Genomic DNA, 57671 nt, shown 5'->3' on the forward strand with positions numbered 1-57671 from the left:
TAAGCATTCAGTTCATATCCTCGTTTATCTCTAAAATCCTACCAACCAACTCTTTGCCCTTGCCATGACTGTGGTAATTCAAGAAAGTGATAATAAATTGATATTTTTATGAATTTATTTCAACAATCGAGGGGTTGAAGTTAACAACTAAATTACATTTAATGGTAGTGAAAATAAAAGTTACAAATTTGTAACAAATATGTCAGTATTAAGCTTTAACAACTTGTTAACAAGATTGTTAGAGTCACAAATCGATCTAAATCGATAACCGCACATGAAAAATTGTGCTCATAATAAAAAACGTTCAGGGAGTAATAACTATATGAACAAGCTTAATAATGTCGCTAAGGGTATTAAATTAGCGCTTTTGCTTGGTGCTGCATGTAGTGTCAATGCCTATGCTCAAGATGATCAAGAGCAAGGTATTGCCGTTCAAGCTGCAGCCAAAGAAGCACCTCAAGAAGATCCGTTACTAGAAGAAGAGCCGGAAGAACGCATTGTCGTTACAGGTTCTCGTATTCGCCGTAGTGAATTTGATACTGCCTCGCCAGTTCAAGTAATCAGTGGTGAAATTTCACGTGAAATGGGTTTATTCGACGCAACAGAAATGTTGCAAAACACTAACCAAGCCGCCGGTTCACAAATTGACAATACATTTGGTGGTTTTGTATTGGATAATGGTCCAGGCTCTGCAACTATCGGTTTCCGTGGTTTAGGAGCAGCGCGCACTTTAGTCATGATCAATGGTCGTCGTATGGCACCAGCAGGGGTAGGTGGAGCACCCGTTTCTCCAGATTTAAACTTGATTCCAGCTGTAATGATCGAGCGAATTGAAAATTTATACGACGGTGCATCAACTGTATACGGTTCAGATGCCGTAGCTGGTGTAGCGAATGTAATGTTGCGTCAAGATTTTGAAGGTTTCGAAATTCAAGGTTCTTACAACCAGCCAAAAGGTGATGGTGGTGAAGAGTCTGTTTTTTCTGCTATGTGGGGTGCTACATCTGACAATGGTTACATTGCTGTAGGTGCAGAATACTACAACCGTAAAGCTCAATCTTTAGCCGATAACCCGTTTGTCAAAGGTTGTGAAGAACGAATTTTTGAAACAGAAAATGGTGACATCGTAAAACGTTATGGTGGCATTGGCCCAACAGTTAATGGTGAAGATTCATGTGATATCTTCCCATTAACAAATCGTATGCAAATTGAAAATGGTTTCTGGGGTTCAGTATACAATACACCAGGTTTCACAAATACAGGTATTCCAAATTGGAGTGAATCAACAGTTCCATTCCAATACGTGGGTTTATTACCGACGTGGATTGCAGGTGACTCGAATGGCGATGGTATTGATGATATTGCATTCCCCGACGGTAATGGTGATGGCTTACGTGATTTTGATTTCCAAGACCCACGCTATGCATTCCAACAATCTGAATACTATAAATCAGGTGACTACCTAAGTAAAAACGAACGTATTTCAGTTGTAATCAACGGTGAATACAATTTACAAGATGATAACGATACTACGTTATACTTCGATACACTATACGCAGAGCGTGAGTCTGATACATTCTCTCCTGGCGCACAGATATTCCAATGGGTGGGTGCATCAAACCCATACAATCCTTGTAACCCGGGTGGTGTAAATGGTATTGACTGTTTTGGTGTACTAGGTTTCGGTGATGCAGGTCCGTTAAGAACGCGTCCAATCATTAACCTTCGTGGTGATCGTGATACTGCTGCTGTTGACGTATCACAGTACCGCATAGTCGGTGGTGTAACTGGTAATTTGACTGGCTTAGAGTCAATTGGTATGGATAACTGGTATTACGATATTTATGCATCATACAGTGGTTCATCCGGTGATTACGTGCTCCGTGGTATTAATGAAGAGCGTTTAATATACTCTTTAGATACATCTGTACTTAATCCTGATGGCTCTGTGACATGTGGTGATGGCTCTGATGGCTGTGTACCTGTAAACTTATTTTCTGATAACATATATCAAACAGGTGGTGGTACACTTACTGCTGCCGAGTCTGATTATCTTATGACTGACCGCGTCGTAAATACTGAGATTGATCAGTTTGTGACTGTTGGTTTTGTTGGTGGTGAACTAGGTACATTACCTTGGAACAGCAACCCAGTAAATGCAATTTTTGGTGCTGAATACCGTAAAGAAGAAATCAAAACCAATAATAACGACGTAGCAACTGAAGGTCTTTTGTGGGGCTTCTTCGCTGACAAAGGTGCAAATGGTGACCGTAGCTTCAAAGAGTTATTCACAGAAGTCGAGTTACCTCTAGTAACTGGTCGCCCTGGTGTAGAAGAGTTTACAGTAACTATGTCTGGTCGTTGGACTGATGAGAGCTACTATGATCCTGCTACTACATACAGCTTAAAAGGTGTTTACCGCCCTGTAGAATGGTTCACTCTACGCGGTACCAAGGGTACATCTTACCGTGCACCTAACTTGCGAGAGCGATTCTTAGAGGGTACTACTGGTTTCAATACTGTATCGGATCCATGTGTAGTGCCTGATGACGCTCGTATTTCAGATGCTTTAAATCCAAGTGCTCCTGATGGTTATGATCCTGCGCTAGAAACTCGTGATCAAGCTGTATTAAACGCTTGTAGTGCTGATGGTGTAGATCCAACAACATTAGGTTTAGGTCAGGGTGGGACAAGTAAGTTTACTGACTCAACGAGTGCAGAGGTTGTTACAGGTGGTAACTTAATGCTTGTGGAAGAGACTTCTACGGCTAAGACCTACGGCTTCATTTTTGAACAACCGTTTTCAGAAGATTTTGACTTAACTTTCTCAATTACGAAGTTTGATATTGAGATTACTAATTCAATTGCTGAGCCTCCTTCACAATACAGTATTAATCAGTGTTACTCACAAGATGGTAACGATGCTTTCTGTTCGCGTTTATCTCGTGATGAAAATGGACAAATTAGTGACGTTGACGCAAGTTTCATCAATATTGGTTTAGAGACATCTAAGGGTATAGACTACAACCTCTATTACGCTCAAGATTTCCTTGTTGGCGAGCAAAACTTAAATGTTTCACTTGATTTACAAGCAACCCAAATGAAGGAGCAAGTTATCGATGTACTTGGTACTATCGATGACAACGTAGGTGAGCCTGACGTTCCAGAGTGGCGTGCAACAGCGCAGTTATCATTTAGTTATGATGATTGGCGCTTTACATGGTTTACGCGCTTCATTGGCGAAGGTGAAGAAGATTTCTACTCAGATGATGATCAAGGTTTCGTAAATAACTCTGCAGCTTGTGACGGTTTCTATTCAGATTCTGAACAAACAACACCGTTATTATGTCGCCCTGTTGGTGCTACGGATGATTACTTCCAACACAACGTTTCATTAAGTTACTCAACTGATGATTTTCGCGTAGCGTTCGGAGTTCGTAATGTATTTAACGAAGCTCCACCGTTAGTTGATCCAAGTGGTTCATTCTCTAACACTAATATTCCATTAGGTGTTGGTTATGACACATTCGGTCGTATGCCGTACCTTAACTTCTCGGCAGTATTTTAAGCAGTAGCTTAAATTCGATAAATGGCCTCATTTGAGGCCATTTATATATTAAACATGAAAGGTGAAGCAGGTTATGAAAACGGTTTTTCATTTGATTATAGCGGCCGCTGTATTATGTGGCACTTCAATACAAGCGAAGGCAACGTCAATAGTAGAGGCAGTTGAAGCATTTTCTATTATGCCCATGATTCGCAGTGTGTCGGTTTCTCCCGATGGAAAACAATTGGCTGTGGTCAGGGCAAGTACAAAAAATGGTGACTATTACATTGAAATTAGACAAATAAGTGATTTAACTAAAAAGCCAGTAAAACTGGGTGCTAGTAAAATGCTAGTATCTGGTGTTAGTTGGTTAAATACCGAAAAAATTCTTGTTAGTTTTAGACAAATTTTAAGAGATGGCGCACGTAGTCAGTGGGTTAATCAATTTGCAATAACGGATGCAGATGGTAAAGGCAACTGGCTTATTCCATTTCAAAACTTAGGAAATGTTGGCTATAGCGTAATTGATGTTTTACCTAAAGAGCCAAATGAAGTTTTGGTCTCTGTAGATATCAATAGAAACTTCTACCCAGACGCTGTAAGACTCAATATAAAATCAGGTCGTACTAAAACTGTTGTTCGTGGTAACAATAAGATAGAAGGCGGTTTTGGTGTTGATAGCGATGGTGAAGTAAGAATGGCATCGGGCTGGAATGCTAAAGATGATGCTATTGATGTTTTTGCTCGTAAAAAAGGTGATGACGAGTGGCTACTTGTTTATCAAAACTCGCCAAAAGACCGTGAAAATTTTGATATTGTTGGCTTTTCAAATGATAAGCCAAATGAAATTTACGTAAACGCCAATCGTGGTGAAAATACGACAGGTATTTATACATATAATTTAGAAACAAAACAGTATTCAGAGCGCCTATTTGGTTTAGAAAATGTTGATACCGATGGTGTTATGTTTGACAAGTGGAACAAAAAATTAGGTTATAGTTATACGACCAAATATCCAAAACGCTATTTGCTTGATCCAGAAATGAAAGCGTTATACGAAGGTATTGAAGGGTTATTCAAAGGTGAATTCGTATCTATTTCAAATTACTCAGATGATTACAACCAAATTGTCGTTCGCACAAGTTCAGCGAAAAACCCAGGCACATATTACTTATTAAGCAATAAAAAATCATTGAATAAACTCGGCGATGTGTCACCGCAAATTAAGCCGGAAATGTTGTCTAAAGTTAAATACATTACATATCCGACGCGTGATGGTTTAAAACAAAAGGCTTATGTGACTATTCCAGCTGGCAAACCACCATACCCAACAGTTGTTATGCCACATGGTGGTCCTTGGGCACGTGATGTAAATATTTACGACCCGTGGACACAATTACTTGCAAGCCAAGGCTATATGGTTATTCAGCCTCAATTTAGGGGCTCTGATGGTTACGGTATGAAGCACTGGAAAGATGGTGATAAAGAATGGGGTTTGAAGATGCAAAACGATATGGATGATTCTGCATTGTACCTTGTTGACAAAGGCTTAGCTGATAGAGGCAAATTGGCAATGTTTGGTTGGAGTTACGGTGGCTACTCTGCTTTTGTTGCATCAATGCGTGAAAATAATATCTATCAATGCTCTGTTGCTGGTGCTGGTGTGAGTAACTTAGACCGCATTAACTCAACATTAAACGAGAGCCGCTTTTTAAGAGAGTTACAACGTCCAACGATTGAAGGCGTTTCTCCTGTTAAGCAAGTTGATAAAGTAAATATTCCTATTTTAGTCGTTCATGGTGATATTGATATTCGTGTACCGATTAAACATAGCCGAGAGTTTGTTGATGAGCTTGAAAGGCTAGGCAAGGATCATAAATATGTAGAATTAAAGGATGCTGACCATTTTTCAGATACATTATTCTACGATCACAAGAAAGAGTTTTACAGTGAGATGTTAACTTGGTTTGATGGCAAATGTGGCTTATAGTCGGTTAACTTCCTATAAAGAAAACCAGCGTTAAGCTGGTTTTCTTTTTTAAGGAATAGAAATGAGAAAATTTATTCTAATCATGATGTTACCCATCCTCACTGCTTGCTCACAAACTCAAGAGGTTGATAATGGACAATCACAGTGGGACTTTGATCATCAGGTGCAATTCAAGCAAACCAAACTGTCAGAAAACGCATATCGTATTGAAGTGATACCTAACGCTAAGATTAAGTTTGATCGCCTTGCTACGTTCTTAATTAGGCACTCGTTAGAAGTATGTAATAGCTATGGCTTTAAGCTAGAGGTATTAACTGGCATTGAATCTTTTACCGACAGAAAAGCACATCCGAATAAAATATTCGGCTCTTTAGCTGCCAATCTAGAGTGCCCAAGTAAAGCGAGCAGTTAGTGCAAACTGCAACGTTCGTAAATAGATGACAAAACTAACAATAGGTTGGGGTATCTTCGGATTTTCTTTTTAGTTCATTACTAAAAAAAGCAAAATAAAAAAGCCACATAAATAGCTAAACAAAAAGCTAAATGAGTATTGATAGGCCGTTTAGTTTTACCAACATAAAAAAGGCTACCTTCAGGTAGCCTTTTTTGTCATACCGGCGAAGGCCGGTATCTCAATCTAACGATTTATTAGCTAGGATCCGCAATCTTTACTGCTACAGCTTGTGAAGCAGGTGTTGTCATTGCTTCCGTTGGCGGAGCAAAGCGAGTTAAATCGATACCTTCAACAGCCGACGTATACTCGTCCATCGTTGGGAAGCGACCTAAGATTGAAGAAAGCACAACTAATGGTGTTGAACCAAGTAATGATTCACCTTTTTTCTCTGCGCTATCTGCTACAACACGGCCTTGGAATAAACGTGTTGATGTCGCAATAACTGTATCACCTGGTTCGGCTTTCTCTTGGTTACCCATACATAAGTTACAGCCTGGGCGCTCAAGGTATAAGATGTTTTCGTACTTAGTACGCGCTTCGCCTTTCGGGTTAGCATCGTCGAATACAAAACCAGAGTACTTAGATAAAATGTCCCAGTCGCCTTCAGCTTTTAATTCATCAACAATGTTGTATGTTGGTGGCGCTACAACTAACGGTGCGTTGAATTCAATTGAGCCATTTTGTTTTTCAAGGTTACGGAACATTTGCGCGATGATTTGCATATCGCCTTTGTGTACCATACAAGAACCAACAAAACCTAAATCTACTGGGCGCTCGTTGTAGTATGAAACTGGGCGAATAACATCGTGCGTGTAACGCTTAGATACGTCTTCGTTATTTACATCTGGATCAGCAATCATTGGTTCAACAATGGTGTCCAAATCAACAACAACTTCAGCGTAGTAGTTAGCGTTCGCATCTGGTGCAAGTGCAGGTTGTTCACCAGACTTAATACCAGCGATACGCTCATCGGCTAGCTTAATTAGGCCAGCTAATGTACCGGCTTCGTTCTCCATACCCTTGTCAATCATGATTTGGATACGAGATTTCGCAAGCTCGATAGACTCAATTAATGTTTCGTCGTTTGAGATACAAACAGACGCTTTGGCTTTCATTTCAGCAGACCAGTCAGTGAAGGTGAACGCTTGGTCAGCTAATAACGTACCAATGTGTACTTCAATTACGCGACCTTGGAAAACATTTTCGCCTTCGAACTGCTTAAGCATTTGCGCTTGAGTTGCGTGTACAACGTCACGGAAATCCATGTGGTCAGCCATTTTACCTTTGAAGGTAACTTTTACTGACTCTGGAATTGGCATTGCTGATTCACCCGTAGCAAGTGCGATTGCAACTGTACCTGAATCGGCACCGAATGCGACACCTTTAGACATACGAGTATGTGAGTCACCACCAATGATGATAGCGCGATCATCAACGGTAATGTCATTCAATACTTTATGAATAACATCCGTCATTGCGTGGTAAACACCTTTCGGGTCACGTGCAGTGATCAAACCAAACTTGTTCATGAATGCCATTAACTTAGGCGTATTCGCTTTTGCTTTGCTATCCCAAACTGATGCTGTGTGACAACCTGATTGGAATGCACCGTCAACAAGTGGAGAAATTGTCGAAGCAGCCATTGCTTCTAATTCCTGACATGTCATTGGGCCTGTTGTATCTTGAGAGCCAACAATGTTCACTTTAACGCGAACGTTTGAGCCTGCATGTAGAGGTGCGTTTGATGCAACACCTACCGCATTACGGTTAAAGATTTTCTCTACCGCAGTTAAGCCTTGGTTCTCAACTGAAATTTCTTTTGATGGGGCGTAAACTTGTGGAGCTTCAACACCTAATGTTTCAGCAGCAAACGTTTGTAGCTTCTTACCGAAAGTAACTGCGTAAGAACCACCTGCTTTCATGAACTCTTGTTTTTGTGGCGTAAATGCAGAAGAGATATCAGCTAACTCTTCACTTCCGTTGTAAAGCTTCTTAGCAACGGTGTCGATAGTTAATACCGTGCCAGTTGCTACTGAGTATGCTTCTTCTAGTACTGGGTCGCCATTTGCATCAGTTACTGTATTGCCATTAGCGTCTACTTTCTTCACCCAGTTTTTAAGGTCAAGACCAATACCGCCAGTTACATCAACCGTAGTTAGGAAGATTGGTGCGATACCATTGGTACCTGCAACAACAGGTGCGATATTGATAAATGGAACGTAAGGACTTGCTTGCTTACCTGCCCAAAGTGCCACGTTGTTCACACCAGACATACGTGATGAACCAACACCCATCGTACCTTTTTCAGCGATAAGCATTACCTTCGCGTTAGGGTGCTTAGCTTGAAGTGCGATAATTTCGTCTTGTGCTTCAGGCGTGATCATGCACTTGCCGTGCAATTCACGGTCAGCACGTGAGTGAGATTGGTGACCAGGTGAAAGTAAATCTGTTGAAATATCACCTTCTCCAGCGATGTAAGTAACTACTTCGATTTTTTCTTCGATAGCAGGAAGCTTAGTGAAAAACTCAGCATTAGCAAAGCTTTCTAAAAGGTCTTTAGCAACTGCGTTACCCGCTTCAAAAGCATCTTTAATACGCGCCATGTCAGCGTCGTATAAGAATACTTGAGTTTTTAATACGTCAGCAGCTGGTGCAGATACTGATGCGTCATCGCTTAATGCAAGATCAAGTAGTACTTCAATTGAAGGGCCACCCTTCATGTGAGAAAGCAATTCAAAAGCAAACTCAGGCGTAATTTCTGCAACAGCTTCTTGGCCTAAAATAATTTCTTTTAAAAACTTAGCTTTAACGCCAGCAGCACTCGTTGTACCCGGAAGTGTGTTGTAGATAAAAAAGTTTAAAGAGTCTTCGCGGTGGGCATTGTCTAAATCTTTAATTTGTTCGATGATTTCCGCTAATAAATCAGCGCTATCAATTGGCTTTGGTGCTAAACCAAGCTCTTCTTTACGGTTTTCTATTTCCGTTAAATATTCTGAATAAAGGCTCATTCGATACTCTCTTTTACTAATCACTGCAAATGGACGGGTATTTGCAGTATGAATTTTGGCGCATATTCTACCTTATTTTTCCTTAACGAGTAATCATTTGCCTTAATAAGCATTATTCATACAAGTTATGAATGGTAGAAGTTTTAGTGATAATGGTTATACCAGTTGAGTCATTGCTCATCGGAAATCGATGGATAACCCAATAATGTCTATTTTATTGTACTAAAGTGTTGTTTAACTCGGAATAATTATTCTCTATATTAAGTAAAATAGGCTGTAATACCTTCAACCATTGTATATTTAGTTTCACTCAAGCACCTAAAAGAGTGCGTTGGTGTCTATAATTCTATAACAATAATTTAGTCTGAATTGACACAATAATCCGTTTTTTACAATTATTATTGTTTTTTTTGATTTCTATCAGGAAAGGTGAAAGAGATGCTGCAAGATTATCGCAAACACGTGGAAGAACGTGCCGCAGAAGGTTTAGTGCCAAAACCTTTGAATGCTGAACAAGTTGCTCAATTAGTCGAGCTCATTAAAAAGCCACCAGTAGGTGAAGAAGAGTCTATCTTAAATTTATTAGTTAATCGTGTACCGCCGGGTGTAGACGATGCAGCTTATGTAAAAGCCGGCTTTCTCGCAGCTATTGCCAAAAGCGAAACAAGTTCACCTATTTTAACATCAGCGCGAGCGACTGAACTACTTGGCACTATGCTAGGCGGTTATAATATTCAACCGATGATCGATTTGTTAGATAATGATGAACTTGCAGAAACGGCTGCATCTGGTTTAGAGAAAACTTTGCTAATGTTTGACGCATTTTATGATGTGAAAGATAAAGCTGATGCGGGTAACGAAGCCGCTAAAAGTGTTATGCAGTCTTGGGCTGACGCACAGTGGTTTACCTCCAGAGAAAAAGTCGCTGAAAAGATTACGGTTAAAGTTTTTAAGGTCAGTGGAGAAACAAATACCGATGACTTATCGCCCGCTCCTGATGCTTGGTCGCGACCTGATATTCCTGTTCATGCCAAAGCAATGCTCAAAATGGAGCGAGAAGGTATTAAACCTGACGAGCCTGGCAAAGTTGGTCCACTCATGCAAATTGAGGCATTACAAAAAGACAGCATTCCATTGGCGTATGTAGGTGATGTTGTAGGTACTGGATCTTCGCGAAAGTCGGCAACTAACTCTGTTCTCTGGTTTATGGGTGATGATATCCCTTTTGTCCCAAACAAGCGCACAGGTGTTGTTTGTTTAGGGGGGAAAATAGCCCCCATTTTCTACAACACCATGGAAGACTCAGGCGCATTGCCAATTGAACTAGACGTACAAAAAATGCATATGGGTGATGTTATTGATATTTATCCTTATGAAGGTGTGGTTAAAAAAGGTGATAAGGTTATTTCAACCTTTGAGCTTAGCCCTGTGTTGCTTGATGAAGTGAGAGCAGGTGGTCGTATTCCTTTAATTATAGGGCGTGGTTTAACAGGGCGTGCTCGTGAAGCATTAGATCTGGAGGAGAACGATTTGTTTGCTAAACCCGTTGATCCAATTGCTTCTACTAAAGGCTATACGTTGGCACAAAAAATGGTGGGTAAAGCATGTGGCGTGGAAGGCGTGCGTGCAGGGCAATATTGTGAACCCAAAATGACAACGGTAGGTTCACAAGATACAACGGGCCCCATGACAAGAGATGAACTTAAAGATCTGGCGTGTTTGGGGTTCTCAGCAGATTTAACCATGCAATCTTTTTGTCATACATCGGCTTACCCTAAACCTGTAGATGTACAAACTCACCATACTTTGCCAGATTTTATGATGAATCGTGGTGGTGTATCACTGCGCCCTGGTGATGGTGTTATTCATTCATGGTTAAATCGTATGTTATTACCTGATACTGTTGGTACCGGCGGTGATTCACATACTCGCTTCCCGTTAGGGATTTCATTTCCTGCAGGCTCTGGCTTAGTTGCTTTTGCGGCTGCCACAGGCGTTATGCCACTCGACATGCCAGAATCATTACTTGTACGCTTTAAAGGTGAAATGCAACCAGGTATTACGTTGCGTGATTTAGTGCATGCAATCCCATACTACGGTATTAAAAATGGCTTACTGACAGTTGAAAAAGCAGGAAAGATAAATGAATTTTCTGGTCGAATACTCGAAATTGAAGGGCTTACGGGATTAACGGTAGAGCAAGCATTTGAGTTGTCTGACGCTTCCGCCGAACGAAGCGCTGCAGGCTGTACTATTAAACTCGAAGAAGAATCAGTAAAAGAATATCTCGAATCCAATATTGTCATGCTCAAGTGGATGATAAGCGAAGGGTATGGGGATGTGAGAACCATTGAGCGTCGTATTAAAGGAATGCAAGATTGGTTAGCAAGCCCATCATTAATGGCAGCCGATGCTGATGCCCAATACGCACACATTTTAGAAATTGATTTAAACGAAATCAAAGAACCAATTGTTTGTTGCCCCAACGATCCTGATGATGCGAAATTATTGTCTGAAGTTGCTGGCACTGAAGTTGATGAGGTTTTTATTGGTTCATGTATGACAAATATTGGTCACTTTAGAGCAGCAGGTAAGTTAATTGACGCAGCAGGAACTACCCTACCTACGCGCATGTGGGTTGCGCCTCCTACTAAAATGGACGCTAAGCAATTAACTGATGAGGGCTATTACTTTATTTATGGTAAAGCTGGTGCGCGTATGGAAAGCCCAGGCTGTTCTCTTTGTATGGGGAACCAAGCACGTGTAGCAGACAAATCGACTGTGTTATCAACATCCACGCGTAACTTCCCTAATCGTTTAGGAGCCGGCGCTAATGTTTATCTCACTTCTGCAGAACTAGCAGGTGTTGGCGCTATATTGGGGCGAATACCTTCTGCTGCAGAATATATGGAATACGCGAAGCAAATTGACGCCACAGCATCTGATACCTATCGCTATTTAAACTTCCACAAAATGGAGAGTTACACAACCAAAGCAGATAGTGTCATTATTCAAACGCCTGCGTAAAACGCAAATGAGATGTTGGTGCAAGATATCGAGTGACGGGGCCTACTTTGCCAATGAGTTAAATTGATATCATCTTGAATAAAGGTCGGCATTGCCGGCCTTTTTTATGTCTTTAATTATGACATTGAAAAAAGCCGTAAAGAATCTGTCATCTGCCGTTAAGAAAAGCTTCTTATTCAAGACGCTAAACCTTCACAAACCCTTTCTAATCTATAGCCATTTTTACAATATGGATAGAAAAATGAAAAAAACAAAAATAGCTTTACTTCTTTCTGCTTCATTAGCATTGGGTGGGTGTTTCTCGGGTGGTGATGATGGTGCGACAGGACCACAAGGAGCCCAAGGTGTTCCGGGTGAAAATGGCCTGCCAGGTACAAGTGCACCAATCGGCATCGATGTATCCTTAATTGGTCGCGCGGTATTAAATGTTGAAGACGCTGAAGGTGCGGCAGAAATTGTTGGTTATCAAATTTCAAAAAACTGGCTTTATGCCATTAATAGCTCAACTGAAACGCCAACGGTAAATATCATCGATTTAACTGATATGGACTCAGAGGCGTTAACAGTAGATGAAGAGGGTGTCGTAAATGACACCAACTTAACAATTGCCATGACCATTGACGTTGCTGAAAATACCGACGGTGATGCCAATAGTATCGCAATCAATAATACCTTCGATATCTTAGCGGTTGCTATGGCAGCTGATGAAACAGGCACTGCAGGACAGGTAGCGTTTTATGATATTGCCGGCGCACAACCACAATTTATAAAAAATATTACTGTCGGCTATTTACCAGATGCTGTTGCATTTTCACCAAATGGACGCAGCTTAGTGGTTGCTAACGAAGGTGAACCATCAGGCGATTATACAGTAGATCCTGAAGGCAGTATCTCAATCATCAAATTAGACGAAAATGGTGTGATTGAGAATATGGCAACTAACATCACGTTTGATTCATATAACATGGTGCAAGCCGAGTTAGAAGCACAAGGAATGAAGTTCACAAACCCAGATGGTCGCGTGATCAAAGGACAAACGCTAGATATTTCAGTATCTATGGATTTAGAACCTGAATATGTAGCGATTTCTGACGATAGCAAAACTGCCTATGTGAGCTTACAAGAAAACAATGGTCTTGCGATTGTCGATATCGAAACGGCAACGGTAAATATCAAAGGTTTAGGTTTTAAAGATTGGAGCGTTTATAGCTTAGATGCTTCAGACAAAGACGACGGTGTAAATCTGCGTACTTATCCAAATCTTATGGGCCTATACCAACCAGATACTATTGCTACTTTATCATGGCAGGGCGCTAATTTTGTTGTCACAGCAAACGAAGGTGATGGCCGTGAATACTTTTTTGATTCGGCTGATGAAGCAAGCTGTTTAGCTGATGGTGGTTTGGATTTTGACGAAGATGACGGCTGTTTATCTTACATTGATGAGATTCGCGCTGAAGACTTAACGCTAGGCTCGGCATTTGATGACATTAATAACGATGACAGTGATTTAGGCCGTTTGAAAGTTATTGAGCCATTAGGTGATGACAATAACGACGGTATTCATGAAGCGCTTTATACCTATGGCGCACGTTCTTTTTCAATCTTTGATCAAAATGGCAATCTCGTTTTCGATTCAGGTGATGACTTTGAGCGAATTACGGCATCGATTCATGGTGATAACTTCAATAATGATGAAGATGAAAACAAAGGCGATACACGTTCAGATGCAAAAGGCCCTGAGCCCGAAGCACTAGCTATTGGCGAAGTGGGCAGCAAACGTTATGCGTTTATTGGTTTAGAGCGTATGGCAGGCATTATGGTTTATGATGTATCTAACCCATATGACGTTAACTTTGTTGATTACTTCATTAATCGTGGTCTTAATGAAGATCAGGAGATTACAGGGGATTTAGCGCCGGAAGGCATGTCATTCATCTCTGCTGATAACAGCCCAACGGGTGAAGCGTTACTGGTTATTGGTAATGAAATTAGTGGTAGTGTGAGTGTTTGGCAAATAGCTGAAACATTCTAGGGTCTGTTGATCTTTGAGTTTGTAACTCTGTTGCCTTGAAAAAGATGAGATTCGCGGCGCTTAACGTAATGTTTGGTTGTTCCAAATACACTTTAAGCAACAAAGAATATCGCTTTTTCAAGTCAACCCAAAGGGCTTTGGCTAAAATGAAAGTTCAACAGCCCATAATAAAAAACTCGTGAAAAAATAAAAGGGTCAACGTAATAGATTACGTTGACCCTTTTTCTATTTTTGGCTTTCTAATATGACGGTTTTGTATGTGCTTTACCGGCATCTTCTGCCAGTTCTTTAGGCATATAATTTTCGTCATGTTTTGCCAGTACTTCGCTTGCTTCGATGATAAAGCCCTCTGCTAATACACCATTGGCGACAATACCTTGTCCTTCGCGAAACAAGTCAGGCAAAATGCCATCATATTTTACGGTGACCATAGGGTCAGCGTCATTGAAGGCGATTGGCATTCTCATATCCGCCAGTTTAAAGCTTACCTTTAAACTGCTTTCATCTCTCTTAACACTACCTGGTACGACTAAACCACCAATTCGAATACGTTGACCAAGTTGTGCTTTTAGTCCTGTATCTTCTTTACCTTGATGAATTTCTGATGGTTTAAAAAACAGATCAATATTCTGACTTAGAGCATATAAAACAAGACCTGCAACAACACTTAAACCGATTAAAACGGACAAAATTATTGTTAGTCGCTTTTTTCTTCTTGGATTCATTTATTTACCTATCAACTCGATTAAGATGATTGAGACAGTTGGGCTTGTTGCTTTGCTGCTCGTTTTAATTTTTCTTGGCGTGCTTGTTGTTTAGCAATGCGTTGTTTAACTTGTTTATTACTCACAAGACTATTCATCACAAGTAATACAAGTAGCAGGGTCGCCATGCCAAACGATAGCCAGACATAAAAGCCATAACCACCCATATCAATAAACTCAGCAAAAGATGAAAACTGCATTATTTAATCTCCTCTTTTACAAGCGCTTTAACCCATGGGCGCATACTATTTCGGCTAAGTATTTCGGTTTTAAATCGTAAACAAGTCACGGCAGCAACAAAAAAAGCAAAACCAAAAAAGCAGAATAGGAAAGGCCAGTACATATCAGCGCTCATCGCCGGTTTGCCAAATTTCGAAACGGTAGCGCCTTGATGTAACGTATTCCACCATTCAACAGAATATTTAATAATAGGAATGTTAATAACACCTACAATCGCTAAGATACCTGCGGCTTTGCCTGCTAGCGCTTTATCTTCAAAAGCATTGTGTAGGGCAATAACACCTAAATACAAAAACAGTAAAATAAGCTCTGAAGTAAGGCGAGCATCCCAAATCCACCAAGTACCCCACATCGGTTTACCCCAGGCAGCTCCAGTAATCAAGGCGATTGCCGTGAAAACAGCGCCGACAGGTGCTAAAGCCGCGGCTGATGCATCGGCCAATTTTAATTGCCATACTAGGCCTGAAAAAGCCGCTATAGCCATACCCACATAAATACTCATTGATAGAATAGCCGCTGGCACGTGTATATAAAATATGCGGAAGCTCTCACCTTGTTGATAATCTGCAGGCGCAAACAATAAAGCCCACGTTAAGCCGATGGCCAAAAGAATAATACTTAACCACGTAAACCAAGGGGTTAACTTACCGGTGAAGTGATAAGTAATTTCAGGGTTTGCGTATGGATGTAACCATTTCCACATTTAGTTGGTACTCACTTTCAATGCTGCGCTAACTGCAAATGGCGCAAGGGTAAACGATGTAAAAAATAATGCGCCGATTATAGCAACTTGCCCCGAGTAAGGTAAGTTCATCGCCGCAGTGTCAATTGCACTTGTGGCAAATATTAACACAGGGATATACAAGGGTAAGACGATCAAGCTCAACAAAACACCACCTTTTTTAATACCCACAGTTAGTGCTACGCCAATTGCGCCAATAAAGCTCAATACAGGTGTGCCAATTAGTAGCGTTATCATGAGCGCGCCATAACTATTTTCATTTAAATGTAATAACACGGCCAATACGGGCGCAATAAAAATAAGTGGTAACCCGGTTATTAACCAGTGGGCAATAATTTTTGCCAGCACAATGATGAACAGTGGTTGAGGTATCAACATCATTTGCTCTAATGAACCATCAGCAAAATCTGCTTTGAACAGCCTATCCAAGGAAAGCAGCGTGGCGAGTAAAGCGGCTACCCAGATAATCCCGGGTGCAATTCTGCTCAGTGTACTAGCTTCAGGGCCAATACCTAACGGGAATAAGGTGACAACAATGATGAAGAACAGTAGCGGGTTAAATATGTCGTCTTTATGGCGTAACGCGATCGTTAAATCACGTTTTAGCATCAACATAAAGGCTTGGCGATAAGAAGGAATATTAATGCTCATCATTATACCAACTGATATTCTAATTCGATTGTTTTAACCAGCTGAGCATCAATCGCCAAGTCTTGGTGAGTCGTTAAAATCACACAACCTCCTTGCTTAGCATGCTCGACAAAGAGGTTTTCTAAATTCTTAACGCCTTGTTTATCAATGGCAGTAAAAGGCTCATCTAAGATCCAAATAGGCTTTTGGCATTGCCATAACCTAGCCAAAGCGATACGACGGTGTTGTCCTGCACTTAAATGGGAGGCGAGGGCATCCTCAAAACCAAGTAAATTTACGTTTTCCAAGGTTTGTTCAGCAGCATGTGGTGGTAATCCTTGCATGGCTAAATAAAACGCCAGATTTTCTTGTGCCGTCATTTCACCTTTGATACCAGCCAAATGGCCAATATATGTTAGGTTTTGATTATAAAGCTCTACGTTTTTATGTAGTGGTTGGTTTTGAAAATGGACTTCACCTTCGAAAGGTTGAGATAAACCAGCGAGTATTCGCAGTAAACTCGTTTTTCCAGCCCCATTGGGCCCTGCAATTTGGACAATATCGCCTTGATTAAATTGACAGCTAAGCGCTTCAAATAAAATTCGATCTTCACGAATACAGGTTAATTTGTCTGCATGTAATAAAGCGTTGGAACTCGGCAAGGTTATCTCTACTAATTAGCGCTGTTAGTTAACTTCAACCCGTCTAGGGCATTGATAGCTAAATTATTATAATATTTGCCGTTATCATACACTAAGAAATCGCTTGATTCATGGGCTTTTATGCAACAAAAAGTGTTCTGTATAGATTCCCTTTACTTTGTTGAACTTGAAGCAAAATTAAATTATTTCAATTTGTTTCAAATCAAGGGTTTTTCTGTTAACCCATTAATAAAGCCTTTATAATCGACGAAATGTGTGTTTTATACGTATATAAAAACAATAACAGTTACTGTATCGCTTGGAGTTTTTAAATGTTACCTGAATTAGGTCACTTTGCCTTGATCATCGCCACAGCATTTGCGCTGTGTTTGAGCATCATTCCAACCATCGGGATTTTCACCCATCACGATAAATTAACCGCTTATGCCAAACCTTTAACCTTAGGTATGTTTATCTTTACCGCGGTCAGTCTTTTTATCCTTGGCTACTGTTTTGTTCTCGACGATTTCTCGGTGAAGTACATTGCTGGTCACTCAAATAGCCTGCTGCCTTATTATTTTAAGATTAGCGCTGTCTGGGGTGGTCATGAAGGGTCATTGTTATTGTGGGTTTTCTCATTAACGGCATGGACGATGGCCGTTGCGAAATTTAGTAAGGGCATTGAAGAAAGCTTTATTGCGCGCGTTCTTGTTGTTTTAGGCCTTGTCTCACTTGGCTTCATGATTTTTACCTTATTAACATCAAACCCGTTCGAGCGTTTATGGCCAATGGTGCCGCCAGAAGGGCGTGATTTAAATCCGTTACTACAAGACATCGGATTAATTATTCATCCGCCAATGCTTTATATGGGCTACGTTGGCTTTAGTGTGGCCTTTGCTTTTGCCGTTGCTGCGCTTTGGTGTGGCAAGTTAGATGCAGCGTGGGCTCGTTGGTCACGCCCATGGACTGTCGGCGCATGGATTTTTTTAACATTAGGTATCGCGTTAGGTAGTTGGTGGGCATACTATGAACTTGGCTGGGGCGGCTGGTGGTTCTGGGATCCTGTAGAAAATGCGTCATTCATGCCTTGGTTAGTCGGTACGGCACTTATTCATTCCTTAGCCGTTACCGAAAAGCGTGGCACATTTAGAAACTGGACTGTCTTATTGGCGATTTTCGCGTTTAGTTTAAGCTTACTTGGGACGTTCTTAGTACGCTCAGGGGTTATTACGTCGGTACATTCATTTGCGGCTGACCCTACACGTGGTGCTTTTATTTTAATGCTTTTAGCGATCGCTATGGGCGGTTCCTTAACCTTATATGCCTTCAGGGCAAGTAACGTGCAAAGCTATAGCCGTTTTTCATTTTATTCGCGTGAAACAGCGTTGTTGATAGGTAATATCATTCTTGTAACATCTGCAGTAACTGTTTTATTGGGTACCTTATATCCACTGTTTTTTGATGCGCTTGGCTTAGGTAAAATCTCAGTGGGGCCTCCATATTTCAACGCGGTTTTCGTACCATTAATGTCGTTGCTGTTTATTGTTATGGGCATGGGGCCATTGATTCGCTGGAAGCGAGCCAAACAAGGTGAGTTGAGAAAGCACATTACTGTTCAATCAATTGTTTCTGTTATTTTTGGTTTAGCTTTCCCTATTGTTTATGGTGGAGAGTTTGATGCATTAGTAGCAATGGGAATGACACTTGCTATGTGGGTCGCATTGGTTGTATTAAAAGATTTCTATAACCAACTCAAAAATCTCAAAGGGCGAGGCTCAAAAATTAGTTTAAGCCAGCTAGGTATGACGGTTGCCCACCTAGGCATCGCCATTACTGTGGTTGGTGTAACACTTGTTTCTAGTTATGAAAACGAAGTGAACGTTAGAATGGAAACTGGTGATACGGTGAATGTTTCTGGCTTTGACGTGACTTTCAATGGTGTTATTCCTGTTAAAGGGCCTAACTATAGTGCTGAGCAAGGTCAATTAGAGATTTCGAAAAATGGTGAATTCTTAAGCTTATTAAAACCAGAGCGTAGAACCTATTTAGTACAAACCATGGGCATGACAGAAGCGGGCATTGATCCTGGTTTCTTTACCGATGTTTATGTTGCGTTAGGCGATCCACTTGCTGATGGTGCTTGGGCAATTCGTGTCCATATAAAACCATTTGTTCGCTGGATATGGTTAGGTGCAATTTTCATGGGTTTAGGTGGCTTATTTGCGATTTTAGATAAACGCTATCGTCGTAAAAAAGTATCTCAAGCAAAAGAAATAAAATTAACGCCATCAACTAAACCTATGGCGACACCAGTAAACACGACAGCAGATTCAGGAAACGCTTAATGAATAAATTGATTCGCTTTATTCCATTAGTCTTATTTATTTTATTGGCAATTGTTTTATATCGTGGTTTGTCGTTAAACCCTGAAAAATTGCCTTCTGCGTTAATTGGTAAACCTGTTCCGGCATTTACCTTAACCCAGTTAAAAAATGAAAACAGAATACTGAGTGCTGAGCAATTAACAGGCGATGTTGTCTTAATTAATGTATGGGCCACGTGGTGTCCATCATGTCGTTATGAACATCCTTATTTGCTTGATTTAGCAAAAAGTGATCGTATCAAGCTTTATGGCCTTAACTATAAAGATGAGCGTGAACTAGCAGTAAAATGGTTAAATGATCTAGGTGACCCTTACGAGTTTTCTATTTTTGATGATTTAGGCCGCTTAGGTTTAGATTTGGGTGTATATGCAGCGCCTGAAACTTTTGTTGTTGATCATCACGGCATTATTCGTAAACGTTTTGCGGGACCGATTGATGCCAATGTCTGGCAAAAAGAATTTGAACCGATAATTAAGCAAATTGAAGCTGAAAAAGCGAAGGGACAATGATGAGGTTATTAACGTTAGTTATTTCACTGCTGTGGTTAGCAACTAGCCAAGCCAGTCCAATTGATACGTATTCATTTAAAAGTGAAGTGGACAAAACTCGCTACCAAGCGTTAGTAAAAGAGTTACGTTGCCCTAAGTGTCAAAATCAAAACCTTGCTGATTCAAACTCTCAAATCGCTGTCGATTTGCGTGAACAAGTTTATATCATGATCAACGAAGGCAAGTCCGATAAAGAAATTGTTGATTACATGGTTGCTCGTTACGGTGATTTTGTTTTATATCGCCCTAAAGTTAATGAATACACCTACATGTTATGGTTTAGCCCTGCAATTTTTCTATTGATAGGGGCTGTTGTTGTTGTATTGATCTTACGCAGAAAAGCACCGCCACAAGCTCAGCAAGCAATGAGCGATGCTGAAAAACAAAAGTTAGCCGATATCTTAAAAGAAGAATAATTAACTATGACTACTGTTATTGCCCTAGTTGTTTTGCTCCTATTGATTTTAATTATTGTCTGGGCGCACTTTTTTAGACAACAACAAGTAACCAGTTTCGACCAAAATGTTCGCGACAACACCAATGTCAATTTATATCACGAACATAAAGCTGAAATTGAAGCCGATTTTGAACAAGGTAAAATTGATCAAGAAAATTATCAATACCTAACACAAGAGCTCGATAAAAGCTTACTTCAAGATGTGCAAGAAAATCAGCAACATCAAGAAGTGTTTGAACAAAAGCAACTCTCTATCATTTGGCCTGTAAGTATTAGCCTTTTTATTTTGGTGTTCAGCTTTGCACTGTATAACAAAATTGGTGCGTTTGAGCAGCTGTCTCAGCCACAACAAGTTAACGTTCAAGAGCAAATGGAGCAAGATGAAAGAGCACGTCAGCAAGAAACACTTGCGCGTGTAGCACAGCTTAGGCAGCAAATAAGTGAAGAACCAAACAATGCTGATGCATGGTATTCATTGGGGCAAGCACTGGTTGGTTTAGGTGATTTTAACGGTGCTATCGCAGCATTCGCTAAAGTTGAAGAGGTTGACGGTCCACATGCTGATATTTATGGCGCGATGGCACAAGCAACTTACTATCGTGACAATCAAGAAATTACCGCTGAGTCTCAGGTACTCATTGATAAAGCGCTTGCACTAGACCCACTAGATCCATCAACAAATATTTTATTAGGTATGCATAGCTTTATGCATCAAGAATATGCTCAAGCAATAAAGTATTGGCAACCAATTATCGATAGCGGCAGAAGCAATGTTAATAGCCAAGCGTTACAAGAAGCTGTTAATGAAGCGAAAAACCGTTTAGCGTTAACAGGTCAGCAATCACAAGCTATCGAACAGGCTACACCTGATAATGGTGTTCAGTTAAGCTTAAATGTGACGATAGGCGACAACGTGATGAGTGAATTGATCCAGCAAGAAGATAAAGCCGTATTTATTTACGCTATCGCAAGCTCTGGACCTAAAATGCCAATCGCGGCCGTTAAAGTATTCGCAAGTGATTTACCTGCTACTATCGTACTGAACGACTCGCAAGCAATGATGGAGCAAATGAAATTGAGCATGTTTGAAAAAGTGCATGTCTTTGCCGTCATTTCTCAAGATGGTACACCAGGAGTGAAACCAGGTGATTATCAAGCCGTTATTCGAGATATTGTTGTTGCGGATAATAAGCTTCTTGATGTGGTTATTGATGAGAAAGTTACGGATAGCGTTAAATAATAATTTAAAGGAAGTTACTATGAAGGTTTCAACGATTAATAAGCTAGTACAAACAACTATTTTGTCAGCAGCTTTTGTTCTACCAATGTCAGTCAATGCGGCAAGCGATCAAGCACAAGTCGAAGCAAGCGACTCATGCCCTGCTTATTTAAACCAAACGATGCGATTATTGCATTCTTCAGAAGAAGTAAACCTTTGTCAGCTAACCAAAGACAAAACCGTAGTATTTGTTAATACAGCCAGTAACTGTGGCTTTACGCCACAATTCAAAGGTCTTGAGGCCTTATACAAAGAAAATAAAGATAAAGGCCTAGTGGTTGTTGGTTTTCCATCAGATGACTTTTTCCAAGAAGAAGATGATGAGAAAGATACTGCAAAAGTTTGTTTTGTAAATTACGGTGTTACCTTTCCTATGATGGAAACAACCAGCGTTCGTGGTGATGATGCAAATCCAGTTTTCGCTCATCTAGGAGAGAAAACTACATCACCAAAATGGAATTTTTATAAGTATTTGGTCACGAATAATGGTGCTAACGTACAGCACTTCAATTCTCGAGTATCACCTGACGACGAAGAGTTTGTGCAGGCATTAAATACCGCACTAGCACAATAGAGGTTAATAAGTCGTATGTCTCGATTTGCAGGGCAAGATAAATCTATACATGATAAAACCCCAAGAACAGGGGTTTTACTGACAAATTTAGGTACACCTGAAGCACCAACGGCACAAGCATTAAGAACGTATTTAAGAGAGTTCCTCTCTGATCCGCGCGTCGTTGAAATTCCTCGATTGGTATGGATGATTATTCTTCACGGTATTATTTTACGAGTACGTCCTGCCAAATCAGCAAAGCTCTATCAAAGCATTTGGACAGAAAAAGGCTCACCATTGATGGTGATAAGTGAGCAACAGCGAGATAAAGTGAAATCTAAGCTTGCTGAAGATCTCGATGAGCCTGTCGAAGTCGCTTTAGCAATGCGTTATGGACAACCTTCAATTGAGAGTGAATTGAATCGTTTTCAAAAACAAGGTATCGATAATATTGTTGTGATGCCTTTGTACCCGCAATATGCTGGGCCGACTACGGGTTCAAGTTTTGATGCCGTTACCAAAGCGATGAAAAAATGGCGTTGGATTCCATCGTTGCACTTTGTCAGTAGCTATCATCAAAATGAAAAGTATATTGATGCTTTAGCGGCGAGTGTGAAAGAGCATATTGATGCTCATGGCAAGCCAGATAAGTTGGTATTGTCCTATCACGGTATGCCAAAGCTATTTCATCACCAAGGTGATCCGTACTATTGTTTCTGTGCGCTAACAACCAGAGCGTTGGCTCAAGCTTTATCGCTTAAGGAAGAAGACTTTGTTATGACCTTTCAATCGCGTTTCGGTAAGGCTGAGTGGCTAAAACCGTACACAGATGAAACGCTAGAGAATCTAGCTCAATCTGGTGTTAAGCACGTCGCTATCATGAGTCCAGCGTTTAGTGCTGATTGTTTAGAGACGCTTGAAGAGTTAGTAGAAGAAAATAAAGAGGTGTTCGTTGATGCAGGCGGAGAGATTTATCATTACATTCCGTGTTTGAATGATAGGGATGATCACATTGATGCAATTGTTGATATTGTTAAACCGTATATTAACAGGCCTAATTAGAGGTTGACCAAATTTCGGGTACAAAAAAAGGAGCTATAAGCTCCTTTTTTCATATAACGCTCTAAATTATAGAGCCGTTACGTTTTCAGCTTCAGGGCCTTTTTGACCTTGTTTGATGCTGAAAGAAACTGCTTGACCGTCAGTTAATGTGCGGAAACCGTCAGCTGCGATTGCAGAGAAGTGAACGAATACGTCAGGACCGTTTTCTTGCTCGATAAAACCGAAGCCTTTAGATTCATTAAAAAATTTTACTTTACCTGTTACTTTATCAGACATGCTCTTTTCCTAGTATAAAAATACTTTTTAAATTTGCGGTCAATATTGACCTAAGTTGCGCGTAATAATTACGCTGTTTTCTGTTTGCCCTTGATTAGAAGGACAGAAAAAAAGGAGCACAGCGGCGCTCCTCTTTTTAAATCTAACGCTCGATTATAAAGCCGCTACGTTTTCAGCTTCAGGGCCTTTTTGGCCTTGTTTTACGCTGAAAGATACTGCTTGACCATCAGTTAAAGTGCGGAAACCCGAACCTGTGATGTTAGAGAAGTGAACGAAAACGTCAGGGCCGTTTTCTTGCTCGATAAAACCGAAGCCTTTAGATTCGTTAAAAAATTTAACTTTACCAGTTACTGTATCAGACATACTTACATTTCCCGTAGTACAATAATTAAAAATAAAGGTCAAAATGACCCAACTCACGGAGTAAATGCCCTCTACCCAAAAGTACAGACAGAGGAAGGTATGCCAATAACACTAGCGCGCCAGGTGAATCAATACATCATATATTTGATTAAGAACCTTCATCCGAACGCAAAAACTCAACGCGAATATGATTTTAGATTCTGTCAAAAACCATACAAAGGGGAAGATACATGCTTTTTGTTACAAAGTCATGAACTATTTTATAAAAACGAAAAAAGTCAGCCAAAGCTGACTTTTTGGTCAATAAAAAAGGCTTAAAGTGCCGAAATTTGTAATTTTTGGTCAATAAGCTTAGCTAAGGCAGACTCTGCGTCAGCTAATTTTTCCTTTTCTTTATTGATAACAGCTTCAGGCGCTTTAGAAACAAAGTTCTCATTACCTAGTTTGCCTTGTGTACGAGCAACATCTTTTTCTAGTTTCTCGATGGCTTTTGATAAACGCGCTAACTCTGCTTCTTTATCAATTAAACCCGCCATAGGAATCAACACCGATAAGTCACCAATAACCGCTGTTGCTGATGCTGGCCCTTCTTCATCGTCAGTAAGCACTTTAATTGACTCAAGTTTTGCCAAGGCACTTAAAAATTGCTCATTTTCAGCCAAACGACGCTGATCTTGTTCATTAACGTTTTTCAATAACACAGGCAATGGTTTGCTCGGTGCAATGTCCATTTCCCCGCGAATATTGCGAATCGCTACGATGAATTGTTTTAACCACTCAACATCTGCTACTGCTTGAGCATCAATTTGGCTTTCGTCAACTTGTGGAAAGCTTTGAATCATAATGCTTTCACCTTGCGTAACAAAACTTGTTAGCGGTACAACACGCTGCCAAATCGTCTCAGTAATAAATGGCATAATTGGGTGCATTAAACGCAATAAACCTTCTAATACATTAACTAAGGTATTACGTGTGCCACGTTGAGCCGCTTCATCACCTTTAAATAAAACAGGTTTTGTCAGTTCTAAATACCAGTCACAGAATTGATTCCATGTGAACTCATATAACGCTTGTGACGCTAAATCAAAGCGAAATGTTGCAAAAGCCTCATGGACAGTTTTGACGGTTTCTTGAAATTGACTTTGGATCCAACGATCAGCTAATGAATACGTCATATCGCCGCCATTTTTACCACAGTCGTGCTCTTCAGTATTCATCAATACGTAACGACTAGCATTCCATAACTTATTACAGAAATTACGGTAACCATCTAAACGTTTCATATCCCAGTTAATATCACGACCGGTTGACGCCAGTGCTGATAAAGTAAATCGCAACGCATCGGTGCCGTGTGCTTCAATACCTTCTGGAAATTCTTTCTTCGTGGCTTTGGCAATTTTCTTAGCAAGCTGTGGTTGCATCATATTGCCAGTGCGCTTATCTAGTAAATCGTCTAAAGAAATACCGTCAATCATATCAAGTGGATCGATGACATTACCTTTTGACTTAGACATTTTATCGCCACTTTCGTCACGAATAAGTCCGGTTACATAGACTTGTTTAAATGGTACTTGAGGCTTGCCATTTTCATCTTTAATGAAGTGCATGGTCATCATGATCATACGAGCAACCCAGAAGAAGATGATATCAAAACCAGTCACAAGTACGTCTGTAGCGTGGAACTTCTTCATCAATTCTTCTTCATTCGGCCAACCTAATGTTGAGAACGTCCAAAGTGCTGAAGAGAACCACGTATCTAATACGTCATTATCTTGTCGTAGGTTAACATCGTTTCCTAAACTGTGTTTTTCACGTACTTCATTTTCATCACGGCCAACATATACATTGCCAGCGTCGTCATACCAAGCTGGAATACGATGACCCCACCATAATTGACGAGAAATACACCAGTCTTGAATGTCACGCATCCAAGCAAAGTACATGTTTTCATATTGCTTAGGTACGAACTCAATATCGCCATTTTCAACTGCTTCAATGGCAGGCTTAGCGAGTTTTTCAACGCGCACATACCATTGGTCGGTTAATAATGGCTCAATGATAACGCCAGAACGATCGCCGTGTGGCGCAACTAAGTCGTGATCTTTAACCGCTTCAAGTAAACCTAACTCGTCAAACTTGGCAACAATAGCTTTACGTGCATCAAAACGATCAAGGCCAGCAAATTCAGCTGGTAAGGCCGAATCAAACTCAGTACTGACTTCACCATTGGTGTTGTAAACTTCTGCTTGAGCTAAAATCGCCGCGTTTTTATCAAGCACATTGATCATAGCTAAGCCACAACGCTTACTTACTTCGTTATCATTGAAGTCGTGAGCAGGTGTAATTTTCACACAACCAGTGCCTTTTTCCATGTCGGCATGTTCATCACCAACGATTGGAATTAAACGACCGACGAGTGGTAATTCAATATGTTTGCCTATCAGATCTTTATAACGAGGATCTTCAGGGTTAACGGCTACACCTGTATCACCAAGCATGGTTTCAGGGCGGGTAGTTGCAACAACTAAGAAGTTTTTACCTTCGGTAGTTGTTTCACCATTAGCCAAAGGATAGCGTAAGTGCCACATATGGCCCTTTTTATCCTTATTCTCAACTTCTAAATCTGAGATTGCCGTGTGTAGCTTAGGATCCCAGTTAACAAGGCGTTTACCACGATAAATTAAGTCATCTTGGTAAAGTCGAACGAATACTTCTTGCACGGCATCACTTAAGCCGTCATCCATCGTGAAGCGCTCGCGAGACCAATCAATTGAGTTGCCTAAGCGGCGCATTTGCTTACCGATGTTGCCACCAGATTCCGCTTTCCACTCCCAGATCTTGTCAATAAACGCATCGCGACCGTAGTCATGACGAGTTTTATCTTCTTCAGCACCAATTTTTCTTTCAACAACCATTTGAGTCGCAATACCTGCGTGGTCAGTACCTGACTGCCATAAGGTACTTTTACCTTGCATACGTTGGTAACGAATCAAGGTATCCATAATTGTTTGTTGAAATGCGTGGCCCATATGTAGGCTACCAGTTACATTCGGCGGTGGAATAGCGATACAGTAACCATCGCCTTCGTCTGTCGGGCTGAAATAACCTTTTTCTTCCCATGATTTATACAGGGAATCTTCAATGTCAGCTGGATTAAATGTTTTTTCCATCAGATTTACTTAATTTTCTGTGATCGCTTGTTCGCTCTTCGTTTGATGCGTATTTAACGAAAAACCCAAAGAACGGTATTGTTTAAAGCGTTCTCGAGCTTGTTGTTTTAACGTGTCGTCACTTGGAACAAAGTCGATAATTTGTTGATATTGAGTAACAAAGTCTGGTACTTGATTCGCTAGGTTGATCAGTACCGAACGGCGATTTTGAGGTGGTTGATGACCAATCTCAATCGCCGAACCTTGTTTCATGCCTTCGCCAACGAGGTTGTGAGGCACAAAAGATTGAGGATCAAAAGCCCATAGCAATTCATCAATACGATGAGCTTGTGCTAGATCTTCAGTAAAAATATATGCGCGTATATTTTGGCGATACAAGTTTGCAGCATGCACACAGGCTTGAATCAGATGGCAATTTGCCTCTGATTCATCTTCAGGTAATACAAAAAACTCTACCTGTGTTTGCATCGCTGTTATTCGCCTTGCTCTTCGCCTGAACGGTTAAGTAAGAATTGACTTAACATACTAACAGGACGACCTGTAGAGCCTTTATCTTTGCCACCGCTACGCCAAGCTGTACCAGCCACGTCTAAGTGAGCCCAGTGATACTTCTTAGTAAAACGGGATAAAAATGCTGCTGCGGTAATTGTACCTGCCGGACGACCGCCTAAGTTGGTGAAATCTGCCACAGGGCTTTCAAGTTGCTCTTGGTACTCATCCCATAATGGTAAACGCCAAGCGCGGTCGCCACTTTGATCTGACGCGTTTAATAGCTCATGGGCTAGTGGGTTATGATTACTTAATAAACCTGTTGCGTGTTTGCCTAACGCGATAACACATGCACCTGTTAAGGTCGCAACATCAATAACTGATTCTGGTTCGTAACGCTCAACGTAAGTTAATGCATCGCAAAGTACTAAACGACCTTCAGCATCGGTATTTAATACTTCAACCGTTTGACCTGACATCGTTGTTAGTACGTCACCTGGACGGTATGCTTTACCACCAGGCATGTTTTCACAACCAGCTAAAACACCAATTACGTTAATGGGTAAATTCATTTCTGCTAATGCGTGCATAGCACCTAGAACACCAGCGGCACCGCCCATATCGTATTTCATTTCGTCCATGCCTTCGCTTGGCTTGATTGAAATACCACCTGAGTCAAATGTTAAGCCCTTACCAACAAGCACAATCGGTTTAACTGCATCGTTTGTACCTGAGTACTTAATAATACTCATGAATGATTCGTTTTCACTACCACGACCAACAGCTAGATATGAATGCATACCTAAAGCATCCATTTCTTTTTCACCGATAATTTCAGTGGTAACTGTCGCGTAATCGTTTGCTAATATCTTTGCTTGATCTGCTAAATACGCTGGATTACAAATATTAGGTGGCATATTTGCTACGTTCTTACAGGTAGTGATACCTTCAGATACTGCTAAACCATGTGCAATTGCACGCTCACCAATAGCAAGTTCACGACGTGTTGGTACATTAAATACCATTTTACGCAGTGGGCGTCTTGGCTCTTCTTTGCGTGTTTTTAGGCTATTAAAGCTATATAAACAATCATGAGTTGCTTCAATCGCTTGACGAACTTTCCAGTAAGTATCGCGACCTTTAACGTGTAACTCAGATAAGAAACAAACGGCTTCCATTGAACCGGTTTCATTTAATGTATTAATTGTTTTACTAATGATTTGGCGGTATTGACGCTCATCTAGTTCACGCTCTTTACCACAACCAACAAGTAATACACGTTCACTAAGAATATTAGGTACGTGATGCAATAATAACATTTGCCCTGACTTACCTTCTAAGTCGCCACGGCGCAATAAGTTGCTGATATAGCCTTCACTTATTTCATCAAGTTGTTCAGCGATAGCTGAAAGTCGACGCGGCTCAAATACACCTACGACGATACAGGCGCTGCGCTGTTTTTCAGGACTGCCACTTTTTACACTGAACTCCATGGGTTCTCCTATTTACCTTAAAAGTCTGCAATATTTCGATAAAAAATCGATTAAACTTGCCTAAAACATCGAATAATAGATAAGCTTACTATTATTTTAAGTTCGCTAAAGGCTATAATTATAGCCTTACTCGCAACTTTTACCTATGCGACTCAAAAATTATTTATATATAAAAATGACAAGTTTACTTAAAAATCTTCCTTATGTCAGAAAAAAACTAAGTTTTTAGGGGCTTATTTGTGATTATTTTCCGTTATTTATTATCAGAAGTAGCTAAAACTCAGTTTGCTGTATTTTTCATTTTAATGACAATCTTTATTAGCCAAAAGTTTGTTCGTGTATTAGATGACGCTTCTGAAGGTGGTATACCAGGTCATCTCGTGATGATATTTATTGGCTTAAAAGTACCAGACTTGGCAGGTACCTTATTACCGTTAAGTTTATTTCTCGGTATTTTGCTTGCGTACGGCCGAATCTATGCTGAAAGTGAAATGACCATATTGCATGCCTGCGGGGTTAGCGAATGGTATGTGGTGCGTGTAACGTTAGTCTTGGGGCTGATCACAGCAGTGATTACCGGGATATTTACACTTTATTTATCACCGATGGCGGCGGAATATGAGTACCAAGTAAAAGAAGAACTAGCCGCTGATGCGGGGATTAGCTCTGTTGTTGCTGGTCGATTTCAAAAAACGAGTAATAACAAAGCGGTTATGTTCGTTCATAACAAAGACCGAGAAGGAAACCAACTAGATCGAGTCTTTGTTGCGCAGCTACCCGATGAAAACAGCAGTTTTAACGAAATTATTAATTCAAGTATCGTTTATGCTAAATCTGGTCAGGTTATAGAAGAAGAAAGTGGTGCGCAAAAGCTCATATTAGAAGACGGTGTTCGTTATCAAAAAGATACGGAGTCGAAAGAATTGCGCGTAGTAAGTTTTGGGAACTACGCATTCGATATTCAAGACAAAAAAGTAGAGCATAAGCGCCGTAAAGTGACCGCTACACCAACGGTTGATTTACTAGGTAACCCCGATCCGGAAGCAAAAGCAGCAATTCAGTGGCGCGTAGCGTTTCCAATATCATGTTTAATTTTGACCCTTATCGCAGTGCCATTGTCTGTAGTGAATCCTAGACAAGGTAAGTTTGGTAAGTTGGTACCTGCATTATTACTGTTCTTAACGTATTTCTTATTATTAACATCGATTCGAAGTGGTATTGAAAGTGAAGCCGTGCCTCATTACGTTGGCTTATGGCCTATTCATTTGTGTGCACTCGTGCTCGGTGTGAGTTTAATTGTTCAAGGCCGAACAAGTGGACGAAAAATTAAAGCGAAGTTGCCGAAAGTGCAGTTAAGAGGGCGAAACGCATAATGAAAATATTAGACTTATACATTGGTCGAGTTATTGCCTCAACCACACTAATGACACTGACCGTTTTTGTTAGTATCAGCGGTATTATAAAGTTTGTTGAGCAAATCAGAGCCGTTGGCCGTGGTAATTATGATTTATCACACGCTGCTTTATATGTGCTTTATGCAACTCCTCGTGATGTTGAAATATTCTTTCCTATGTCGGCCTTAATCGGTGGTTTAATCGGCATAGGTATGTTGGCAAGCCATAGTGAATTAATTGTGATGCAGGCTGCTGGTTTATCACGTTTAGACATCATAAAGTCGGTGATGAAAGCCGCCGCTGTTTTGGTTATTTTAAGTATGGCAGTTGGGGAATGGCTAGCGCCACAAGGCGAGGCAGCAGCGAGAGAAATTCGAGCTCAAGCAATTTCTGGTGGTAGTTTAATCTCTTCTAAAAGTGGTGTCTGGGCAAAAGACGGCGATTATTTTGTTCACATTAGTGAAGTTGCTGATACTGGCACTTTAAAACAAGTACAGATCTATCGATTTGATAACAGTTTGAAATTGAAAAGCTGGTCTGCAGCTTCAAAAGCAACGTATCAAGATGACGCTTGGTTATTACATGATGTAAAAAATACTGAAATTAACGACATGGCGTTTACGACGGAGATTGCTGAAACTCAACTTTGGCGTTCGACATTAACGCCAGAAAAGTTAGGTGTAGTAACGGTTAAACCAGAAGCATTGTCGATTCAAGGGTTGGTCGAGTATTTAGAGTATCTGAAAAGTAATGATCAGGACCCAAGTCGCTACGAGTTGGCTTTTTGGCGTAAGGTTGTTCAACCGTTTACTGTTGGTGTGATGTTGCTGTTGGCATTGTCTTTTATTTTTGGCCCATTGCGATCAATGTCGATGGGCGCAAGAATTGTCATGGGCGTAGCTACAGGTATTGTTTTCTATTTAGTGAACCAAGTAGCTGGCTCAATTAGTTTAGTTTATCAATTGCCACCGGTGCTTGGCGCTATTCTACCGTCGATTATATTCGTCAGTGTCGCTGTTTTTTATATGAATAAGCGGGCGTAAGAAATCCAAATTTTTGTGTTATCGCGGTCTATTCGCTTCTAGTGATAACAGAACAACTTCTGTATTTGTAAATCTGTCTTGAAGGCTTAATTTATGCTTTCTATCGAATATAACGGCTAAATTACCCAAACCGCCTAGCGTTGGTATTAAACGTTTTACCCCTGTTTTTTTGTTAATCAAACTACCATCTTGGTTTTGCACTCTTAAACGCCAAGCTTTCATGCCGATCGTTTGTCCACTTCGCGCCCAGAAAAATACAAAAAAGTAGGCTACCCAGCCTAATTTAAAGCATTCGTTGATTAAGGTATACACGATAGAGTTTTGCAGGACACTAATAACATGTTCCTCGCCGCCTGAAGGTATTATTCCTGTGTTAACGAGTACGGCGAATATAGCAAAACTCACTGCGCCAGCCGTCATATAAACTGCGATTGCAATTAATACGTCATAGACCCAACTACCAAAACGACGAATAAACCCAGCTCTTGGAAAATCTTCAACTGCAGACATAACAAAACCTTTTAAAAATTTGCGCTAGTCTAGCAAAGCAGCAATTAAAGGTTAAGTGATGAATTCTTTGCTAAAGTTAAAATATAACTAAGGTGTTGGTGGTAAATTTGAAATCAAAATTCAAAGCACATGGATACTGTGAGATAGAAACTCATAATAACACGATGTTCATTGCTGCATATGGGCCATGGAATGATGAGTATTTTGACCGTTTTCATATTCAGTTAGCGTCAGCATCGCAACATGTTGATCCAGACAATTTTGTGGTTTATCTCGAACCTATCGGTGAGGCTATACCTACCACCACAGGAGCACAAAAACATAAAATATTTCTTCAGCAAAGTAAGGTTAAAGCGGTGGCAATTAATCTAACGTCGTGTGAAACCAAATTTATAACGAAAGAATTGTGTCATCAAATATATCAGGCCAATGATATTACTCATCAGTTTTTCAATGAAAAAGGTCAGGCTCTGGCTTGGATGGAAGGCTTTTTAAGTAAATAGTTGTTGTCCTTTGTTTGATATTTGAGCAATTAATAAATGTATGCGATAAAACAGTTGCTTAGCAATTTCGATGTCGTATAATGCGAGCCATAAACCCTACAGTTTGTCTTGCCTATGCCGGAGTGATGGAATTGGTAGGCACAGGGGATTCAAAATTTAAGGCGCTTAGCTTGATTTTGAATGTCTGCACTTGATTTAATTGCCCTGTATTGAAAGTGAGTGTTTGCATTTCTCTTGCAAAGATTTGCAAAGAAAAATTTAAGTTTTGAAAAATGTTAACCTGAATTGATGGTTGGCTAGTTTATAAAGAGTTCGGTTTTTAAATACAAGAATTGATTTCTTTGCAAACTAAAAGGTTAGCTACAAGCCTTTGCCGGTGTGGTGAAATTGGTATACACGACGGATTCAAAATCCGTTGCAGCAATGCGTGGCGGTTCGAGTCCGCCCACCGGTACCATTATATGAAAGCCCTGTCCTTAATCGGATGGGGCTTTTTTCGTTTATATACTTCAATGTGTTTTATGGTATGGTTTCAATAAAGATTTTCTATTTAATTTAAGTAAATAAAAAGGTAACTAATTGGAATATTTGATTTTCTATAAAATAGGCAACCATTTTGTTTTTGTTACAGACTACAATGAAAGTGGACTCGACGATGAGTTGCAAAGAATTTGTAAAGTGTCTAAATAGGTTTTTAACTTACTGAAATTTAAGTAAATAAATAGACGCTTACTTTTCAAAATCCGTTGCCTTCGGGCGTGACGGTTCAAGTCCGTCCTCCGGTACCAATTTAATATCTAAATTATCCATAAATCCAATGTAGACGCTATGTAGGCCATAAACTACATTCTTGATTAATGCTTTTCAAAGTCACTATGCCACTACAGATATGTAAAATTTTGAGGCGTGGTAAACGTGGCCGGAGAAGTGGGTGTGGTAGCATTACCTTTTGATGCTGTAACAAATTGATTTAAATTGGTATTCAATAGGTTCTGATGTGTTTATTAGCTCGATATAATATATCAAAGGAAGTTTTAACTGCTGAATTTGAACGTGACTGTACATTGCAATTACTTCTTATTAACTATTTGTGACACTTTGTCTTTGTATATTCGCCCAACCGGTACAACAAAATCATTAATATGTACTTCACTGGCCTTGATTAATGTCAATGCATGATGGGCAACCATGTATGAACGATGTACTCGAGAAAAATGTTCCCCTGGCAATAAGCGCTCAAAATCAGAAATTTTCATTTGGCTTAGTAACTGAGAACCTTTTAAATAAACTGAGGAATAGTTGCCATTTGCTTTAACATAAAGTAATTCATTTAATGCCACTTGATGATGTTTTTTATCATCCTTAATAAAGATACTTTCTTGCAGGGCATTGCTGCTGTTCCCACTTTGCCTATGACTTTCGAACAACGCTTGTTTATCGGTTATCTTTTGAAATGTTTTCCCAAATCGTTCAGCATTAAACGGTTTAAGTAAGTAGTCACTTATTTCATATTCATAGCTTTCCAATGCATACTCTTGGTGTGCTGAAATAACAACGATTTGTGGGGGCTTTTTGAGTGCGGTTAAAAATTCAAAACCCGTCATTTTCGGCATATTAATATCTAGAAAAATCACATCAACCTGATTCGATTGCATCAATTGTTCAGCTTGCATCGCATTAAAACACGAACCCACTAAGTTTAATGTCGGATGAGCTTGTGCAAATCGAGTGATCAATTTATGCGCGGTTGGCTCATCGTCGATGATTAAATAATTCATTAAGTTAATCCGTCTATGTAACCCGTTTATGTTAAGTCTATCGAAACCGTTGTTTTATAAAGGCTATCGGTAACATTTGTTTTTATTTGGTGTTTATCTGGAAAAAGCAAAACAAGCCTGCGCTTTAAATTATCTAGTCCCAGTCCGCCACTTGCTCGTTGCTTTTTATTTTTCTCTAACACCGTTTTGTCGAAGTTATTTTCGATTGTAAATTCAATCATCTCAGGATTAGTCGTTAAGCAAAAATGAATATACTGACTATCGGTTAAGGTATCCACACCATGTTTGAAGGCGTTTTCCAGCAAATTAATGAATAACAATGGTGGGATACGTTGTTGCTCATTGGTGATATGTCGTTCAAACCGAATATCCAATCGATGTCTGTGGCGCAGTTGATTTAGTTCAATGAAGTTTTCCAAATATGCGATTTCATCTTCCACTAATACTGTATGTTTACGGCCATCATAAATCGTAAAACGCATCATTTGAGACAAGCGATATATTACCTCTTCAGTTAAATCAGATTTCTCAACGGCTAGCCCATATAAGTTATTTAAAGTATTAAAGAAAAAGTGTGGATTAATTTGACTTTTTAGTAAACTCAGTTCAGCTTTGAGTGTTTCTTGATGCAAATGGTCAATGTATTGTTTTTGCTTTGCTCTATCTTGTATCAAATAAATAAGTGGTAGCATCAAGCTAATGGTTAAAAATACAATCAGTACCTCGGGATTTGTGACAAGATAGATAAGATATAGGCTGACGCCATAACCTAATACTAGCGCAATACTCTTTAACCAAACGTTCAAAATAGCCTTCTTTTTAGCGAAATTAGTCGTTCGACAATGTTTAATCGTCGTTCGTCATTTCATTATTTATTTAGTTTTTAACGATTGTACTATACAGAAAAACAGAAAACACCTCGGACGGAAGTATGTTAACTATTAGAAATTTATCAAAAACTTATGACAATGGAGTTCAAGCGCTAAAATCAGTATCACTTGACATAGAGCCTGGTTTATTTGGCTTACTTGGACCAAATGGAGCTGGCAAGTCATCTCTAATGCGCACAATCGCAACGTTGCAGCAGCCCTCTCACGGACAGATTAGTTTTGATAATAAAGACATTATTAAAAACCCTAATATATTACGTGAATGTTTAGGCTATTTGCCGCAAGAATTTGGTGTATACCCGAAAGCCAGCTGCTACGAATTGTTAAATCATTTAGCGTTATTAAAAGGTATTGTTGATAAAGAGCAGCGCAAAGCGCAAATAGAAAGTCTGCTGCATTTAACCAATTTATTCGACAAGCGTCACAATGACGTTGCAACTTATTCAGGCGGTATGAAACAGCGTTTTGGTATTGCGCAAGCCTTGTTAGGTGACCCAAAGCTTATTATTGTTGATGAGCCAACAGCAGGGCTGGATCCGCAAGAACGCAACCGTTTTCATAATTTGTTGTGTGAGATCAGTGAAAACATAGTGGTTATTTTATCAACACATATCGTTGAAGATGTCAGTCAACTTTGTCCAAACATGGCGATCCTTATCAATGGTCAAATTCAATTACATGGAAAACCTGCTTCGTTAATACGCTCTTTAGACGGCCGTGTTTGGTCAAAAATGGTCAATAGAACAGAAGCTGCAGACTACCGCACTAGATTCAACGTTTTATCTGAACGATTAATTACTGGCAAAACTCAACTAATCATTGAAAGTGAATTCCAACCAGAAATTGGGTTCAAGCCCATTACTCCAGATTTAGAAGATGTTTACTTTTCTACGTTAAACAAGGCTCAAGGTATTGGTCATACAAAGCAAGGAGATCAAGATGTTGCTTAAGTTATTACCCTTTGAATTAAAACAACAGATCAAGCAAGGTGGCTTTTGGGCAGCTTCAATCGCCATGATATGGATGGCCGTTTTAATCACTACGCAGCGCGGTTCTGCTTTAGTCTTTGCAAACTCTGCTCACGCTATAAGCCTAACATTATTGTTTATTGCGCCTAATATAATTTTTGTTACTTGTGTCTTAGCGTCGGCTACCGTTTTGCGAGATAGCCAATACAAGATGGAGTCGCTAATTTTTACCACGCCAATTGACAAATTTAAGTATTTAGCAAGCAGATACTTCAGCATTGCCTTTGCCACGTGTGCGATATTATTCATGGCACTTATTGGCATGATGATTACCCCACTATTTTTAGATGCCGAATTGGTAGGTCCATTTCAATTAAATTACTACATCAGTAATTATTTACTGTTTATCGTACCTTCTGTATTTTTATGTACCTCTATAGTATTTGCTGCGGCAATGTTAAGTAAAAGTATGATCACTGTGTTTGTTTCTGGCATCGTGTTGTACGTGATATATATCGTAGGGTCGATATTTGGCAACTCACCATTAATGGCAACATCATCCGTATTATCGGAGGGGTATGGTTTCGCTTCATTAATTGAACCATACGGTCTTATCGCTTTTGCAGAACAATCTGCTTATTGGAGTGCTGAACAACGCAATACTTTCATGCCCTCGCTAACAGGGGCATTGTTATTCAACCGTATTTTATGGCTAGCAATAAGCCTTAGTTTATTTGTCTTTACTTATAGAGTATTCAGCTTTAAGGCTGAACATAAAATAAAAACGAAAAAGAACGTTCAAGATCTATCTGCTACAGCAGAACCTGAAAACAAGCGTTTCAAGCCATATACCAGCCTAAAATCTGTGATTGATTTTAGCCAAATTAATTGGCCAGTAGCATGGTCAAAATTCAACATAGAGTACATGACCGCCACACGTGGCAAAGTATTCATGGTGCTGTTGTTCGCCACTATCGCCTTTACATTAGGAAACTTAATTAACAGCGTTTTTGATGGTCCAATCGCTGGAGGTCAAGCATTCTTGCCGCAAACAGCGTTGATTCTAGGCTGGTTACAAGAACCATTAGCAAAAATTGGTATGTTAGTAGTGATTTTCTTTACGGTAGAACTATATTGGAATGAACGTTTAATCAAAGTCGCACCATTAATTGATTGCACACCTACGCAAAATTTTACTTTTTATTTTGCAAAATTAGCGGCAGTACTTGCCATCGGTTTTACCTTAATACTGGTGAGCATTATCTCAGCGATTGCATTCCAATTGTCGCAAGGTTATTTAGATATTCAGCCTCAACAGTATTTATTGTTGTTCTATTACAGTGGCATTCCTATGTTATTGGCAGCTTTATTAACGCTATTTTTGCAGCGTTTTGCCAAAGTAAAATCCATTGGATTGTTATTAGGTGTTGGTGTATTTTTACTAAATGGCGTAGCAAAAGGCATGTTACTTGACCATCCATTAACAGTATTTGCCTATCAACCTTATTTCATGTTCTCTGATATGGCTGACACGATTTATCATGCACAAGCTGCTCATTGGTACAATATTTACTGGCTTTCTTTAACAGGTATTCTAGGTGCAATCACCGTTAAATTCTGGCAACGCGGCAGTACAGTTACAGCAGAAAAACTAACGAAAAAAGCCCGTGTGCTGTTAGCAAGCTTAATGGTGGTTTGTGTCACTAGTGCTAGCTATATTTTCTATCAAAAAAATATGTTTAATACCTTTATGACAGAGGAACAACAGATTGCGCTAATGGCAGACTACGAAAAACAATATCAGTCATACCAAGGTAAGTCGTCACCTACAATTGTTGACGTTAAGTTAGCGATGGATATTTTCCCTGAGAATCGTAGTTATCAAATACGAGGCAGTTATATCATTGAAAACCAATCTGATCAGCCGATTACAGATGTATTGGTGTCGGTATTACGCCAAAGCCATGTCAATTACCAGGTAGAATTAACGGGTGCAGAATTAATCAAACATGATCAAGCACATCAAACCATGTTGTTTACTTTGACAGCACCTTTAGCGCCGAATAAAACAACCTCTGTTGAGTTTTCGTTAACCGCAACACATAACGCTTTTGGCGAATTAGACGGTGAACACTATGTAACCGCTGGCGGTAGTTATATAGAAGTTGAAGATGTGATACCACAATTTGGCTTTAACGAAGCTTACGTATTAACAGATGTGGAAAATCGTAATGAGCATGATTTACCAAAATTAACGCGTACTATGCCAGAAAAGCACATGCACGTTGAAGCACACGATAAATTGATGTTTGATGCAGTCATTTCCACCACAATGCCGCAAACCGTGGTAACTGTTGGAACGCCTAAAAAGACATGGATTAATGAAGGACGTCAATTCTTTCACTACCAATCTGACGAGCCAATTCAAGCACAGTTAGCTGTAGTTTCAGCGAAATTTACCACTGAAACAAAAAACCATAATGGTGTTGAATTAACGGTCTATCATGCACCTGAGCATAATCAAGACAACGAGATGATATTAACGGCGTTAACACAATCTATGGATTACTTTGCTGAACATTATATGCCTTATAAAGGTAAACATTATGCCGTTGTAGAAATTCCATATTTTTCAGCAACTCAGTCCTTCGGAAGCTCACAACCAGGGATGTACGTGGGTGTAGAAAATAGAATGTTTAACTTAGATAACAGACAAGTAGATTTAGCCGAATCTAATCCTCAATTACGTGGTATTTCACATGAGTTTGCTCACCAGTACTGGGGCGACTATCTAGAGCCACATTACATTGCGGGCGCTCCAATGGTGACTGAAACGTTAGCTAAATATACTGAGCTTGTTATGTTAAATCATATATATGGAGAAACAGCTGCCTTTGACTTAGTAAACCAATCGTTAGACTTCTATTTGAAAGTTCGTCCTTACATGTCTGACATTGAACAACCGTTATACAACATGGGACACGACGCTCACTTATTTTACGGTAAAGGTCAGCACAGTATGTACGTGCTATTAGATATCTTAGGTGAAGACAAGATTAACCAAGCGTTAAAGCAACTGTTAACTGATAAAGGCTACCCATACAAAGCGACAACATTAGATGTATTAGCTGCATTTAATCAGCAAGCAACTCATGCGCAAACTAAACAACTTGATGATTTATTCAAGCGAGTGATATTTCATAGCTTCGAAATACATGATGCAAAATCACAGCGAATGTCAGAAGACGCTAATAGCATCTTTATGACCACTATTGATATAAGTACGTTGAAGTTCGAATTAGACTTACAGACTAACGAAGAGCAAGCCGCGCCTATCAATGATTATATCGATGTTGCTCTTTATGACGGCTACCCAATGTATGACGATAGCAACGCGTTAATCATTGAGAAAGTGAAGTTCAACAAAGATCGCAGTGAAATCACTATTTACTCTGACAAACAACCTACACATGTGCAGATTGATCCAAAATTGCGCCGTATAGACAGAAACTTATCTGACAACGTTATCGCAATTAACTAACCCCTTTATAACCACGAGCGGGAGCGCACTAGCTCCCGCTACAAAAATATTTAATAACTCTCTCATTGAAAACACAGGAGCATATGATGAAACTCATTCATGGGGTTAAACTCGCCTTGTTCACCGTAAGCTTAAGCGCCTTTTATGTGCCGAAAACCGCATTGGCAATGTCCAAAGAACGCCAAGTCACTCATCAACAAACATTAGAAACGCTATATTACCAACGTAATTATCAATCAGTAAAAGCTGCCCTTCGTGCCCTCGATAGACCCCTCAATATTGATGAACAATTATTAATGCTTGCGATAAAAGTTCAACGTAATGAAGATAACGCTGATGATGCTTTAGCGTCTTTCACAAAAGCACACCCGAACAATGCAAAAGTACAATATTGGACGGGAAATTTATGGCAAATTGCCGCAAAAAACAGTTCGATGTTTTCCAAAATGTCGATATATAGCCATTATGTTAAGGCGATGACAAAAGCGGCCAAACTCGCCCCCCAGAATGCTAGATACCAAATGGAAGCAGCTAAAGCTTATGGACAGCACAGCATCATGGGCGGTGATAGTGATAAACAAGCGCCAATAGTAGCAAAATTATTGCAAGGAAGTTCTCCATTCGCTCATATTGCACAGATGGACTTATTACAAAACACACAAAAGGAAAGTGAAGCGCTCCATTATGCAACGGGTATTGCACAGCAATATAGCAACAACGTAGAAATTGTTGAACGAGCAGCGCAATTATTATGGACATTTGGTGATAAAATTAAGGCTGGAGAATTGTTTTATCAGGCCTGCATGTTACCCGCACCGATAAAGGAAGCCTATCTGAAATGGGATGCTGCGTGTTGGTATAGTGTTTTGTTTAGCGACAATGGTGAATTGTCATTAGAGCAAGGAATTAGCGCTGGTAAACAATTACTTGCACAAAGTAGTGTAAAGGATAATGAATATCTAGACAGCTTAGAACTTTATGCTCAGTTACTAGTGAAAGCAAGACAAACTGCGAATGCAATAAATGCTTATAATGATTTGTTAGCATCGGCCACTAATAAAAGCATGAAGCGAAACGCAAAGAAAGCATTAAAAAAATTAGTTAAGTAATCGCGCTGTCTCGGACTAGGTTAATAATGTGGAATCTAGTCCTATCTTTTTAATAACGTTAAGTATTTATTTAGTGGACTTGGTTTATGGCCCGTCTTACCTTAATCTTTCATCAGTTGCTCAACTATAAAGTGTAACGGTCAAATAAACTTGGAGACTTCTTTAGACGCTTTGCTGTACCATTTACCGTAAAGTACAAAGCGAGCGTACCAACGTTTACTGTTGGCTTGTTGATAGACGTACAGTCCGTCTTGGATATCGTGGCGTGCAGTTTGAGTAGACATGAATGCTAGTATTCAATAAAAAATGATTTTTTGCAAAGAATTTGCAAAGTGTTTTGGTTTGCTTTTATCCTGCTGAAATTTAAAGAAAAATTTAGACGTGTACTTTTCAAAATCCCCCGCTAGTGATAGTGTGCCGGTTCAAGTCCGGCCTCCGGTACCAATTTTAAGTTTAGCTTTAAACTTAATTTAAAATCCCCAAATATCTTTTATTCTTTCCATTAGCTCTATTTACTACGAGCTAAAAAACTAGCTATTTCTTTATGTTAGCGGTAAATGTTGCGATCTTGTAGCTAAATAGCTAAATAGCTAAATAGCTAAATAGCTAAATAGATTTGATAAAAATGCACTAAACATAACTGTAACATTTGTTTACAGCGCTCTTAGTATTAGCTATCTTTATCTTAATATGATTCGAATTTTTGTAGTAACTCTAATCCTTGCACTTAGTTTGTCTGCTCAGGCAAGCGAGAATAAGATGGTCGCATGTATTGATGACCATCCTCCTTATCAGTATTTAGCTGACGAGCCATATGGCAGTCATATTTCTGACTTAAAGATTTTAGCTAAACTTTTAGAAAAAGAGCTTAGTTATATTCAATCACCAAACTTTGCCCGCTGTGTTGCTTTACTTAAAGCTGGACACGTAGATGTTATTGCAGGATTAAATGAAACTGAAAAGCGTAAGAAATTCGCCTTCTACGCACCATTTAAATTAGCCGATAAATTAACTGTAATTACTAAGAAAGACATTACGATTAATGACTACAGCGATTTTCAAGGAAAGATTATTGGCGTGCCAAGAGGCTCAACTTACTTTGCTAAATTCGACAACGATACGTCATTAAAAAAAGTATCGATTCAAAATCAAAGAATTGGTTTATCATTGCTGGTTAAGGAACGTATCGACCTTATGATGGCCAATTCCTATATGTTAAATTTACATTTGCCAGATATTCAAAAAAGCGAATTGAAAATTTCAACAATGAATTTTGATGAAGAGCGAGCAAAAGAAACGTATTTTGGTTTTAGTAAAAAAAATGAGCTAGGCCTAACAGAAGAACAAGTTGTCAAATTGGTGAAACAAGGATTTGAGCGAGGCGACTTTCTACCTGCGACTAACCCATAAAAAAAGAGCAACATATCGTTGCTCTTTTTCGTTTGTTTCTTAAGCCTACAAAGGGTTAATCAACAATCGTCATTTCTTCTACGATATTGCCAGCGCCATCGATATGTTCCATTGTCCAAAGCATAAATGGCACACTCGTGTGAATAGCACGATTGAATTTGGTGTCGTAGTCCCAATCACCAATAATCGATTCATAAACACCGTCAAATACTAAGCCAACAAATTCGCCGTTACCATTAAGTGTCGGTGAGCCTGAGTTACCACCAGTAATATCAAGTGTTGATAGGTAGTTTACTGGCACTGACTTCACTTTTTCACGGTAATACTTACCATAATCTTTATTAGCGATTGCGGTACGAATGTTTTCAAATAAATCGAACTCATGATCGCCGGCAACATACTTAGCCAACATACCTTCTAGCGTAGTAAAAGGTGTTGCCGTTAAACCGTCTTGTGGCGAGTAACCTTTCACATTGCCGTAAGTTATACGAAGTGAACTGTTAGCATCGGCATATACAGGTTCACCTTTGCTTTGTTTAAAGGCAATCATCGCGGCCATAAACGCTGGGCGAGCTTGAGCCAACTTACCTGATAACTCTTGATCGGCTTTTTCCAGCTTACGATCGTTATCATATTGAGATACGGCAAATTGTATGTAAGGGTCGTTACTGTTTTTAAATTCGTCGACTGACTTGTTCATCCAAGCTAAACGCTCCGCTTCTTCGTCTAAAGCTGTTTTGCTGTGCATGTCAGTTAATTTTTGAGCCAGCTTCTCAGCGTTAAAACCTTTGTCTAATTCAAAAAATTTATCAAAAGTCTCGTTGCGATCTTCTGCCGGAAACTGTGCATATTGCTTTAAAAAGTGAGTTAAGACGGCAATGTCTACATCGGCATCATAACGACGATTAACTCGCTTCATTCCTTGTGTAAAGCGATTCATGTCTCGTTCTTGGTAGCCTTGCTTACGCTCACTATCAGGCTTAGTTTTCTCATGTGCTAAACGATATAAACGCTTAGATACACCGATCAAGTTAGTACGAGTAATGTAAGCTAAGATTAGGTCGCGTTCTTGTTGATGTTGGCTTTGTGCAATTAAGGCATTTAAATCTGTTAATGCTTTACCATATTTAGCTTTACGCGCTTTAGAGTCGTTGATCCACGCTTGTAAATCTTTTAGCTCTTTTTGTTTACGCGCAAGCATATCTCCTTTATGAAAGCTTTCGATCATAGAGCCGTAATTTTTTGCGTAGTTGGCTAAACCGGCTAATGTGCTTTCATATTTGATACGTGCTTCACTGCCTGCCGGCGCCGTATTTTTTATGACATCAATGTATTCTTCGCGATAGCGTTTCGCTGTTGGGTACACCCAATTGAATTGATTCTCAACTTCTTGAGCAATACGGTAACGATTGGTGCGTCCAGGGTAGCCTAGTACCATAACGTAGTCATTTTCTTCAACACCATTCGCATTAACGTTTAAGAAAGCTTTAGGCTTAAAAGGTACATTGTCTGTTGAGTAGTCTGCTGGCTTACCATCTTTGTTCACATATGCACGATAAAATGCCCAATCACCTGTATGGCGTGGCCACATCCAATTATCAGTGTCACCACCAAACTTACCTATACTTGAAGGCGGCGCATAAACTAGACGGACATCACGAATCGATAGTTGTTTAATTAAGAAATATTCTAAGCCACCATGAAAACTATATACTTCACAGCGGTAATCTTGTGAAGTTTCACACTCAGCAACTAAGCGTTTTTCATTTTTTTCAATTTCGTTAAAGTAAGCTTCACCTTCGATAGAGCTTGCAATATTACCTGTGATTTTGTCAGTAACATTGGTGAGTGATTCCGTCACGTAAACACGCGAACCCGGAGCAGCTTGTAATTCTTCAGTTAAGTTTTTTGCAACAAAACCTTGCTCTAACAGGTTATTTTTTTCTGTTGAATTGTACTGGATCGAACCATAAGCACAGTGGTGATTAGTAACCACTAAGCCTTGTTCAGATAAAAATGAAGCTGTACAGCCGCCTAAGCTGATAATAGCGTTCATTGGGAATTGATCGAGGTTTTCCATTTGAGTTGGATCTAACGACAAACCGGCTTCTTTTAGTTTTGCGCTTATATCTTGAAGTTGATGTGGTTGCCACATACCTTCATCAGCTTGCACTGAGATTGCGAACACCACAGATGCTAAAGGTAAGGCTTTTAGCAACGATTTAAATGACATATCAATGGTTCCTGTGTCTATATTCTTATTTTTACGCTCGTTCACTAACGTAAACATGCGCGGAAGTAAAACGATAAATTGGGTTATAATGTAACACTACATGATGGTTTACATTCTATTGACATTCAGCGCTTTTACAATGCTTATTATCTTATCGACCAACCAATTCATCGCTAATTGTTCTGATTACATGACACTTTAAGAAATATCTACCGAACTGCCTGCATGCTTTGTAACTTTCCTGTGACAAAAATAAGGCATAAAGAAATTGGTTATTAGGCAGGGCAGCCATTGATCATTTAGCGCAAGCACCTGTTACTTTCACACCCTTAAAGCTAATGCTTATGTTAAACTGGCGTTCATATATTTTTGCGAGTCAAAACTACTGGCTTGTTTAACGACAGGTAAATTATGCAGTTCACGATCACTTCTCCCGATAAATTTCGTGCTATTCCTTGGAAAAATGGCAAAGGCCAAACAATAGAATTAGCGATCAATGAAGGCGCTAACTTAGAAAACTTTGATTGGCGTTTAAGTATGGCAGACGTTGTTGAAGATGGCGTATTTTCTGATTTTAGCGGTTATTTGAGAAACTTAGTGCTAATAAAAGGTAAGGCAATTACCTTGATTCATGACCAAAAAACAACTGACACGTTAGACCGTTATCTCGATTTTGCTACCTTTGATGGCGGCTGTAAAACACAAGGTGTGCTGCCTGAAGGGCCAATTACTGATTTTAATATCATTACTAAACATGATAAATATGACGTGACAGTAACAACATACCAACACGATGCAACAGTTGAATTATCTGATGGTGCGTATATTTGGGCTTACAGTTTGGCCCATGATGCAAAAATTGTCAGTGAACAGCATCAAGAAATATCATTACCAGCCAACCACTTACTTCAAATATCTAATCATAATACGGAAAATAAAACATCCATTTTGGGCTCAGAGCTTATTATCGTGACGTTACGCTTAAAATAGCTAGGCAAGAAATTACAGTTTTTGAAGGCTATTTGTCTGGTCAGACAACTAGTATCTAGTACCTGACTCTGATATTATTCAGCTAACACGTGTTAGCTGAAAATAGAGACAAAGCATGTCACACCCATCGAGTTATAGTTTACCTGAAGAAGTAGCTAATGCGATTAGTCATGGCATAGGTACTTTGTTAAGTGTGGCGGCATTAACTTTATTAGTTACTTATGCGGTTATTGCACAAGATCCTGTGCGTGTTATCAGCTTTTCAATATATGGCGCTAGCCTGATTATTTTGTTTCTAGCCTCTACGCTGTACCATTCATTTGTCAATGAGAGCCTTAAGAAAGTTTTTAAGGTGATCGATCATTGCGCGATTTATATTCTAATTGCAGGTACCTATACTCCTTTGATGTTATTAACTATTGAAGGCAGCTTAGGTTATTGGATGCTTACCGTTATTTGGTTAATAGCGCTTCTTGGCGTAGCATTTAAAATTAAGTTCGGTAGTCAATATAAGAACTTGTCGCTTTTTAGTTATTTGGGAATGGGGTTTATTTCACTATTCATTATCAAAGAGTTATACCAACAACTTTCAAGTGGAGGCATGACATTACTCGTTACAGGCGGTGTTGTTTATAGTCTTGGTGTGATTTTTTATGTGCTAAAACAAGTGCCTTACACGCATGCTATTTGGCACATGTTTGTGTTAGGTGGTGCGAGTTGTCACTTTTTTATGATGTTATTTTATGTGTAAAACCATCAAATTTTAGGTAAAAAAAACGCTAGCAATGCTAGCGTTTTTTTCAGGGAAATTTTATTAGAAGGTGTAAGACGTGCTAATAAAGAACGTTCTACCTACTACGTCATAGATAGCAGGTACTGTGTCCATATCGTTGCCATCTGGCACTGACTCGGGATCGGTATCAAATAGGTTTTTCACACCACCATTAACTTTCCATTCGTCGTTAATGTAGTAAGTCGCTGAAACATTGTGGTAGACAACGTTATCTGTACTGTAGGCTTCACCGTAGTAATCACCGTCCATACCTTGAATATATTGTGCAGTGTATAACACGCTTAAATCATCAGTGATATTAGCTGAAATATTTAGGTTAGACTTTAACTCAGCGTAACCACCCATATTGCCATCGATAGTACCTGTATAATCAATGCCATCTTCGGTGTAATCAATTAGATAGGTTGTATCTAATGTTACTCTAAAAATGTCACCTGAATACGTGATGTTCCAATCAACACCAGATGTTTCTAAGTTACCCACGTTCGTTAATGGTGAAGAAAGCTCAGAAAGATCGCCTTCAGGTGTCACATTGATTGTTTCACAAGCTTGCATATTGCCTGCTTCACAAGCGTTTAATGCTGATTGCACGTTTACACGCGTAATGGCATTTGTTACGTCAAACTTCCAGTAATCTAATGTGGTAGAAAGGCCTTGTTGAACTTCCCACACCATACCGAAGGTGAATGATTCACTTTCTTCAGGCTTTAAGTTTTCATCAGAGGTGTAGTTAACCAGAATTTGTGGGTCAACTTCATTACCCCAAGGATCATCTAGGTAATCGAATGAGCCAGAATTACCGCCGTATAGCTCAGCAACATTTGGCGCTCTAAAGCCTGTTGCAGCTACGGCGCGCATCATAAAGGTATCCGTTAACTGATAAGTTGCACCAAGCTTCCACGTTGTTGCGCCACCAAAGGTAGAATAGTTATCATAACGTAACGCAGCTTCAACGTTAAAAGCATCAGTTACAGGCACTGCAACTTCACCGTATACAGATTGAACAGAGTAGTTACCTTCTGTAGGATCTTGTTGCGCAGCAGTACTTTCACCTGCTTGAGTTACGTCGTCAGGCGTATAGAAACCTGATTCATAACGACTCTCAACACCAAGGGCATAGCCAATGTCGCTTTCCGTTGTTCCGCTGTAACCCGCAGCCAAAATGAATTGTTCGTTACCACCTTCATTTTCTTCAGTATAAATAACGCCTTCACTCATTAGGAAGTCGTGATTTAAATCATCGCCGCTAAACCATAAATCTTGATTGTTGTAGATGCTTTGTTCCATGTTTCCTGCATGGATAGAGTTTTGTACACGATCTTTAGAGTCGTTTCTACCATAGGTTGCTGATACATCCCATTGAGCATCGTTATCTAAGTAACCCACTAAGCCAACAGAAGCACGGTAGGTATCGGTTTCTTGTTCATAAATACGTGGGCCAGCGTCTGTCATGCGACGTTTATAGCGTAACTCTTCTGGAATATCACCATTGTCATCTTTAAAGTTATCAGTATATTCACTGCTTAATTGGCTCGAATCTAAATCAATATCGGCGGGCTGTGGTGCCATCTGCTGGTTCGACTCACGTCTTGTGTACATGAAATCAACCGCTAATTCGGTATCCGTCGCAATTTCTTTATTGTAGCTAGTAAATAAGCTCGCTAGCGTGTTAGGCGTTTGGGCATAACTGTCTTGCGTATAATCGTAGGAAGTATTGCGCTCTTTAAAGCCGCCATTTCCGTCAGGTACCATGTCGTTTAAGCTACCGCCAGGTACAAATGAAGATTGACCTGGTTCTACAAAGTCTCGATCCGCTTGAATAATTTCACCACGATCTGAATATTGAACGCCAACAACTAAGTTACCGCCCGCTACTTCAGTACCATGTAATATACTGAAACCACCAGTTTCGCCATCACCATGCCCGGTTACACTTGCGTCAACAGTTAGCTCTGTACCTTCGAAATCTTTTTTAGTGATGATATTAATTACGCCAGCAATTGCGTCAGAGCCATAAACGGCTGAAGCACCATCTTTTAAAATTTCAATGTTTTTAATTATTGATACAGGGATTGTATTCAAGTCAACAGATGCATCTGCACCCGTGCCTGAGGCAACCATGCGGCGACCATTAAGTAGTACTAATGTGCGTTGTGAGCCCATACCACGTAAATTGACTGTAGCGCTACCACCTGAGCCGTTATTCGTAGTAGAACCAATGTTCATACCGGCAACCATAGGCTGAGAAGATAAAATCTCTTCTACCGATTGAAAACCGCTATCGGCGATGTAATCTGCATCAATAACCGTTACAGGGCTTGAGGTTTCCATATCTGTGCGGTTTATACGGGAGCCGGTAACTTGAATACGTTCAATTTCGGTTTCAATTTGCTCCGCTATGTTTTCTGCATATGCTTGTGAGGCTGCAAGTGGTGTCGCGGCAACACCAACAAAAATAGCGCTTTTAATCGCTTTATTTAATTTACTGAAGTTCATGTGTTCTCTCTAATGTTTCATTACTGCTTTCTATGAAGCACGAAAACAGTTTGCCTCAGCTATTTGCTTTTGTTTGTTTAATATTGTTCGATAGTTAGGAAAGGTTGTTACCTTCGTAACCCAGCTGTAACTTTTACGCAAAACCGATGCTTTTTTATGCGATCGGTTGCTGGTTTGTTGAGGATTTATGAAGGTAATTGTATTTTTTATGCGCGATGCTGGAGGCTTTAGATGGTTACTATTAGTTGTATTGGGGTCAAAACATTGTATCTTTTCATTAAGTGTATGAGTTTTAATCTTAATTTATGTATTTCTGGCTGTAGGAGTGATGTAACGCTGATTCAAATGAAAGTGCGAACAGTTAATTACATTTAATGTGAAACCTTGTTGTATAATTTTTAGTGCGACTTTCACTTTATGATGAGTGTCGTTAACCGCTTGGTAGCATACTCAGCCAATGAGTAGTTGGTATAACGTATCTTTTAGTTCAGCACGATTGTGCTTCAGTTGATGCATTGCCTCGTCATCAATGGGGGAATCTTGTCATTCAAGCATCCTGATCTCTTTATCTAACGCCTTATAGCGTTTGTTTGGTTCAGCAAAGTGCTCATTGGTGGTGAGTAAGGTTTTAATTTAATCTTTAAGCTCTGGAAAGTCATGTTCTAATGAATGCTTTTCACTTAACACCTTGTGTCCTCTTTGGTTGTTCTATTAGTTTCTCTATAAGCATGGTTAATTTTTTCTATCATGGTGTAGCATCAAGGTTGTTAATATCTTGTCATGCTTTAGGCTGCGGGGTATATTAATCAGCCTGCTAAATAAAGGGAGTTATTTTGATTGAAGTAATTGATATAAATAAAATTTATGGTGAAAACGAATCAAAGGTTATCGCGTTAAACCATGTTTCACTCACCATAGAGAAAAATCAGTTTGTAGCTATTATGGGGCAGTCTGGTTCTGGTAAATCTAGTCTAATGAATATATTAGGCTGTTTAGATACTCCCTCAAGTGGCCAGTATATATTGTCGGACCACCATATCGAAAATATGGATGACGAAACGTTATCTGCTTTTCGTAATCAAAAAATTGGTTTTATTTTTCAAACTTTCCATTTATTACCACGTTTATCTGCCTTAGAAAATGTCATGGTACCGATGCGTTATAGCAAATGCTCTAGTGAAGAAGCGAAAGCTCGCAGTTTACACATGCTGTCGTTGGTTGGGTTGGAAGATCGAGCACACCATAAACCTTTTGAAATGTCTGGTGGGCAGCGTCAACGTGTCGCTATTGCCCGTGCTTTAGTCAATAACCCTGAAGTTATCTTTGCAGACGAGCCGACAGGGAATTTAGATTCAAAAACATCTCACGACATCATGCAGCTACTAACTAGCTTACATAAACAAGGCAATACGATCGTGCTTGTTACGCATGAAGAAGACATAGCCAACTATGCACAACGTGTGATTCGTATGAAAGACGGTGAAATTATAGAGGATAGTTTATGCGAGCTTTAATTCTTATTTTTTCATTAGTTGCGTCGAGTCACCTTTACGCACAAAACTTCCTACTGTCAGGCGAAGTTAAAACAAAAGATAGTCAGGTCTTTTATGCGCCAAGAACCGACAACTGGCGCGTGCAATTAAAGTGGATGCTACCCGAAGGAGATATTGCTAAACCTGGCGACGTTGTTGTTGTTTTTGATAGCGGCACCATTGAAAACGCTATTGAGCAAGCAAAGGCACAATTACTGACTGCTAAAGACGAGCTGTTTCGTGTTGAATCAGAAAGTGCACAAAAGCTGATTGAAGCCGAGCATGAAGTGGCAAAAACCACTTTATTGTTAGAAAAAGCAAAAATAGATGCAGGTATTGGCAATGCATTTATCAGTACGTTTGACTACGAGAAAAATCAATTAGCGTTTGAGAAAGCAATTGTTGCCAAAGTAAAGGCCGAAGAAAAGCTCTCTCAAGTGATTGTAGCGAATGAAGTGGCGATTAAAAAACAAAAATTATCGATTGCTAAAACAGAAAATGAATTACGTTATCAAACCAATAAACTCACGAAAATGAGAATTGAAGCGACAAAGGAAGGCGCAATCATCTACGGAAAGCATCCATGGAATGGTGAGAAGGTTTTTGTTGGTATGACGGCACAACCATCGTGGAAAATTGCTGAAATTCCTTCAGGTAATGAACTGTTTATTGAAGCGTGGCTGCATGAAGTTGATTTTCAAAAAGTTATTGCTAACCAATTGGCAACGTTGAGATTTGATGCTTACCCAGATCAAAAACTTACTACTACGCTGCTAGATGTTGCCACTCAACCAGAGGAGCGCACCCAATGGGGAGATGATGTGTATTATCGACTCATGTTTTCTTTATCAACAGACCTTAACTTTAAGATTATGCCAGGCATGAGCGTTCAAATTGAAATACAGGAGCAGGCCAATGCTAGCTAGGACTCTAATGTTTAGCTGCCTTTTTGCACTATTGGGTTGTGAGAAAGCAAATGTCGTTGCTATTAAAACAGAATCACTAAAGCAGGTAGTTCTAGCAAGTGGTGAGCTTGAGTCAAAACAAACACAGTATATTGCACCGCCAGCAATTTCACGAATGTGGCAATACCAAATTAAATCGTTAGCACCTGAAAATAGCAAGATTGAGCAAGGTCAGGTTGTTGTTTCATTTGATGATAAGCAAGTTGTTGAGCGTTTAGTAGAAGAAAATGGCAAGCTAACTCAGGCGAAAAAAGAGCTAGAAAACAAAGTGCTAAAAGAGCAAGAAAAAGAGCAAGAATTAATCTTAACGTTAGCAGAAAAACAAATGGATTTTGACAAAGCGCAGCGCCGCGCAAATATTATTGATAATAGCCAATCTGATAACGATCGAAAAAAATCACAAATAGATTTTACTATTGCGAAGGCCGAACTTGTCTTAGCGAAAAGAAAGTTAGCATTTCATAAGAAGAACTCCGCATCTAATTTGAACCGTTTGAAAGCCAAAGTAAGTCGTATTAGTGGCGAGGTCGCATTACTGAAAAGCGATATAGAGCGCCTTAAAGTTAAATCTCCGATTAATGGTTTGGCGATTTATCGCGCCAATTGGCAGGGTGAAAAACCGGCTGTTGGCGAAAACATTCAGTTCGGCCAGCCTGTTGTTGAAATTGCTGTCATTGAAGCAATGCAATTACGCGCACAAATCACCGAGCCTGACAGTGGCAAAGTGGCCTTAGGGCAAGTTGTCGATATTTACTTAGATACAGCGAAAGATAAAGTATACAAAGGGGAAGTTGTTGAACTAGGGCGCGTATTTAGAGATAAGTCATACCAAGATAGAAGTCGGGTGTTTGATGTCATCATTGATATTAATGATATTGACTTAGAGGTGATGAAACCCGGTATGTCGGCAAGAATTGAAGTGATATCGTCGGTTTTTGAAAACCATTTAACCTTGCCGGTTCAAGCAATACAAAAAAGCGAAAGTGGTTATTACGTTGTTAAAGATAGCTTTTTGGGAGAAAAACAAATCCCTGTATCGGTAATGCGCGTTATCAGTGGTCGTGCTTTAGTCAGTGGTGACATCAGTGAAGGTCTGGAGGTGAATTTATGATCCGCGTAATGATGACTATATTAGGTGTTTTGCTGCTTTTAGGTTGCAGTGAAGCACAAAAGAAGCCGCTTTTGTATCAAGTAAAAGAACAGCAGTTTTTTATTGAAGTGCCGGCGCAAGGGGAGCTTTTTGCTGCTAAATCGACTGTTATTAGTGCTCCGCGCAGTCGTTACGGCGCGCAAACGATAGCTTGGCTTGCACCAGAGTTTACCCAAGTTAAAGCAGGCGAGGTGATTGCAAAGTTCGACGCCGAAAACTTGGTAAGGCAAAGTGAATCTAAAAAACATGATTTGACCCTTTCAGGTGAAGATGTACGTCAAAAACAAGCCGAGTTAGATGTTTCACTTAGCGCATTGAATAAAGACATCGTCATAGTTGAAGAAGAAAAAACATTCTCCAATAAATATCAAATTAACGATGAAAGTATTCTATCAAAGTTAGAAATATTAGAAGCGATGCAAGATGGTGAATACTTGGCGACTAAACAGGGATATTTGCAATGGAAAGAAGCAAGCTTTAGTGAAACCGCTAGTGGTGAAATGGAACTGTTGTCAATGAAGGTGAACCAGCATCAAACCAAGCTCGATACGATTAATGATGGATTACAAAAACTAGAGCTCAAAGCACCCCACGATGGTTTATTGGTATACAGTGCTAACTGGCGAGGAGAAAAAACCAAGGCCGGTCAATCGGCTTGGGCAGGACAAAAACTTGCAGAATTACCAGATTCTTCAATGATGAAAAGCAAGCTTTTTGTCAAAGAAAAAGAGGCGATTGGCTTAGCCGTAGGCCAAAAAGTTAATATGCGATTGAACGCAGCGTCATCAAAAGTTTTTGAAGGCAATGTAGAGTCTGTAGCCCGTTTTCCTCAATCGATTCGACGTGGTGACCCACAAAAATATATTGAAGTCATCGTAAACATAGAAACACAAGATCCCCAGCTATTTGTGCCAGGACGAAAACTTAATGCGACGATCAATGTGTTACCTGAACAAAAGCAGTTAATTGTGCCGCTTCAGGCAGTCTTTAGCGAAGATAATCAGTATTTCGTATTTCTCTATATTGATGATGAATTTGTGAAGTCGCCAGTAGAGCTCGGGCAAATAAGTCAAAGCCATGCGGTCATTGTCAACGGTGTGGCGCCTGATAGTTTTGTTTCTTTAATTAACAAAGAGGCCAGCTAATGAAAACTGCAGAGTTATTTATCGATGCTATTGCACAATTGATGCAGCATAAATTACGCACGTTGTTGACGCTATTAGGCATGATATTTGGTGTCGGGGCGGTTATTGCGATGCTTAATATCGGAGAAGGCGCGGAGAACGAAGCGCTAAAAATGATCAGTACCATGGGATTGCACAACCTGATTGTTGAATCTAAATCATTTGAAGAACAAGAGTTGAAAGAGCAACGTAAGCACTCTGCTGGCTTAACATTGAGAGATGCTGAAATCGTTAACGTGTCATTGCCTTTTGTTGAACAAGTAGCGGCATTAAAAAAATTAGAAACCTATACCATTTTTAGCGCGTTTGAGCATAGTGATACCGATGCACTTGGCGTAACAGCAAGTTACTTTTCGCTATCTAATTTATCTGTTACTCATGGACGTTTATTGGATAATAATGATATTGAGAATTACCATCAGGTAGCGGTATTGGGCAATCATGTAGCGAGCCAATTATTTCCGTTGTCTGATCCGGTAGGGCAAAACATTAAGATTAATCATTTGTGGTTTAAAGTGGTTGGGGTAATCGCCTTACCACACTTGAAAAAAGAGGAGTTTCAAGGCGTTAAGTTAGGTGGGGAACAAGACAATGTGTTTATTCCATTGTCGACAGCACAACGAAAATTCGCACAAAAGCGCCTTAGCAGTGAACTAAGCCAAATTAAGTTTAAACTCAACGAAAATGTTGATGCTGTACAAGCGTCTGAAGTGATTAGCCAGCTATTGACTAAACGTCATAATAATATCGATGATTTCACATTAACCGTTCCCGCACAGCTTTTAGCACAACAAAAGCAAACTCAGCGTATTTTCAATATTATTATGTCGTGTGTTGCCGGCATTTCACTCTTAGTTGGTGGTATAGGCATTATGAATATTATGCTTGCTACAGTACTTGAGAGAACAAAGGAAATTGGTTTATTGCGAGCCGTAGGCGCGACACAACAGAATATTCAACGCCAATTTATTGCTGAGAGTTTTACGATATCGATATTAGGTGGCATCATCGGCGTTGTTTTTGGCATTGCGCTTTCTGAACTTATTGCACTGTATTCGAACTGGGCTGTAACTTGGTCATTAGGAGCTATTGTACTATCCTTTAGTATCTGCGCCGTTGTCGGTTTAGTGTTTGGTGTATACCCTGCAATTAAAGCATCAAAGCTTGATCCCATTACCGCGTTACAAACTGATTAAGCTTGAATCGCATCAATAAGTTTGGCTGCATTTTCAGCCCATTCTTGATAAACCGGCTTTCCCGGATGAAAGCCGTCTTTTGCCATGAGTTCTGGGGTCTCTGGTAGCTCAATGGCCAGCGTTTTTACACAATCAAATTGACGACTAATATTTAACAAATCTTGATTTAATTGTTTGGCACGTCTGCCTACATACCAACGCAGTGGCTGAGGTAGCGCTGGAAACTTGTGCATTGGGGGGATATGAGTCGCGATGATCAGGCGAGGTTTGAATCGATTGATGATGTCTTGATATAACGCAGCTTGTTGTTGTCGAAATTTATTCCGTGATAGACCTTTGGTGACATCGTTGACACCTAGAGATGTAATAACAACATGGTATTGCTCTTGGGCTAAATTTGACAGGGTATTTAAGGTATCTTTTGTTGTTGCCCCCGTACTTGCCATTAACGTGTAATTAACCTTAGCGGTGTTTGTGCTTGACTTTAATTGCCCTAACAGCCCATCTGACTGGTATGACACACCAACGCCAGCCGCGGCAGAATCACCAAGAATTAGCACATTTAACAACGGGTCTTTATGCGTATCTAAAATACGCTCGCCAATCGGCTCTGGTAGTTTGGGCGTTTTCTTTCTAACGTATTTCCCTTGAATAATCAGGGCAGGCAATAACGCAAGTGTGACCAAAAAATGCGACATAATTAAATTGATGAGTTAAAAGGTTACTTTGAAATATAATCTTATCTTCGTCAAGCTTGCTTGGTTGTCTTTTTCTTATTGGCGTATGTCGCTTTTCGACGCCGCGATTTTTTATAGGCTGGTTTATCGACTTTAGGCAGATCCGTAAACTGAATATTAGCCGCAGTGTTTATTAGCAGATTTAAATGTTGGCTAAGCTCGTTCATAAATGCTTGGTAACTACATTTTTTTTGAGTCATCAAATTAAGTGATGACTCCCAATGGGCAGTCATATCAGGCTGGGTTGTACTTAAAGGAAGCGCTTCGACAAATGATTTACCTAACGGTGATGCATGAATTTGTTTACCTTGTCGCACTAAATAATTGCGTTTAAAGAGTAAATCAATAATGCCGGCTCTGGTTGCTTCTGTGCCTAATCCGTCGGTCTCTTTTAATTGCTTTTTGATGTCAGGATCACGAACAAACTTTGCAATATTTGTCATGGCGGCTAACAACGTTGCATCATTAAAGGCTTTAGGGGGTTGTGTCTGTTTCTCTATTAGCTGCGCAGCAGAGCAAAATAGCTTATCGCCTTTGTTCAATTGAGGTAAGGTCGCGCCACTTTCTTCTTGATGCTTAGGAGCAAGCAATGTTTTCCAGCCAGCTTCCACCGTACTTGAGCATTTAGCTCTAAATAGTCCACCTTCAATTTCAGTGTCAATAATTTGCTCGATATACTGATAGTCCATATAAAACTGCGCTAAGTATTGTTGGGATACTAACTGGTATATGTTTTTTTCAAAGGTGTTCAACCTTTCAAACTGAGGCTTTTTTAAGGTTGGAATAATAGCGTGGTGAGCGCCCACTTTTTGATTATTCCAGGCTCTGCTTTTACGTGTTGAATCAGCTTTTTTAGCTGCTGACGCTAGCGGCTCATCGTTATTCGCTAACATCTTAATAATGCTTGTGGCTTCACTAAATTGGCTAGTTGGTAAATATCGACAATCAGAGCGTGGATAAGTAATTATCTGGTGCTTTTCATAAAGCGACTGACAGATATCAAGCACTAATTTAGCGTTCATTGAAAAACGCTTGGCAGCGTCTATTTGTAGTGCTGACAAATTATAGGGTAGTGGGGCGACTTGTTTTTTCTTTTTTTGCTCAGCATGAACCACAGCTCCAGGCTGTTGCGTTATGCGTTTTTTCACATGCTCGGCAAGTGCTTTGTTTATAATCCGTTGCTCTTCATCCATGTGTGGCTCACATGCTTCACTTGGTATCCATTTCGCGTCAAATGACTCCCTGCTATCTGTTTGCAGGGTTGCTTTAACATCAAAATAATCATGTGGCGTAAAATCCTCAATTTGCTTATCTCGTTCAACGACAAGGCCAAGCACAGGCGTTTGCACTCTTCCTACAGATAGAACAGAGTTAAAGCCAGATTTTTGTCCACGTATTGTTAAAGCGCGGGTCAGGTTAATACCATATAACCAGTCAGCTCTTGCACGTGCGAGTGCTGAAACAGAAAGCGGGACAAAATTTTGATTTGGCTGTAAATTATTTAACGATTTTTTGACCGCCTGTAAGTTTAAATCGTTTATCAATAGACGCTGTATTTTAGCCTTTTTAGCGCTTGGTACTTTGACATAATCAATGACTTCATCGACGAGTAATTGCCCTTCACGATCAGGGTCTCCTGCATGAATAATCGTACTCGCCTTTTTGATGAGTTTAGTGAGGATTGATAATTGTGCTTTGCTCGCAGATTTCGGCACTAATTGCCAAACCTGAGGTTCGATAGGTAGGTGTTCAAAATGCCATTTCTGATATTTGCTGTCGTAAGCTTGCGGCTTAGCTTGTTCTAATATGTGACCGATACACCAACTAACGATGTCACCATTACCCACCTCTATATAGCCTTTTTGCTTTTTATGGGGCTTAGGTAATGCAGCAACAATGGCTTTAGCTAAACTTGGTTTTTCAGCAATATATAGATTCAAAGCAGTGCTCTTTGGGTGACAGTCTTGGTTATAATATACTGTATTTATGAACAGTTAAATAGTGGCTCGGCTCAAATATTAGCTGTGATAAGCTAATAATACCTGTTTCTAAATGTTGTAATGATGAGTCAAGCGCTAATTCCCAATCCTTTTATTC

Annotated in this window: 45 protein-coding genes, 1 tRNA gene and 1 pseudogene (1 of these 47 only partly in view); 27 read left to right on the forward strand and 20 right to left on the reverse strand. The window is 39.8% G+C overall.

The features are described from left to right. Positions 1–322 precede the first annotated feature (322 nt). From QQK02_RS05485 to QQK02_RS05495, 3 genes are all read left to right on the forward strand, one after another. A complete protein-coding gene (locus QQK02_RS05485) occupies positions 323–3568 on the forward strand; it encodes a TonB-dependent receptor (RefSeq protein WP_284206971.1) in 3246 nt (1081 codons plus the stop codon). A gap of 73 nt (positions 3569–3641) precedes the next feature. After that, positions 3642–5537, forward strand: a complete 1896-nt coding sequence (locus QQK02_RS05490; protein ID WP_284206972.1) for an alpha/beta hydrolase family protein — start codon at positions 3642–3644, stop codon at positions 5535–5537. 61 nt (positions 5538–5598) lie between these two features. Further along, complete coding sequence (locus QQK02_RS05495; RefSeq protein WP_284206973.1) at positions 5599–5949, forward strand: hypothetical protein; 351 nt, start codon at positions 5599–5601, stop codon at positions 5947–5949. Between the two features lie 236 nt (positions 5950–6185). Here the strand turns inward: QQK02_RS05495 and QQK02_RS05500 are convergent, their stop codons facing one another. Next, the gene (locus QQK02_RS05500; RefSeq protein ID WP_284206974.1) at positions 6186–8999 is read right to left on the reverse strand and encodes a bifunctional aconitate hydratase 2/2-methylisocitrate dehydratase; all 2814 of its coding nucleotides are present in this window, start codon (positions 8997–8999) and stop codon (positions 6186–6188) included. A 438-nt stretch (positions 9000–9437) separates the two neighbouring features. Between QQK02_RS05500 and acnB the strand changes: the two genes are divergently transcribed. Next, entirely contained in the window at positions 9438–12026 is a 2589-nt protein-coding gene (acnB, locus tag QQK02_RS05505; RefSeq protein ID WP_284206975.1) for a bifunctional aconitate hydratase 2/2-methylisocitrate dehydratase, read from the forward strand. A 241-nt stretch (positions 12027–12267) separates the two neighbouring features. Next, complete coding sequence (locus QQK02_RS05510; protein WP_284206976.1) at positions 12268–14061, forward strand: choice-of-anchor I family protein; 1794 nt, start codon at positions 12268–12270, stop codon at positions 14059–14061. A gap of 239 nt (positions 14062–14300) precedes the next feature. On the opposite strand, the gene ccmE is transcribed toward QQK02_RS05510, so the two are convergent. Genes ccmE through ccmA form a run of 5 tightly spaced genes read right to left on the reverse strand, consistent with a single transcriptional unit; the run spans position 14301 to position 17105 of the window. Beyond that, a complete protein-coding gene (gene ccmE / locus QQK02_RS05515; RefSeq protein ID WP_284206977.1) occupies positions 14301–14786 on the reverse strand; it encodes a cytochrome c maturation protein CcmE in 486 nt (161 codons plus the stop codon). Between the two features lie 20 nt (positions 14787–14806). After that, complete coding sequence (gene ccmD / locus QQK02_RS05520; protein WP_284206978.1) at positions 14807–15025, reverse strand: heme exporter protein CcmD; 219 nt, start codon at positions 15023–15025, stop codon at positions 14807–14809. Then, positions 15025–15768 (reverse strand): heme ABC transporter permease, encoded by a 744-nt coding sequence (locus QQK02_RS05525; protein WP_284206979.1) that lies wholly within the window; start codon positions 15766–15768, stop codon positions 15025–15027. The genes ccmD and QQK02_RS05525 overlap by 1 nt, the downstream gene beginning before the upstream one ends. Beyond that, a complete protein-coding gene (gene ccmB / locus QQK02_RS05530) occupies positions 15769–16458 on the reverse strand; it encodes a heme exporter protein CcmB (RefSeq protein WP_284207140.1) in 690 nt (229 codons plus the stop codon). 2 nt (positions 16459–16460) lie between these two features. After that, entirely contained in the window at positions 16461–17105 is a 645-nt protein-coding gene (gene ccmA / locus QQK02_RS05535) for a cytochrome c biogenesis heme-transporting ATPase CcmA (protein ID WP_407705020.1), read from the reverse strand. A 305-nt stretch (positions 17106–17410) separates the two neighbouring features. On the opposite strand from ccmA, the gene QQK02_RS05540 reads away from it, so the two are divergent. From QQK02_RS05540 to hemH, 6 genes are all read left to right on the forward strand, one after another. Further along, a complete protein-coding gene (locus tag QQK02_RS05540; protein WP_284206981.1) occupies positions 17411–19423 on the forward strand; it encodes a heme lyase CcmF/NrfE family subunit in 2013 nt (670 codons plus the stop codon). Next, the gene (locus QQK02_RS05545) at positions 19423–19971 is read left to right on the forward strand and encodes a DsbE family thiol:disulfide interchange protein (RefSeq protein ID WP_284206982.1); all 549 of its coding nucleotides are present in this window, start codon (positions 19423–19425) and stop codon (positions 19969–19971) included. Before QQK02_RS05540 ends, QQK02_RS05545 begins: the two co-directional genes overlap by 1 nt. After that, positions 19968–20426, forward strand: a complete 459-nt coding sequence (locus QQK02_RS05550; RefSeq protein ID WP_284206983.1) for a cytochrome c-type biogenesis protein — start codon at positions 19968–19970, stop codon at positions 20424–20426. Before QQK02_RS05545 ends, QQK02_RS05550 begins: the two co-directional genes overlap by 4 nt. 6 nt (positions 20427–20432) lie before the next feature. Beyond that, complete coding sequence (ccmI, locus tag QQK02_RS05555) at positions 20433–21707, forward strand: c-type cytochrome biogenesis protein CcmI (protein WP_284206984.1); 1275 nt, start codon at positions 20433–20435, stop codon at positions 21705–21707. 85 nt (positions 21708–21792) lie between these two features. Further along, a complete protein-coding gene (locus tag QQK02_RS05560) occupies positions 21793–22320 on the forward strand; it encodes a glutathione peroxidase (RefSeq protein WP_284207141.1) in 528 nt (175 codons plus the stop codon). Between the two features lie 15 nt (positions 22321–22335). Next, positions 22336–23361 (forward strand): ferrochelatase, encoded by a 1026-nt coding sequence (gene hemH, locus QQK02_RS05565; protein ID WP_284206986.1) that lies wholly within the window; start codon positions 22336–22338, stop codon positions 23359–23361. Between the two features lie 66 nt (positions 23362–23427). Here hemH and QQK02_RS05570 read toward each other — a convergent pair whose 3' ends face one another. The 5 genes from QQK02_RS05570 to pepA all read right to left on the reverse strand — a co-directional run bounded on the left by QQK02_RS05570 (position 23428) and on the right by pepA (position 29152). Beyond that, the gene (locus QQK02_RS05570; RefSeq protein ID WP_284206987.1) at positions 23428–23637 is read right to left on the reverse strand and encodes a cold-shock protein; all 210 of its coding nucleotides are present in this window, start codon (positions 23635–23637) and stop codon (positions 23428–23430) included. 153 nt (positions 23638–23790) lie between these two features. Beyond that, positions 23791–24000, reverse strand: a complete 210-nt coding sequence (locus QQK02_RS05575) for a cold-shock protein (RefSeq protein WP_284206988.1) — start codon at positions 23998–24000, stop codon at positions 23791–23793. 314 nt (positions 24001–24314) lie between these two features. Further along, the gene (locus QQK02_RS05580; RefSeq protein ID WP_284206989.1) at positions 24315–27170 is read right to left on the reverse strand and encodes a valine--tRNA ligase; all 2856 of its coding nucleotides are present in this window, start codon (positions 27168–27170) and stop codon (positions 24315–24317) included. A 9-nt stretch (positions 27171–27179) separates the two neighbouring features. Continuing rightward, entirely contained in the window at positions 27180–27638 is a 459-nt protein-coding gene (locus QQK02_RS05585) for a DNA polymerase III subunit chi (RefSeq protein WP_284206990.1), read from the reverse strand. Between the two features lie 5 nt (positions 27639–27643). Next, entirely contained in the window at positions 27644–29152 is a 1509-nt protein-coding gene (pepA, locus tag QQK02_RS05590) for a leucyl aminopeptidase (RefSeq protein WP_284206992.1), read from the reverse strand. Between the two features lie 239 nt (positions 29153–29391). Here pepA and lptF point away from each other — a divergent pair, with 239 nt between their 5' ends. Both lptF and lptG read left to right on the forward strand, forming a co-directional pair. Further along, positions 29392–30525: an LPS export ABC transporter permease LptF gene (gene lptF / locus QQK02_RS05595; RefSeq protein ID WP_284206993.1), complete on the forward strand. Its 1134-nt coding sequence runs from the start codon at positions 29392–29394 to the stop codon at positions 30523–30525. After that, the gene (lptG, locus tag QQK02_RS05600; protein ID WP_284207142.1) at positions 30522–31589 is read left to right on the forward strand and encodes an LPS export ABC transporter permease LptG; all 1068 of its coding nucleotides are present in this window, start codon (positions 30522–30524) and stop codon (positions 31587–31589) included. The genes lptF and lptG overlap by 4 nt, the downstream gene beginning before the upstream one ends. Before the next feature lie 18 nt (positions 31590–31607). Here lptG and QQK02_RS05605 read toward each other — a convergent pair whose 3' ends face one another. Further along, positions 31608–32099 carry an RDD family protein gene (locus QQK02_RS05605; RefSeq protein WP_284206994.1) on the reverse strand — a complete coding sequence of 164 codons (492 nt, stop codon included), beginning with the start codon at positions 32097–32099 and terminating at the stop codon, positions 31608–31610. A gap of 107 nt (positions 32100–32206) precedes the next feature. Here QQK02_RS05605 and QQK02_RS05610 point away from each other — a divergent pair, with 107 nt between their 5' ends. Both QQK02_RS05610 and QQK02_RS05615 read left to right on the forward strand, forming a co-directional pair. Beyond that, the gene (locus QQK02_RS05610; protein ID WP_284206995.1) at positions 32207–32602 is read left to right on the forward strand and encodes a hypothetical protein; all 396 of its coding nucleotides are present in this window, start codon (positions 32207–32209) and stop codon (positions 32600–32602) included. A gap of 372 nt (positions 32603–32974) precedes the next feature. After that, positions 32975–33059 (forward strand) — tRNA-Leu (locus tag QQK02_RS05615). A 613-nt stretch (positions 33060–33672) separates the two neighbouring features. Here the strand turns inward: QQK02_RS05615 and QQK02_RS05620 are convergent. Together QQK02_RS05620 and QQK02_RS05625 are read right to left on the reverse strand one after the other, a co-directional pair. Then, on the reverse strand, positions 33673–34380 hold the full coding sequence (locus QQK02_RS05620; RefSeq protein WP_284206996.1) for a LytR/AlgR family response regulator transcription factor: 708 nt from the start codon (positions 34378–34380) through the stop codon (positions 33673–33675). Positions 34381–34406: 26 nt separating this feature from the next. Continuing rightward, the gene (locus QQK02_RS05625) at positions 34407–35186 is read right to left on the reverse strand and encodes a sensor histidine kinase (protein ID WP_284206997.1); all 780 of its coding nucleotides are present in this window, start codon (positions 35184–35186) and stop codon (positions 34407–34409) included. Positions 35187–35311: 125 nt separating this feature from the next. Here QQK02_RS05625 and QQK02_RS05630 point away from each other — a divergent pair, with 125 nt between their 5' ends. The 3 genes from QQK02_RS05630 to QQK02_RS05640 all read left to right on the forward strand — a co-directional run bounded on the left by QQK02_RS05630 (position 35312) and on the right by QQK02_RS05640 (position 40888). Beyond that, positions 35312–36220, forward strand: coding sequence for an ABC transporter ATP-binding protein (locus tag QQK02_RS05630; protein WP_284206998.1), 909 nt, complete (start codon positions 35312–35314; stop codon positions 36218–36220). After that, the gene (locus tag QQK02_RS05635) at positions 36210–39779 is read left to right on the forward strand and encodes a M1 family aminopeptidase (RefSeq protein WP_284206999.1); all 3570 of its coding nucleotides are present in this window, start codon (positions 36210–36212) and stop codon (positions 39777–39779) included. The genes QQK02_RS05630 and QQK02_RS05635 overlap by 11 nt, the downstream gene beginning before the upstream one ends. An 83-nt stretch (positions 39780–39862) precedes the next feature. Further along, positions 39863–40888 carry a tetratricopeptide repeat protein gene (locus QQK02_RS05640; protein ID WP_284207000.1) on the forward strand — a complete coding sequence of 342 codons (1026 nt, stop codon included), beginning with the start codon at positions 39863–39865 and terminating at the stop codon, positions 40886–40888. A 140-nt stretch (positions 40889–41028) separates the two neighbouring features. Here QQK02_RS05640 and QQK02_RS05645 read toward each other — a convergent pair whose 3' ends face one another. Beyond that, on the reverse strand, positions 41029–41172 hold the full coding sequence (locus tag QQK02_RS05645; protein ID WP_284207146.1) for a hypothetical protein: 144 nt from the start codon (positions 41170–41172) through the stop codon (positions 41029–41031). 475 nt (positions 41173–41647) lie between these two features. Between QQK02_RS05645 and QQK02_RS05650 the strand changes: the two genes are divergently transcribed. After that, the gene (locus QQK02_RS05650) at positions 41648–42298 is read left to right on the forward strand and encodes a substrate-binding periplasmic protein (RefSeq protein WP_284207001.1); all 651 of its coding nucleotides are present in this window, start codon (positions 41648–41650) and stop codon (positions 42296–42298) included. A 55-nt stretch (positions 42299–42353) separates the two neighbouring features. Here the strand turns inward: QQK02_RS05650 and QQK02_RS05655 are convergent, their stop codons facing one another. Continuing rightward, entirely contained in the window at positions 42354–44531 is a 2178-nt protein-coding gene (locus QQK02_RS05655) for a S46 family peptidase (protein WP_284207002.1), read from the reverse strand. 411 nt (positions 44532–44942) lie between these two features. On the opposite strand from QQK02_RS05655, the gene QQK02_RS05660 reads away from it, so the two are divergent. Then, positions 44943–45521, forward strand: a complete 579-nt coding sequence (locus tag QQK02_RS05660) for a HutD/Ves family protein (RefSeq protein ID WP_284207003.1) — start codon at positions 44943–44945, stop codon at positions 45519–45521. A 115-nt stretch (positions 45522–45636) separates the two neighbouring features. Next, positions 45637–46272: a PAQR family membrane homeostasis protein TrhA gene (gene trhA / locus QQK02_RS05665; RefSeq protein ID WP_284207004.1), complete on the forward strand. Its 636-nt coding sequence runs from the start codon at positions 45637–45639 to the stop codon at positions 46270–46272. Between the two features lie 63 nt (positions 46273–46335). On the opposite strand, the gene QQK02_RS05670 is transcribed toward trhA, so the two are convergent. Together QQK02_RS05670 and QQK02_RS05675 are read right to left on the reverse strand one after the other, a co-directional pair. After that, a complete protein-coding gene (locus tag QQK02_RS05670; RefSeq protein ID WP_284207005.1) occupies positions 46336–48810 on the reverse strand; it encodes a TonB-dependent receptor plug domain-containing protein in 2475 nt (824 codons plus the stop codon). Positions 48811–49260: 450 nt separating this feature from the next. Then, positions 49261–49443: pseudogene (locus QQK02_RS05675) on the reverse strand (YdcH family protein). Between the two features lie 200 nt (positions 49444–49643). On the opposite strand from QQK02_RS05675, the gene QQK02_RS05680 reads away from it, so the two are divergent. From QQK02_RS05680 to QQK02_RS05700, 5 genes are read left to right on the forward strand one after another with little or no spacing between them, the layout of a single operon-like run. Continuing rightward, entirely contained in the window at positions 49644–50324 is a 681-nt protein-coding gene (locus QQK02_RS05680) for an ABC transporter ATP-binding protein (RefSeq protein WP_284207006.1), read from the forward strand. Further along, positions 50312–51268: an HlyD family secretion protein gene (locus QQK02_RS05685; RefSeq protein ID WP_284207007.1), complete on the forward strand. Its 957-nt coding sequence runs from the start codon at positions 50312–50314 to the stop codon at positions 51266–51268. The genes QQK02_RS05680 and QQK02_RS05685 overlap by 13 nt, the downstream gene beginning before the upstream one ends. Positions 51269–51275: 7 nt before the next feature. Beyond that, complete coding sequence (locus tag QQK02_RS05690) at positions 51276–52418, forward strand: HlyD family secretion protein (RefSeq protein ID WP_284207008.1); 1143 nt, start codon at positions 51276–51278, stop codon at positions 52416–52418. An 8-nt stretch (positions 52419–52426) separates the two neighbouring features. Continuing rightward, a complete protein-coding gene (locus QQK02_RS05695; protein WP_284207009.1) occupies positions 52427–53602 on the forward strand; it encodes an efflux RND transporter periplasmic adaptor subunit in 1176 nt (391 codons plus the stop codon). Beyond that, positions 53602–54837 (forward strand): ABC transporter permease, encoded by a 1236-nt coding sequence (locus QQK02_RS05700; protein WP_284207010.1) that lies wholly within the window; start codon positions 53602–53604, stop codon positions 54835–54837. The genes QQK02_RS05695 and QQK02_RS05700 overlap by 1 nt, the downstream gene beginning before the upstream one ends. On the opposite strand, the gene QQK02_RS05705 is transcribed toward QQK02_RS05700, so the two are convergent. Together QQK02_RS05705 and QQK02_RS05710 are read right to left on the reverse strand one after the other, a co-directional pair. Then, on the reverse strand, positions 54834–55535 hold the full coding sequence (locus tag QQK02_RS05705; RefSeq protein WP_284207011.1) for an SGNH/GDSL hydrolase family protein: 702 nt from the start codon (positions 55533–55535) through the stop codon (positions 54834–54836). The two genes, QQK02_RS05700 and QQK02_RS05705, sit on opposite strands and share 4 nt — an antisense overlap. A gap of 50 nt (positions 55536–55585) precedes the next feature. Then, complete coding sequence (locus QQK02_RS05710; RefSeq protein ID WP_284207012.1) at positions 55586–57514, reverse strand: DNA topoisomerase III; 1929 nt, start codon at positions 57512–57514, stop codon at positions 55586–55588. A 123-nt stretch (positions 57515–57637) separates the two neighbouring features. Here QQK02_RS05710 and QQK02_RS05715 point away from each other — a divergent pair, with 123 nt between their 5' ends. Then, a protein-coding gene (locus tag QQK02_RS05715; RefSeq protein ID WP_284207013.1) for a helix-turn-helix domain-containing protein crosses the window boundary here: on the forward strand, positions 57638–57671 show its start. Its footprint extends 1001 nt past the window's final position; only the first 34 of its 1035 coding nucleotides appear in the window; the start codon lies at positions 57638–57640; its stop codon lies off the right edge, out of view.

It is taken from the genome of Thalassotalea eurytherma, assembly GCF_030161415.1.
Taxonomy (GTDB): domain Bacteria; phylum Pseudomonadota; class Gammaproteobacteria; order Enterobacterales; family Alteromonadaceae; genus Thalassotalea_G; species Thalassotalea_G eurytherma.

What these genes read in the sequence shown, in the direction of transcription:
- QQK02_RS05485 (WP_284206971.1), top strand. Translation starts at nt 323, where the DNA reads ATGAACAAGCTTAATAATGTCGCTAAGGGTATTAAATTAGCGCTTTTG.
- QQK02_RS05490 (WP_284206972.1), top strand. Translation starts at nt 3,642, where the DNA reads ATGAAAACGGTTTTTCATTTGATTATAGCGGCCGCTGTATTATGTGGC.
- QQK02_RS05495 (WP_284206973.1), top strand. Translation starts at nt 5,599, where the DNA reads ATGAGAAAATTTATTCTAATCATGATGTTACCCATCCTCACTGCTTGC.
- QQK02_RS05500 (WP_284206974.1), bottom strand. Translation starts at nt 8,999, where the DNA reads ATGAGCCTTTATTCAGAATATTTAACGGAAATAGAAAACCGTAAAGAA.
- acnB (WP_284206975.1), top strand. Translation starts at nt 9,438, where the DNA reads ATGCTGCAAGATTATCGCAAACACGTGGAAGAACGTGCCGCAGAAGGT.
- QQK02_RS05510 (WP_284206976.1), top strand. Translation starts at nt 12,268, where the DNA reads ATGAAAAAAACAAAAATAGCTTTACTTCTTTCTGCTTCATTAGCATTG.
- ccmE (WP_284206977.1), bottom strand. Translation starts at nt 14,786, where the DNA reads ATGAATCCAAGAAGAAAAAAGCGACTAACAATAATTTTGTCCGTTTTA.
- ccmD (WP_284206978.1), bottom strand. Translation starts at nt 15,025, where the DNA reads ATGCAGTTTTCATCTTTTGCTGAGTTTATTGATATGGGTGGTTATGGC.
- QQK02_RS05525 (WP_284206979.1), bottom strand. Translation starts at nt 15,768, where the DNA reads ATGTGGAAATGGTTACATCCATACGCAAACCCTGAAATTACTTATCAC.
- ccmB (WP_284207140.1), bottom strand. Translation starts at nt 16,458, where the DNA reads ATGAGCATTAATATTCCTTCTTATCGCCAAGCCTTTATGTTGATGCTA.
- QQK02_RS05540 (WP_284206981.1), top strand. Translation starts at nt 17,411, where the DNA reads ATGTTACCTGAATTAGGTCACTTTGCCTTGATCATCGCCACAGCATTT.
- QQK02_RS05545 (WP_284206982.1), top strand. Translation starts at nt 19,423, where the DNA reads ATGAATAAATTGATTCGCTTTATTCCATTAGTCTTATTTATTTTATTG.
- QQK02_RS05550 (WP_284206983.1), top strand. Translation starts at nt 19,968, where the DNA reads ATGATGAGGTTATTAACGTTAGTTATTTCACTGCTGTGGTTAGCAACT.
- ccmI (WP_284206984.1), top strand. Translation starts at nt 20,433, where the DNA reads ATGACTACTGTTATTGCCCTAGTTGTTTTGCTCCTATTGATTTTAATT.
- QQK02_RS05560 (WP_284207141.1), top strand. Translation starts at nt 21,793, where the DNA reads ATGTCAGTCAATGCGGCAAGCGATCAAGCACAAGTCGAAGCAAGCGAC.
- hemH (WP_284206986.1), top strand. Translation starts at nt 22,336, where the DNA reads ATGTCTCGATTTGCAGGGCAAGATAAATCTATACATGATAAAACCCCA.
- QQK02_RS05570 (WP_284206987.1), bottom strand. Translation starts at nt 23,637, where the DNA reads ATGTCTGATAAAGTAACAGGTAAAGTAAAATTTTTTAATGAATCTAAA.
- QQK02_RS05575 (WP_284206988.1), bottom strand. Translation starts at nt 24,000, where the DNA reads ATGTCTGATACAGTAACTGGTAAAGTTAAATTTTTTAACGAATCTAAA.
- QQK02_RS05580 (WP_284206989.1), bottom strand. Translation starts at nt 27,170, where the DNA reads ATGGAAAAAACATTTAATCCAGCTGACATTGAAGATTCCCTGTATAAA.
- QQK02_RS05585 (WP_284206990.1), bottom strand. Translation starts at nt 27,638, where the DNA reads ATGCAAACACAGGTAGAGTTTTTTGTATTACCTGAAGATGAATCAGAG.
- pepA (WP_284206992.1), bottom strand. Translation starts at nt 29,152, where the DNA reads ATGGAGTTCAGTGTAAAAAGTGGCAGTCCTGAAAAACAGCGCAGCGCC.
- QQK02_RS05605 (WP_284206994.1), bottom strand. Translation starts at nt 32,099, where the DNA reads ATGTCTGCAGTTGAAGATTTTCCAAGAGCTGGGTTTATTCGTCGTTTT.
- QQK02_RS05620 (WP_284206996.1), bottom strand. Translation starts at nt 34,380, where the DNA reads ATGAATTATTTAATCATCGACGATGAGCCAACCGCGCATAAATTGATC.
- QQK02_RS05630 (WP_284206998.1), top strand. Translation starts at nt 35,312, where the DNA reads ATGTTAACTATTAGAAATTTATCAAAAACTTATGACAATGGAGTTCAA.
- QQK02_RS05635 (WP_284206999.1), top strand. Translation starts at nt 36,210, where the DNA reads ATGTTGCTTAAGTTATTACCCTTTGAATTAAAACAACAGATCAAGCAA.
- QQK02_RS05640 (WP_284207000.1), top strand. Translation starts at nt 39,863, where the DNA reads ATGATGAAACTCATTCATGGGGTTAAACTCGCCTTGTTCACCGTAAGC.
- QQK02_RS05645 (WP_284207146.1), bottom strand. Translation starts at nt 41,172, where the DNA reads ATGTCTACTCAAACTGCACGCCACGATATCCAAGACGGACTGTACGTC.
- QQK02_RS05650 (WP_284207001.1), top strand. Translation starts at nt 41,648, where the DNA reads ATGGTCGCATGTATTGATGACCATCCTCCTTATCAGTATTTAGCTGAC.
- QQK02_RS05655 (WP_284207002.1), bottom strand. Translation starts at nt 44,531, where the DNA reads ATGTCATTTAAATCGTTGCTAAAAGCCTTACCTTTAGCATCTGTGGTG.
- QQK02_RS05660 (WP_284207003.1), top strand. Translation starts at nt 44,943, where the DNA reads ATGCAGTTCACGATCACTTCTCCCGATAAATTTCGTGCTATTCCTTGG.
- trhA (WP_284207004.1), top strand. Translation starts at nt 45,637, where the DNA reads ATGTCACACCCATCGAGTTATAGTTTACCTGAAGAAGTAGCTAATGCG.
- QQK02_RS05670 (WP_284207005.1), bottom strand. Translation starts at nt 48,810, where the DNA reads ATGAACTTCAGTAAATTAAATAAAGCGATTAAAAGCGCTATTTTTGTT.
- QQK02_RS05685 (WP_284207007.1), top strand. Translation starts at nt 50,312, where the DNA reads ATGCGAGCTTTAATTCTTATTTTTTCATTAGTTGCGTCGAGTCACCTT.
- QQK02_RS05690 (WP_284207008.1), top strand. Translation starts at nt 51,276, where the DNA reads ATGTTTAGCTGCCTTTTTGCACTATTGGGTTGTGAGAAAGCAAATGTC.
- QQK02_RS05695 (WP_284207009.1), top strand. Translation starts at nt 52,427, where the DNA reads ATGATGACTATATTAGGTGTTTTGCTGCTTTTAGGTTGCAGTGAAGCA.
- QQK02_RS05700 (WP_284207010.1), top strand. Translation starts at nt 53,602, where the DNA reads ATGAAAACTGCAGAGTTATTTATCGATGCTATTGCACAATTGATGCAG.
- QQK02_RS05705 (WP_284207011.1), bottom strand. Translation starts at nt 55,535, where the DNA reads ATGTCGCATTTTTTGGTCACACTTGCGTTATTGCCTGCCCTGATTATT.